The sequence below is a fragment of the Prosthecobacter sp. genome (assembly GCF_044222345.1).
In the GTDB taxonomy this organism is placed as follows: Bacteria; Verrucomicrobiota; Verrucomicrobiia; order Verrucomicrobiales; family Verrucomicrobiaceae; genus Prosthecobacter.
Genome location: NZ_JBGANL010000041.1, coordinates 1 through 52,174, shown reverse-complemented (window position 1 = coordinate 52,174; position 52,174 = coordinate 1). Strand labels below are relative to the sequence as shown.

Below are 52,174 nucleotides of genomic sequence, written 5' to 3'. Positions count from 1 at the left end.
GCTGGGATTCGCGGCCCGGTGAATGAGGGCATGGAAACCATGTGGTATCGCGTCCAGCCACTTGCTTGAAAGGCGCTGATCACGCCGATCCACCTCTCAAAGAAAGCTTCGGGTTCGATATAAACCACTACGGGCACCACTCCTTGAGCCTGCTTCATCTTGTTCAGCTGTTCTATGAGCCCCCGCACCCGCTTGTCGGGGCCATCGAGGCAACCTCGACCATTAAACTCAACGTCCCCATCACCTCGGAGCAGAACTATGGGCGAGTTTTTTGGCAGCAGGTCCGATGATCCAGCGGGATAGAGCCTGAGCGGTATTTCACACTCGGGTTTTGGATAGATTAAACCAAAAAGCCACACTCCCAGAGCTACCAGCGACACTGTAGGAGCCAGCAACGCGAGCATCGGCATGAACAGACGGATCTCCCCAGGCTCGAAATGGATGCATCGACGTGTCCTCATCAATAGGATGAGACGCCCAAGCGCTGCGTAACCTTGGGGTCATCCAACTTCTGCGGGGTTGCTTCTCTATTCCCGTTGCTTCACGCCGCTGTGTGAAGAAAACTGCCCTCCCCCCCAAAATGACCGATCTGTTCACCCACCCTCTCTGCAACGCCGAAGACCTCGGCAAGGCGATCCCTGACCACGACCTCGGCGTGTCCGTGTGCCTGCCGCTGTGGGAGCATGTGATCGGCTATGAAGAGGGCGACCAGCGGATCGTTTCCCAGTTCAAATCCGGCTACCCCCGCTTCTGCTGCCCCCCGGCCATCTCCCGCCTGTTTGCCGCAGCCGAAAAGGAATTCGCCGCCGCAGGCGAGCGCTGCCTCGTCTTTCCACGCCTCGTGCACGCGGAGCGCTGCACAAAGTTCATCGGCACCGGTCGTGCGGTCGAATGGACGGCGCACAACCTCGGCGTTGCCGTGTTCCCAGCAGACAGCTACGTGCAGGCCCGCAAGTTCTGGCGCTTCTGCGGCGAATGCGTGAGCACCCGCCAGGCCTGCGATGCCCTGGGCGAGCACAAGAGCACCGCGACCACCGAAGAAGGCAAGGCCGCCAACCGCACCATCCGCGAGCGCATCGCGCAGCTTGCCGGTCAGCAGCCCGAAGACGTCTTTCTCTTTCCCTCCGGCATGGCGGCCAACTTTGCGGTGCATCGCATGCTCACGCAGCTCTTTCCCGGCCGCAAAACCGTGCAGCTCGACTTCCCCTATGTGGATGTGCTGAAGCTCCAGCAGTTCTTTGGCACCGGCGTGCATTTCATGCCTCTCATCAAGGACAGCGAATACGACGATCTGCGCACCTTGCTGCAAAGCGAGCCAATCGCGGGCATCTTCTGCGAAGCTCCGAGCAACCCCCTGCTCCGCTGCGTCGATTTCGAACGCCTTCTCGCGATCCGTGCAGCCGCACAACCCGGCGTCCCAATCATCATCGACGACACCATCTCCACCGTCGCGCATGTCAATGCACACCGCGTGGCCGATGTCGTCACCACCAGCCTCACCAAGAGCTTCTCAGGCGTCGGCGATGTCCTCGCTGGCAGCGTCGTGCTCAATCGCAACTCCCCGCATCACGCGGCCTTCTCCGCCTTCCTCACCGCCCATGCCGATCACGAACTCTGGCGCGGCGATGCCGTGGCCCTGGAACTCAACAGCCGCGATTTCTCACAACGCGCCGCCAAGATGAGCCACAACGCCCAGGCTCTCACCGAGCATCTGCGCACGCACCCGAAGGTCGACCGCGTCTGGCACGCCAGCAGCGAAGGCGGACGTGGATACGAATTCATCCGCCGCGACAACGGCGGCTACGGCTGCCTGTTCTCCTTCACGCTCAAGAATCCCGAGCAGACCAGCCCCAAGGTCTTCGACGCCCTGCGCGTCTCCAAAGGCCCCAGCCTCGGCACCAACTTCACCCTCGCCTGCCCTTACACCCTCCTCGCGCACTACGAAGAACTCGACTGGGCCGAAAGCTGCGGCGTCAGCCGCTGGCTCATCCGCGTGTCCGCTGGACTCGAAGACACCGCAGATTTGATCGCGCGGTTTGACGAAGCTCTAGCGGCGGCGTGAGCGCCAAAGGTACGTCAGGAAGTGCCCCAGCCCGCTGAATTTGAACTGCGGATCCACCCAGCGCTCGATCACATAGAACGCAAAGTAATACGCCCGGCAGAATCCCCACACTCACAGCGCCAGCAGCAACGCCGTGCGCCAGCTCCAGTTCTCCATGAGCAGGATGCCCGCAGACATGAGCCCAATGACAAGAAACAGCCAGCCTTTGAGCCACATCGCCTTCGTGGATTGTAAATCTCTCATGGCTGATTCTTCGGCGGCAGCAGCGCATCTTTGATCCGTATGGCCTTCTCGATAACCTTCTGCGCCTTTTCGACCTTTGTCGGTGGTGGTGGTTGCGAAGCCGCTGGCTCTGGCACCGCAGGCTTTTTCGGCCACGCAAAATAAAGAACCACGGACAGCAGACTCAGCGCCAGCGTCGTATGCAGGCAGCTGCGAATGAGATACCGTGTCTCCTCAGGCAGCTTTCTCTGTCGTCGCGGCCCGGCGAACTTCGAACAGCGGCAAAGCCAGAGCACGCCGTAAACGATGTTCTCCACCACATAGAACAGCAGCTGCACAAGCCGGATCACCAGCTCCAAAACTGCTTGAGCCAAGGCAGAGAAAATGTCGCCCACCGCGTCCATGGAGCGGAACCATAAGCCGAGGTGCAGCCGATGTCGAACAGCTACTTCTTCTCCAGCCTCACATAATCCAGCCCGACCATGTAGCCCGGCACGGCGTCAGGGTGCTTGCCGGTGATCGTGAAGGTAAGCTGGTGCTTCCCGGCGCTGAGCTCATGCGTGCCCCAGTCGAGTTCATCGCTGTGAATGACCTTGGGGCCGTTGTAGCCGTCCCAAGCCGTGGCCACCGGTTTGTCATCGAGTGACACGTCGATGATGCCGTAGTCCTTCGCCAAGGTGAGCGCGGCCTTGAGCTGATACTTCCCCTTCTCTGCCACCGGCAGCGCCAGCGTGAGCTTCTGCCCCGGCTTGCCTCCCGTCCACCAGAGCTGCGAAGCCCCGCTCCACTCGCCGCCAAAGCCCCCCATGCCTTGCGGCTTCGCATTGCCACCCCCCTTGTTCAAAACCTTGAGCCCCTCGCCTTCGATCGCTCCGGGGATGGTAGTCCCGGCTTTAGCCGGTCCGGAGGCTCCGCTCTGCAGATACTTCACCAAATCAATCACCTGATCCGGCTTCAGCGCATCAAACAATCCCTCCGGCATCGTGCTCAGCTTTGACACCTCACGCTTCGCAATGTCCGGCTGCGGCAGCGTAAACTCCACCCCGCCCATCATCGCGATCCTCACCGCCGCAGGACTTTCCTCCTTGATCACACCGCTCATCACGCGCCCATCTTTCATGGTGAAAAGATTGAGCTGATACGCCTTCCCAATCACCGCATTCGGATCCAGCACATTTTCCAGCAGGTAGTTCAAGTCAGCGCGATTGCTGCCCGTGATGTCCGGGCCCACGTTCTGCCCTTGGCCAAACAGCTTGTGGCACTGCCCGCAGGTCATCGTGAAAAGCATCTTCCCCTTCGCGATGTCACCCTTCGCCACAGCCGCAGGCGTGAGCAGTTCACGATACTTCTTCGTCCGCTCGGCCAGATCGGCCTAGGAAAGGCGAAAGCGCCGTGGCAGGCACCGTCTTGGCCTCCACGGCCTTGAGCAGCTCCTTGGAGCCTTCCTTGGTGGAGGCGAGCGTGTTCACCGCATCGGGCAACACATCAGGAGCCAAGTCTTTCAGCAGCGCAGCCACCACTGCAGGTGTCTTAGGGTCCTTCAGCACAGCCAGAGCCTGCAAACTCTCGCGCTGCGCACTCGGGGAAACCATGGGTTTCCAGCCCAGCATTTCCTGCAGCCTCCCAGCGGTTGGAGCGTCTTTGCGCAGAATGAGAATCTTGAGCGCATTGCCGCGTTCAGCCGCTTTGTCTGCCGTCAGCAGGCCACGTAGGTTGTCCAATGCAGCAGGAATGCCCATCAGGCCTTCGAGTTCCGCCAGGGTCTGCTGGCGGGGATACGCATCTTTCGAAGCCGAAGTTTCCAGCAACTTGGTGCGCAAAGCAGCCCAGCCTTCGGGCTGAACGATGACATTGCCAGCCAGCCCTGCACTAAGCACTGTCTTGACGAGCACATCCCGTTGCCCGGCATCTGTAGTTTGAGCCGCCAGTTTCAACAAGCCTGTACGCCCCGCCTCTTCGGCGGCCATGCGGCGGTAGATGAACTCCGTCACCTTCGGCAGCTTCGACACCCGCGCGAGCTCCAGCCCCACCTTCGGATCAGCGCCGACAAGCGGCTCAATGCCATACCAGATCAGCAGCGGAATCATGGGATCGTCCTTGTCTTCACCGTGGGAGAGGAGGGCGGTGGCGATGTTTTCTCGCTGCGCAACGGGGAGGTGTTGGAGGAAAGAAGCATATTCACGGCGTACGACAGGAGATAATTCGGTGCGCGCGAGTTTTGGAATCGATGTTGCCAGTTCTTGATTGAGCGTTCCAAAAAACTCGGTGGCCCTGTGTGCAATTGAATCGTCCACAGCTCGATTGGCCCATATCTCTTCCGTAATTGAACGCACTGCCCACTTCCTCACGTGCTCATTTTTGTCTGTAATCGGAATCATGTTATCTGGGTGGAAAATTCCCAAGGAGAGAAGGCCCAGCTGCGCTTTCACTTGGCTAACAGAGCTTACAGGATTTTGAAATTCCCGGAGGAGATCCGTAATGCCTTGTCGAAGATCCTTTCCTGTCCGGTGTTGTTCCATCAGTACCCTCCTTGCCATCCGCGAGAACCACTCGTTCGCCGTCTGTACCGCGAGCATCGCGAGTGCTTCATCACTTTCTTTCGCGAGGTCGAAGGGACGAAGGCGCTCCATGCCATACGAGATCCGATAAATCCGCCCATTGCTCCGGTCCCAGTTCTCCACCGCATTGCTGCCACGATGGCAGATCTGCTCATCGCTCCAGTCGCTCACATACAGCGCGCCATCAGGCCCCACCTTCTGCGTCACGGGGATGAAGTGCATGTCGTTCGCGCGCATGAAGTCACTGCCATGCTTGCCCACATACGTGCTAGCATGCGGATCCGTGTAGTTCGTCACCAGCCGATGCCCATGCAGGTTCCCAAAGATGAGCTGATTGCGATACGTCGGCGGGAAAAGGCGGCTCTGATAAATCGCCAGACCGCAGTGCGCATGCCCACCACCGAGCGCATTCGTGTCGTCATTCACGATGCCGGCGCCCGTGGTCTTGTCGAAGGCGACATCAGGACGCGCACTGCCCGCGTAATGCGCATGGTCCGCAATCGTCTTGATATCCTCATACGTGTACGGATTGAAGTGCTGCCCCGCCTGCCGCTGGTAACGACCGCCTGGCACAATGTGGTAGAGGTGCGGGATGACGCAGGCGGTGACGAAGAACTCGCCATGCTGGTCGTAGTCCAGTCCCCAGGGATTGCTGGTGCCTTCGGCGAAGATTTCAAACTCATGCCGCACCGGGTGGTAGCGCCAGATGCCGGCATTGATGGGTTTGCGCTGATCATCCGGTGCCCCGACCTTGCCCACCTTGCTGTGCGTGAAAACGCCATGGCAGCCATACAGCCAGCCGTCCGGGCCCCAGATGAAGCTGTTCAGCGTCTCATGGGTGTCCTGGCTGCCCCAGCCATCGAGCAGGGCGTAGGCGGTGAAGTTGAGGCCGGGAACCTGCGGCTGAAGCAGGTGATCAATCTGTTCGCTCGTGATCGGATTGTTACTCGGTCCTCGCTGACCGCTGATCACATGCGTGGTATCAGGTATGGGGTCAGCACGATCATCCTTGTCTGCATCTGGAATAAACATCAAATACGGTGCTGCCCCCACCCACACGCCACCAAAGCCCAGCTCAATACCGCTCACAAGGTTCAGCCCTTCGCAAAAAATCTTCTTCGTCTCAAAGACGCCATCGCCATCCTTGTCTTCAAGAATCTTGATGCGGTCCTGCCCTGCACCCACTTCACGCGGTTTCGGGTAGCTGTTTCCTTCCACCACCCAGATACGACCGCGCTCATCAAACGTGAAGGCGATCGGCTGCACGAGGTCGGGCTCTGCGGCAATGAGCTCCGCTTTGAAGCCACCCGGAAGCTGCAGCGCTTTCAGCGCATCCTGCGCGGACTGCCCTTTGGCGTAGTCCTTCTGCGGCATCAGCGCAGGCCCATACATCTTCTTCGGCGTCAGATCCGCCGTGCTGTCCTTGCGTTCCTGCGTGAGGATGAAGACGCCGGCTTTGTTTCCCACCACGATGTCCGGCAGCTTGTCTCCGTTCACATCACCCACCTGCACATCCACGCCTACGCCGCTTTCGGCATCCACGAGATGTGGCACGAAATCCACGCCGCCTTTGCCGTCGCGCTTGGTCTGATACCAGTAAATGACACGATGCCCGCGTTCGTCGGGATCGTGCCCGTTGTGCGCCCAGTAGCGCTTGCCGGTGACGATGTCCTTGATGCCATCGCCATCCATGTCCGCCAGATACGCCGCATGCGGCTGGGAGAAGACGATGCCGTAGTCGTTATCCTGCGGCTGCTCGCTGGCCAGCATGATGCGCTGCCACATGGGCTTGTCTGGCGCGGGCTTGTTCTGCAAATACACCGCCACGCCATAGCGATGCGCAGACAGGCTGGTGAACACATCGTTCGTCCCGTTCCCGTCAAAATCATACGCAAACATCTGCGCCCCGCCGCCGATCCCCGCCGCGAAGTTGTGCTGTGCCCAAGGAGCCGGACTTGCCAAGTCCGGGCTGGTGTTGGCAGCCCCCTGATTCTCCCACCACCGCCGCGCCTCCAGCAGATCCATCTTGCCATCCCCATTCACATCACCCACGCCCAGCCCGTGGGTGAACTTCGCCACCTTCACATCCTCCGTCACCGCCACAAAGGGCCATTTTTCCGTCGGCTTTTCCCAGTTCGGCGCGAACCACCCAAACCTGCCTCCCGTGCTGCACACGATCTCCGGCTTCCCATCCCCCGTGATGTCCGTGAATACCGGCGACTCATTGTCCACCACATCCGCCACGATGTGCATGGGCCACGGCTTGTCATCATGCGTGCCGGGATTCAGATAGAGCCGCGCCTCTTTGCCCGGAAAGCCGAGGATCAGGATGTCGTTCTTCTGGTCGGCATTGAAGTCCTGCACATAGGCGAAGAAATTGTCCGAGTAGCCGTTGATGCTGAAAATCTTCGGCTCGTAGTACGCGTGCTTTTTCTCAAAGGCCGGCCCCTCCCACCAGAACGGCCCAGCCACCACGTCAGGTTTGCCGTCGCCATTGATGTCACCAATGGCCGCGCCTTCGGAATAGAAGTCGCCATGAAGCTGCTGACGTTTCCAGGTGATCTGGGTGGCGGCGTGAACGGTCGTGGCCGCGGCGAAAGCGAGAAAGAGCAAGCGTTTCATGGTTGGAGGACACAAACGCTATCAGAAATCGGTGCCAGCAGACAAGTTTTATGAGGAATCGGCCATCCAGGGGGCGATGTCGTTGAGTTTCAACCGCAGAGGTCACTGAGAAATGAATTCAGAACTCTGTGCCTCTCGGTGAACTCTGTGGTAGTTCTTCCCCTCTCGCTTCATGTCTCCCGCCTGCTTCATTCTCTCCGCAGATCCCATCCCCACCGCCCCCACCGAGTTCCAGCCCGGCGAAGGTGCCGAGGCCCAGTTTCTCGGCGTCGTACGCGGCATGGAGGACGGCAGAACCATCTCCGGCATCGACTACAGCGCCTATCTGCCCATGGCGGAAAAGACATTGCAGGATCTCACCACACGCGGCCAGCGCGAGCACGGCCCGCACCGCGTCTTCATCCAGCACCGCCTCGGCTTCGTGACCGCCGAGCAGCCCAGCATCCTCATCCGCGTGCGCACCAAGCACAGCGCGGAGTCCTTTGACCTGTGCCGGTGGTATTTGAAGGAGATCAAAACCAGCGTGCCCATCTGGAAGCGCGCGGTTTTTGTGGAGTGAGCGCCCTACTTTTCGCGCCCCGCAAAGACGCGTGCCTTCACCTCTTCCCACGCGGCAAGAGCCTCTGGACTGGCCTCATGGTCTGCGAGACGCCGATCCAGCAGTTGCAAGACCGCCGCCTCGTCCATCACCTCAGCGTCCTCGGCATCGGCGGCGTTCCAAAGCTCCTCCGCCAGCCGCCGCTTGTCCCGGGAACTGAGCTGCTGGACCACGGGCAACGTTTCCAAAATCATGGTTCCAGCTTATCCCCCCGCGCACCTTCTGCCAACGTGCAAAATGATCCTTTCCCTCGTTGCCCGAACTCATATCCCTTTCAAATTCCCCTCCCCATGCCCACGCCCCCCTTTCACTACCAGGAACTCCTCGAACTCGGCACCGATGACACCGAATACCGTCTGCTGACGAAGGAACACGTCTCCGTGCAGAAATTTGGCGAGAAGGAAGTCCTCGTCGTCGATCCCGAGGCCCTGACCCTGCTGGCCAACCAGGCTTTTCATGACATCAATTTCTTCCTGCGTCCGAAACATCTGAAGCAGGTGGCCGCCATCCTCGACGACCCCGAGGCCAGCGAGAACGACCGCATGGTCGCCCTCACGATGCTCAAAAATGCCGACGTGGCCTCCGCTGGGCTCCTCCCCTTCTGCCAGGACACCGGCACCGCCATCATCATGGGCAAAAAAGGCCAGCAGGTCTGGACCGGCGGTGGCGATGAGGCCTCCCTCTCCAAGGGCGTCTATCTCGCCTACACGGAGAACAACCTGCGCTACTCCCAGAACGCCGCGCTGAACATGTTCGACGAAAAGAACACCGGCACCAATCTCCCCGCGCAGATCGATCTCTACGCCACCGACGGCGACGCGTACAAATTCCTTTTCATCGCCAAAGGCGGCGGCTCGGCCAACAAAGCCTACCTGTATCAGGAGACCCGCGCGGTGCTGAATCCGAAGAGCATCGTCAAGTTCCTCAGCGACAAGATGATGTCTCTCGGCACCGCCGCCTGCCCTCCCTACCACCTGACCTTCGTGATCGGCGGCACCTCCGCTGAATCGACGATGAAGCACGTCAAACTGGCCTCCACCAAATACTACGACAACCTCCCCACCACCGGCAACGAACACGGCCGCGCCTTCCGCGATGTCGAACTCGAAGCCCAGATGCTCCAGGCCGCGCGCGAGTGCGGCATCGGCGCACAGTTTGGCGGCAAATACTTCGCGTTGGATGTGCGCATCATCCGCCTGCCGCGCCACGGCGCCTCTCTGCCCATCGGCATCGGTGTTTCCTGCTCCGCCGATCGTCAGGCCAAAGGCAAGATCACCAAGGATGGCGTCTTCATCGAGAAGCTCGAAACCAATCCCCTGCCCTACATCCCCGAAGAGCTGCGCCACCGCAAAGATACGAACGCGGTGCGCATCGACACCAATCGTCCGATGGCTGAGATCCGCGCCGAGCTGAGCAAGTATCCCACGACGACACGTCTCCTCATCAATGGCCCCATCATCGTCGCCCGCGACATCGCCCATGCGAAGCTCAAGGAGCTCATCGATTCCGGCAAGCCCCTGCCCGACTACTTCAAAAACCATCCCGTGTACTACGCCGGCCCGGCCAAGACCCCCGCCGGCATGCCCAGCGGCAGCTTCGGCCCCACCACCGCCGGCCGCATGGACAGCTACGTCGATCTCTTTCAGAGCCACGGCGGCAGCATGATCATGATCGCCAAAGGCAATCGCGGCCAGCAGGTCACCGAAGCCTGCAAAAAACACGGCGGCTTCTACCTCGGCAGCATCGGCGGCCCAGCCGCCATCCTCGCCAAGGAAAACATCAAGAAGGTCGAAGTCGTCGAGTTCGCCGAGCTCGGCATGGAAGCCATCTGGAAGATCGAAGTCGAAGACTTCCCCGCCTTCATCCTCGTCGATGACAAGGGCAACGACTTCTTCCAGACCGTCGGCCCGGGCTGTTCGGTGAAGCATTGAGCGAGACACCTTTATCAGTCTTGTTGCCCAGGCAGGACTCCCCAAAGCGGATGTTTGTAGAGCAATGGCTTACCCTGTCTATAGCTCGGTGGAATAAAGTGCCTTTGAAGAATTTTTAGTTTGCGATTTTGATCGTTTTCACCAGAACGCATGCATATCTGCCAATTTTTATTCAAGTCAGCAGTAGTGATCCATGTCATCACCGCATCGACTCCTTTATGATCATCAAGAACTTTTGTCCCTAAATTGGTCAGTTCATTTTGAGCGTTAATGAATGTGGTAAAGCACATGACATTCACATCCTGAGATGATGTTGATGGAAATTTTCTATCGATTCCCCTCATGGCTTTGCCCACAAAATCATCTGTTTCTCGATGCCCTCGAAACAAGAATGGCTCCAAACTTGTGGTGAGATTCTTCACTTCCAAGTTAATTCGATTCCTTGGTTCCTTTTGACCATCCTCAGCACACTCCAAGCTCCAGTCGACTGTCTTTTCACACACCGGATCTAGTTTTCGTTCTCGAATTGTTTTTTCTGGCTTCGGACAATTCCAAAGTCCCAGCCAGAATAACTCGTTTACCGTATTTAGGTGTCGTTGAGCTAAAAGCGTTCGTAGTTCTTCGTCCTTCCTCCATAAATGAGGCAACTGTCTTCTGGCATTTCTAAAAATGTCACAAAGCCAACGAAGGTCCTCACGATCCAAGCCTGTGCCCTCTGTATTTTTAATACTCAGCAGTTTAGTTTTATCCTCGCTGGGGTCTGCATTGTCGACGTCGTTGCGCGTCTCGCCGAATCGATATTGGCATATTGGAACTGTACAATTAATGCCACTTACTTGCTGGCTAATCTCCAAAAGAGGTAACAATTCAAACTGCTCCAATTTTATCCAATCTAGATCTTCCTTCAGCTGCTGTGCATACTGAGGCAAGTCATGAACATGCAAGTGACCATTTTTGATATAGCCGTCATACCCATGTTGAAGCGCAGCAAGCAACTCTTCCTCTGAAACCATGATCATGAGTTCCCCTTTCTTCATGGCATTGCAAGAGCCGAGCCTCCTGCTCGCCTGAAATTCAGAGTTTAAATCCCCTCCCAGCAGCGTTTTCATCATCCATGCACACATCCCCCATCCGCGTCACCATCTGGAACGAATTTGTCCACGAGCGGCAGAATCCCACCGTGGCAGCCATTTACCCCAACGGCATTCACGGCGCGCTGGCGGAGGCGCTCTCGAAACATGGCGACCTCGTCGTCCACACCGCCACGCTCGATGAACCAGAGCAAGGCCTGCCCCCGGTCGTGCTGGATCAGACCGACGTGCTGCTGTGGTGGGGCCATGCGGCGCATGATCAGGTCAGCGATGAGCTCGTCTCCCGCGTTCAGGAGCGTGTGCTCGCCGGCATGGGGCTGATCGTTTTACACTCCGGCCATTTTTCCAAGGTCTTCAAGCGCCTCATGGGCACCAGCTGCGCCCTCTGCTGGCGCGAGGCGGGCGAACGCGAACGCGTGTGGAAAGTCAATCCCGGCCACCCCATCGCCGCCGGCATTGGCGACTGCATCGAAATCGAGCAGTCGGAGATGTACGGCGAGCCCTTCGGCATCCCCACACCGGACGAGCTGATCTTCGTCTCTTGGTTCCAAGGCGGCGAGGTGATGCGCAGCGGCGCCACATGGACTCGCGGCAGCGGCCGCATCTTCTACTTCAGCCCCGGCCACGAAGTGTATCCCATTTACCACCTGCCGGATGTGCAGCGAGTCATCGCCAACGGCATCCGTTGGGCACGCCCTCAGGGCGAAGCCGCCAACACCCCGCGCCATGTGCCGGTAGAGCAGGCGCGCGAAAAGATCGAAGTGCGCGGCGGCACCGTGCATGTGGAGGATGGGAAGCTGGCGGGGCATTAGCACCCCGGAGCGCGGAATTTATTCCGCAGCAGGTCGCCTGCGCTCATCGGGTGCTTGTTCAGGCAGTGGCTTCGCAAACACGCTGATCCTCGGCGCGTATGAGCGGCACGTAAAAGCGGAGCTCGAGCTGCAGCGACCTGCTGCGTCATCAATTCCGCGCTCCACAGATGCTTCGCCGCTACGCTCACTACTGCACAGCAATGTTCGCCCGCCCTCCACGCAGCACGTACTTCTGAATCTTACCCGTCGCCGTCTTGGGCAGTTCGGGGATGAACTCAAAACCATGCGGCACCTTGAAATGCGCCAGCTGCTCCCGGCAGAAAAGGCGCAGCTCCTCGGGCGTGCTGGTGGCACCGGGTTTGAGCACGATGAATGCCTGCGGCGTCTCACCCCATTTTTCATGCGGCAGCCCCACAACAGCAGATTCCTGCACGGCAGGATGCCGCAGCAGCACGCCCTCCACCTCGACAGAAGAAATGTTTTCGCCGCCGCTGATGATGATGTCCTTCCAGCGATCGCGGATTTCGATGTAGCCGTCCGGATGCACCACGGCGGCGTCCCCGCTGTAAAACCAGCCGCCCCGGATGGCCTTGGCGGTGGCGGCAGGGTCATTATAATACCCCTTCATCACCGCATTGCCACGAATGATGATCTCCCCCATCGCAGCACCGTCGTGGGCGACCTCGTGGCCGTCGTCGTCCACCACGCGGACCTCGGCATTCGCGAGATATTCCACCCCCTGCCGGGCTTTGATGACCGCTCGTTCCCGCAGGCTGAGCAGCGCATGCTCAGGGCGCGATTCGCTGATGGTGACGATGGGAGAAACCTCCGTGAGGCCATACACATGGGTAATGTCCCAGCCAAGCTCGCCTTCCATGCGCTCGATGGTGGCGGCAGCAGGCGGCGCGCCGGCGGTGATGATGCGAACGCCGCGCGGGGCGTTTTGGCGTAGCTCTTCCGGCGCATTGGCCATCCCAATGAGCACCGTCGGCGCGGCACATAGCAGCGTGACTCCTTCCCGCCTAATCGCTTCAAAGATAAGCCGGGGGTCCGCCTTCGGGAGGCAGACATGGCGGCCGCCCACGGCGGTGACGGTCCAGACGAAAGTCCACCCATTCGCATGAAACATGGGCAGCACCCACAGGTAGCGATCCGCACTGGTGATATGGGTGTGCATCAGGTGGCCCATGATGTTGAAGGCCGTGTTGCGATGCGAAACCATGACACCTTTCGGATTCGCCGTGGTCCCGCTGGTATAATTCAGCGCGATCATCTCCGTCTCGGAGATTTCGGCGGCGGTGAACTCAGGGGGGGAAGCTGCCAGCACGGCCTCATAATCGGTCCAGCCGGACTTGCTGCCGGTAAGCGCCACGAAATGCTCCACCCCGGGCACCTGCTCACGAATAGAATCCACCGCATCGAGGTAATCCGCATGCACACAGACAACGCGGGCGCCGCTGTGGTTCAGGATGTAGGCGAAGTCGGCTGCCGTGAGGCGGAAATTGATCGGTACAATCACCGCCCCAATCTGCGGCACAGCGTAGAAGGCCTCCAAATGAGAGTGCGTATTCGGCGCGATGGTGGCCACGCGTTCTCCGGGCTTCACCCCGAGCTTTTGCAATGCAGACGACCAGCGGTCGCAGCGCTCAAAGAATTCGCGATAGGTAAACCGCTTTTCTCCATCGACCACGGCTTCACGATTTGCATAAAGCCGACGGGCACGGCGGGCGAAGTCGAGGGGCGAGAGCGGGGTTTCCATGCAATTTGGCCGATCATAGGAACACATGCCCCGCAGTGGCGAGCGAAAAACATGCGCAGTCTTTTCCGCCAGCGCGATGATTCTTGCCACGACTTTGCGGCGATGGTGGCTTAAAGTCGAAGACCCATGACTGACATTGACCCCGAAACACTCGCCGTCCGCATCCGCCAGTCACTTGGCTGCAGCAAGGACTTGGCCGCAGACTACGTGAAGGGCATCAGCAATCCCCCCGAGATCATCCACGGCAAAATCGTCGTGCGTGATCCCGAAGGGCGCATTGTAGCTCGTGTCCCGGAAAGCGTGCTGGCTTAAGCCGGGCGGGATTCGATCCGGGCGACCATTTCGCGCACGTGCCAGGCTTTGTAAGCCCGTGGCCTCAAGATGGCGAGGCTTCTGATGAACGAGCCCCACCTGAGGACGCGAATGGTCACGTGGCGCGTGCCCCAGTTGTGCATCATGCCGAAGGTCGGCTTGTAAAGATCGATGGTTTTCGTGCCCACAAGAGCGGAACCGTAGTCATCGACGACATAGATCGAGGGATCTCCCTGAATCTGGAACACCGTGCCCACCGGATAAATGGACCAGTCAGCAGCAGCGCTGCGGATTTGACCATGCTTGAGCGGGGTACCGGCTGCGGTGCGGGCACCGTATTCGATATGGTCGCTTTCGTCGTGAGTGTAGGCGGTTGTCTTGACGCCTGCAATGACCTGGCCTGGAGTGCCAGCTGGGGTTGTGGTTGAGCTTTTAACTTCTTCCGCAGCAGCGGAGACGCACATAGCAGCGAGGCACAGGAGGATGGATCGGTTCAATCTTTGGGTGGGTTGTTGGGTCGCGCTCTTCCGGATGGGGGGCCCGGGTCGAGGGGCGCGCAGGGTGACGAGTTCGACACCCCTGTCAACGCGCTGGTTTGTAGCCGGGACAGCCTCAAAACCTAGCTTAAGCCGCCCCCAAGGCCTGATTTAGCGCCACAACGTCACTTTAACCGGAAAACTGCCCCGTAAGCCTCCGCCCCACCGGGCGACGCCATGGTCTGACCGCCGAATGTCGCAGGTGCGACACAAGCCCCCGAAATAATTAGCCTGCCGGAGGGGTGCCAGGCCATGCAGTAGGCATTGTCTCCCTTGATTCCGCCGCTTTGGACCAGCCATTCGAGGCCGCCTTTCGCATCAAAAGCAGCCGTGAAGATGTCCGTGGAACCTTGGGTTTTGAGCGTCTGTCCGGCGAAGGTGGCGGTGTCGGAAAACTCGCCTGTCACGAAGCAGCGCCCGGTGTTGTCCGTGGCGACGCCAAGGCAGTAGTCGGTGGCAGGACCTTGGAGGACGTGGCTCCAGACGAGTTTGCCCTCGGGGCTGTAGTGGGCAAACACGCCATCGTTGTCTTTGTCGCCGGTGGTATGCACGGGACCGCCATTGAGCACGCCTTTGAACATGCCTGCACACCAGGTGCGCCCTTTGGCATCGACGGTGATTTCATGGAAGCCTGTGCTTGGTACGCCCGGGAGGGCGGCTGCCCAGACGCCTTCGCCTGCGGAGGTGAGTTTCAGCACGATGCCGGACGGGGATTTGGCGTCCAAGGTTACGGCATCCATTGTTCCCATTCCGCCGCCGCCTCCTCCTATATAGATAGAGTCATTGGCATCGACGCCGAGGCCGTGGCCGCTGCCGGAGAATTTGCCACCGGTTGCCTTCACCCACTTCAGTTTGCCATCTGAGTCATATTTGGCGCAGAAGATGGGGCGGGTGGTGCTGCCGGCATTGACGGTGACATCGCCAAACTTGGCTTCGCCTACAATGGCACCGGTGATGACGATGTCGCCCTTGGAATCGACCACGATGCCGTGGCCATAATCGTAGCCTTTTCCGCCGGCGGTTTTGAGCCAAATCAAGGCACCGCTTGTGTCGTATTTCGCAATGAAGATGTCATAATCACCCGAATTCGGGAGGGTCTGGCCGTTGGCCTGGGCATCGGTGCTTTGATAGTGGCCGGTGACGTAGGCATTGCCCGCCGGATCCGTCGCCACGCCGTAACCGCGGTCCACCAGGCTGCCGCCGAGACTGCGGACCCAGAGGAATTTTCCTTCCGGGGAGAGTTTGGTGAGGAAAAAGTCCGTGCTGCCGAGTCCGGTGCGCTTTTGGTCGCCGAAGGTGCCGTCGTCGGTGGTTTCACCGGCCATGAAGACGTTGCCTTCGCGGTCAAAGGTGACGGCGCGGGTTTTGTCGCTTTTGGCTCCGCCGCCGGCGGCGACCCATTCGAAGGTGGGGGTGGCGGCGTGGAGGGAGGTGGCGAGAAGGAGGAGGCAGAGAGAGCGCATATTACTGGATGGGGGAGAAATCTGTGGCCTTCATGTAGATGCTTTTCACGCCTTCGGCCTGAGGCTGGATGGTGAGCGGGCCGCCGTTGGCTTCCTCGCTGGCGGCTTTGGCTTTGATCCAGTCAGGATCGGCGCGGAAGGTGGTGAAGGAGGCGAGTCCGGCTTCCTTGCTATCATGGGCGAGAATGTAGATGAGCTTGTTGGTGGCACCTTTGTCGGGATCTGTCGGGGTCCAGTAGGCGAGGTTGGTCATGCCATGCTTGGTGAAGAGCTTCATGGTGTGATCGCGGAAGCGGGCGAGCAAGGCGGGGAGCTTGCCTTCAGGGGTGGTGTAGGTGCGCATTTCAAACACGCGGGGCTTGCTGCCTTTGGCAATGGTGAGCGGCGGTGAAAAGTCCGTCGGTTTCATGAAGATGGACTCGGGTGCTTTGGCGAGGATTTTGCCATTCACCTCGCTGGCTTTTGCAGCAGCTTTCCATTCGGGGTCAGCGCCGAAGGCTTTGAAGCTTTCCTTGGCGGCTTCGCGGCTTTTGTGTTCAAGGACGTAGATGAGGGTGGTTTCCGAGCCGTTTTCTTTGTCCACGGGCACCCAGTAGCCGACATTGCCCATGCCGTGCTTTTCAAAGAGCTTGCAGGTATGGTCGCGGAAGCGGGAGAGGAGGGCGTCGAGCTTGCCTTCGTTGCAGGTGTAGATGCGGAGTTCGTACACCGGGGAGGCATCGGTGTCTGCGGCGTGGAGCAGCGGCGCGAAGAGACTGGTGAGAGCGAGGGCGAGGAAGGTGAGGCGCTTCATGGGAGGAGAGAGGAACGCTTGGAGAAGCACGAATTTAACAACGCAAGAGATGAGAAGACCGCAGAGATGACTTCTGAAATTGTTTTCCATGCAGGCCAGTCATGCCTGGGAATTTGCGGTGTGCGATCTCGGATTGAGCCTGCCGGAGGGAAGCGTTTCGTTGGCCTAGGAATGGCAGATGAAGTTCCGCAACGAGAACATCCCGATCGCGGCCATCTATCTCTTCAATGAAGCGGACAGCTACGGGCGGCATCCCATCGTTCTAAGTCCGGAGCAGCGGCGCGCGGGGGCTGTGCGCATTCCGGCGGGGCTGCTGAAGAAACCGGGGAAGTTGCAGGTGTGGATGATTGGGCAGCACCGGCTAGGGAGGCTGAAGGTGAGGAAGGATGTGCGGGTTGGGGTGGGTCCTAAGTTGGCGACGATTCTGGAGGGGAATGTCTGCCGAAGCACCGCCGCCAAGGTGGAAACTGCCTCCGCCTTTCCGCACACCCATGATTCAGTTCAGTCTTAACTAACTGGCCACAGCAGCTTGCCCAGATGGGTGAGGGTGCCAGAGATGTTACCGGTGAAGTCCTTCACATACTTCGAGGCTTCTAGCAGCCCATCAGAGGAGACAGAGTACCATTTGCGGTTCGGTTTCTCACTGGTCGCGGCCTTGACCAATAACTCCAGGTTCCCGGCGGTCTCTTCCTTCTGGTCTTCTGGCAGGCGGGAGATGAGGGTCTGGACGTCTTTCTCCAGTTCTTCCAGCAGCGTCTTAAGCTCACCCTGTTGCTGCTGCTGGATTATGTTGGTGCAGTTTGTCAGTGACTGACCGATCTGGGAGTTCGTCACGTTGCCGAGAATGTTGATGTCATTGCTCATGGGTTTGGTTCCTTGAATGTAGTCTCCGCTGACATGGATTATGGTTGTTGCGGGTGTCTTGCCGGACTCGCGTGTTGCCTGGGTTTTCCGCTCGGCCTTTCGCTGGGCGGGCTCAGTCACGTTGTTCAGCACGGTAGTGATTTCAATGCCTTCGAGCTTGCCGTTGACCTTTACCATGTCTCCGGGAGTTCCGCGTTCTTCCAGCAGCAGCAGCCTCTCGTATTCCAGATAGACTTCAGGATGTTTAGGCACCGGCACCCATTCTTCGATACCGAGGTTTCGGCTGAAGGATTGGTGAATGTCCCGCAGTGTGCCTCGGATCAAAGTCAGGAAATGCAGACGCTCTAGTTTGGTGCCGCCACGCACGTAGATGTCCACCCGTGCGTCTTCTGGATCACTACGCACCAAGCCTTCACAGGCACCATCCTTGAATTTGGCCCCGGTGCGCCAGAGGCAATGTCGGGCAATGTAGCTGTGTAGCCGCACCATGAGCCTCCCGATGATGCTGGTGGGCAGTACGCGGTATTGATAACGGAAAGCCACTGCACCGGTCCAGTCTCCCGTATGAACCTCGTCTTTGTGTAGCAGGTCAGGCAGAAACCACCGGTCCTCCTCACCATCAAAGGCAAAACAGATTTCAAACCGACGCATCATGGCGATGATGAAGTCTTTTTTTGTGCCTGGGTAGCGCTCGCCCGGAAGTGCGGCGAGCGATGCCCCCATGCTGCCCCGGTCCATCTGGCCTCCTGCGCGAATCAGATCGGCATCGTTCAACAGTTTGTAGATGGCTCCTGTCACCCAGCCCGGGTCCAGCACATTGAGTTCCTCCACATGCGCGGGTGCGGCGTGGCTGGCCCCTTCTTGTTCAAAGATGGCGTGCTCGCTGAAGTGCAACACGCTGCCCAGTTGGTGCATGAGGCTTAGGAAAACCTCCCGGTCTTGCAGCTTGGTAATGCCGCGTTGATTGGCTAGTTGATGATACTCCGCCAGTGTCAGGTAGGGTCGGCCATCGGTCTCCAGTTCGTCCTTGAGATCTAGCCAGCGGGTAAGGATGGGCTTGTCCACTTCCGCCACATGCCGCTCCACTGCCTGGGCGATGAGATGCTGCAGTTCCTCCAACCCCTGTCGGCGGTCCGTGCCTTCAAAATGGTAACAGCACACCTCCCTGGCAAAGGCGGTGATTTGCGGGTAGTCCCGTTGCAGGGCCGTCCAGTTGAGCTGCATCACCTGTTGGTCGGCCTTGTTGCACACCACGATCACCGGCGAGTTCCCGCCATAGGACGCAATCAAACGCAGCCAGTAGTCTATGCGGGTCTGCCTCTCATTCTGCCGGCTGTCCAGCACCAGTACATACACGCTCCGGTGTGTCAGGAAAAACTGATGCGTGGCATGCATGATGTCCTGCCCACCAAAGTCCCACACATTCAAGCGCACCTGCCCCAGCCGTCCGCACTGCATCATGACCCGGTGTCTCTCGATGCCATGTGTTTTGTCCTGCTTGGGGTTGTGGCTTTCTCCGCGAAGCTGGCGGATCAGTGAGGTTTTGCCCACCTCACTTTCTCCCACCACCAGGACCTTCACCTCATTGAGCGGCCGCTTGGCACCTGCCTTTTGCGCAAAGTAGTAGGCCAAGATTTCTGCGGGTTTAGCGGGCGGGTTGCTTGGGCTCGACTTGGCCCAAATCGGACCCAGCACTTCCAGCGGCAACCCCAGCGCTTCGTTCCCATGCAAAGTCAGCTCCTGCAGCAGGGCGAGCTTTTTCAAGCCCTCTGGCAATTCGCGGAGCGAGTTGCCTTCCAAAATTAGGGCTTTCAAACTTGAAAATTTCTGGATTTCTTGTGGCAGCGCGCTGAGCTGGTTACTCCTTAAATCAAGCCAAGTGAGAGCGGTGAGCTGGCCGATCTCGGACGGCAGTGCGCTGAGTTGGTTGTCAGAGAGATTAAGCGCGGTGAGAGCGGTGAGCTGGCCGATCTCGGACGGCAGTGCTCTGAGCTGGTTGTCGGAGAGAAAAAGCTTGGTGAGAGCGATGAGCTGGCCGATCTCGGACGGCAGTGCTCTGAGCTGGTTGTCGGAGAGATTAAGCTCGGTGAGAGCGGTGAGCTGGCCGATCTCGGGGGGAAGCACGCTCAGTTGGTTGCCGAAGAAATAAAGCGTGGCGAGAACGGTGAGCTGGCCGATCTCGGACGGCAGTGCTCTGAGCTGGTTGTCGGAGAGATTAAGCTCGGTGAGAGCGGTGAGCTGGCCGATCTCGGGGGGAAGCGCGATGAGCTGGTTGGCTTGGAGATAGAGCGCGGTGAGAGCGGTGAGCTGGCCGATCTCGGGCGGCAACGCATTGAGGTGATTGTCGGAGAGATCAAGCGAGGTGAGAGCAGTGAGCGGGCCGATCTCGCGCGGTAGCGCGTTCAGTTGGTTGCTGAAGAGATAAAGCGTGGTGAGAACGGTGAGTTGGCCGATTTCGGGCGGCAGCGTGCTAAGCTGATTGTTGTAAAGATAAAGCTCAGTGAGAGCAGTGAGCTGGCCGATCTCGGGCGGCAGCGAGCTCAGCTGGTTGTTGTAGAGACTAAGCGCGGTGAGAGCGATGAGCTGGCCGATCTCGGGCGGCAACGCATTGAGGTGGTTGAATTGGAGATCAAGCGTGGTGAGAGCGGTGAGCTGGCCGATCTCGGACGGCAACGAGCTCAGCTGGTTGCCGGAGAGAACAAGCGTAGTGAGAGCGGTGAGCTGGCCGACCTCGGGCGGCAGAGTGGTCAGGCTCAAGTCGCCCAAATCTAACCGGGTGCCATTTTTTCCTTGCAGAAGACAAGCTTGAATCCGCTTCAGCGCTACATCATAGGCCTGCTGTTCTTCGAGAGTCATCTTGGGCGACGGCATAACGGAACCTGACTGGGGTAGGCTGAATGTCGAGGCGAATGCAGCCGCCGTCAGGGTGGAAACCGCCTGCGCCTTGCGTTCATGCCGGGCATGAATGGCACTTAGTTAAGGATGTTTATCGTGGTTTGCAGGTCTGTTGTGCAGAGGCGTGCAGTGCAGCGAACAGTGGAGCACTGGGTCTTTTCGAAAGGACAAAAAGGACGGAAGAGACTTAAAGGACTGCGGATTAGATGCCAAATAAGTATGGCACTCGGTAAAGGGGTGTCGTTCATTCTCACTGGACGTACGACGTCGGAGGCCGAAGTACATTGCTGACCCCGCGAAAGCGGTAGCTGCGATGCAGGCTTGCGCCTTGCATCTTCGCGACCGCACTTCAAATGCCGACGCGTTCGCGTGAGCGGTGGGCCGGACGCGAATGAGGGGCTGCTTTGGCTGTCGGCACTCTCTGTTTTCGCCGAGAGCGAGCCCTTTTGAGAGAAAATGGGGGATCATCAAGGACGACGAACCTCGGCATCGCCTTGGCGACGGAGAGCCTGAAAGTCACTGAGATTCAATGTATAGATCATTTCGACCCCGGCTTTTCTGGCTGCCACAAGGTGTGCGTAGTCGTACACAGCACCGCCACGCACCCCATGCTGTCTTGCCTGCTGCAGCGCTTCCAAGAGTTCATCAGCATTCAATTCAATGATCTGAACCCGTGGTCTGACGGTCTGGCTCAGAAGTTGCGCGGCAAAATCAGCGCTTATTCTACTGCCGAGCTTGCCGCCAGTGAGTGTGGTGAAGGTTTCCATCAGCGCATGGGAATAGATGGCTCCCTGGCCTTGCAATAACAAGGCCAGACACTCTGCATGCCAGTCTTCATCACTTGAGAGAGCTGCGACGAGCACTGAGCTGTCCAACAAGACGCTCATCTCTTTGCGGCACGGGAGGCGAGTTCATCACGTTCCGCCCGCACAGCGGCGGCGGCATCCATTTTGATGCCAAGCTTAGGAATCACCAGAACGCCATTTTCATAGACTCCTGAGGTCACCTCGGGCAAATCATCCTTCACGATCTCCATACGGCCTTCGGTAATTTCTGCCCGAACGCGTACACCAGGCTCTGCGCCGAAGACGCGCCAGAGGGACTCAGGGAGATTGACCTGCCCAGTTTCATCAATGGTTAGCATCGTGGTCATGGGGTGATTTTGCCACGGAATGGCTGGAACGGCAAGGGTTGCGTGGGTTCGGCGAGGTTTAGGGTATGCAGCGGATGGGGCGGGATTGGGTCTCTTCGGAAGGACAAAAAAGACAGAAGGGACTGAAAGGACGCGGTATTGAATGTTTTGTGGGAATGAGGGGCGACAAGGGGGCTGTGCTTGTTCCTTTTGTGGGCGGGAGAGGGTGGTGAGGTTGAAGCGTGTTTTTGACCCGGCGAAAGCGGTAGCTGCGATGCAGGCTTGCGCCTTGCATCTTCGCGACCGCATTGATGCGCTCACCCTTCGGGCAGCCTATGGCTGTCTATCTTCGCTGCGCTTCGGTTCCAAATGCCGACGTGCTCGCGTGGGCGCTGGGCCAATGGGAACCGCTTTATTGTAGCTTACCCTGCGGCGGCGAGGATGCCGGCGGCTTTGTGGAGGGTTTCTTCGTATTCGTGCTGGGGGATGGAGTCGGCGACGATGCCGGAGCCGACGTGGAAGGTGATTTGATTGTCTTTTTGGACGGCGGTGCGGATGGCGATGTTCCACTGGCTGCGGCCGTCGAAGCCGAACCAGCCGATGGCGCCGGTGTAGAGGCCGCGGGGGTGGGGCTCGAGCTCGGTGATGATTTCGGTGGCGCGTTTTTTGGGGGCGCCGGTGATGCTGCCGCCGGGGAAGCAGGCGCGGAAGGCATCGACGTGGTCGATGTGGGGGCGGAGGGTGCCGGTGACGGTGGAGACGAGGTGGAAGACCTGGGCGAAGCTTTCGACACGCCAGAGCTCGGGGACGGAGACGCTGCCGAATTCGCAGACCTGGCCGAGGTCGTTGCGTTCGAGGTCGGTGATCATGAGGAGTTCGGCGCGTTCTTTGGGGGAGGCGGTGAGTTCGTGAGCGGCGGCGGTGTCGCGTGCGGGATCGTGGGCGAAGCGGGGGCGGGTGCCTTTGATGGGGCGGGTGGCGATGCGGGAGCCCTGCATGCGGAGGAAGAGCTCGGGGGAGGCGGAGAGGACGGTGGTGCCGGCGAGCTGCATGAAGGCGGCGTGCGGGGCAGGGGACACCTTTCGGAGTTTTAAATAGAGGGCGAGGGCATCGGCATCCTGCGGCCAGGGGGCGTGCCAGGGGTAGGAGAGATTGACCTGGTAGATGTCTCCGGCGGTGATGTAGCGCTGGGCGCGCTCAACCATACGAATGAAGTCGGCGCTGGTGATGGCGGGCTGGAAATGCAGGGTGGGAGAGGAGACGAGGGGGAGTGCGGCGCTTTGGAGCTTAAAGTCGCCAAATTCGTACCACTTCGCGGTGTCATGGTGATAGACGAGTCCGTGGGGGTAGATGCCGAAGGTGAAGTGGCCGTCGTAGCCGACCCAGCCGTACAGACCGCCGGCGGAGGAGCGGGGGATGCGGAGGGCGGTGCGGACTTTTTCCCAGTCGCGGTCGATGTGGCCGCGCAACACGGCGACTGGCTCGGCGGTGAGAATGGAGATGGCACCAGGTGCCTCCAGAGACGAATCCATCCACACCAAGCCCTCACGATGGCACAGTTGTGCCGCGATTTCGGCGGGAGTGAAGGAAAATGCACACGGCCGGTAGTGCGGTGACGTTTCAATGGCATGAGAAAACAGCGGCAGGGAGTGACCTTCCGGCATTTTGAACGAAGAACCCTGAAACATTGACACTAGGAGGCCCAAATCGTACCATGAGCGTCTTTTTCAGCAACTTGTGACTCCTCCATCTACCATTCTGTCTTCCGAGCGTGATCGTTCTACTGCGGTTGCGGTGGGGACACTATGCGTGCTGGCGGTGGTGCAGATGAGCCTGGCGTTCAAACTGCTGACAGCCCCCGCTTCTTCTGCGGCGGGACCGAGCCCGGTGGCAGCCGCGCCGACTGTGCCGGCACCTGTACCTAGCATGGTGCCAGAGATCGGCCAGATCGCCCTGCAACCCAGTGCCCCTGGCGCTCCACCGCTGCCGGGGTCTTTGATGCCTGCACCGATCCCTGCGGCCCCGGTTTCGAATGCTCCGCCACCGATTGGCTCATTCGACAAAATCGGAGCTGCCCCCATGCCCGCGCCTTCGTACACTCTCCAGGCTCCACCAGCTGGCGTGACGCCGGCTGTTTCCGCAGCACCTGCTCCTGCCATACCCGGCACTTCTCAGACTTCCGCACCTCCGCCAGCGTCTGGGACACAGGCTGCAGGGTTCAAGACGACTGCACCGCCGGGACCCAACACCAAACCCGATGCCGCCACGGCACTCCTGCGTGATGTGAACTACGTCCTCACAACGGCCAAGGAACTCCGGGGCCTGAGTGACATGCAGGGAACTTTGGAACTGCTGCGCAAGGCGGATGAAGTGACGCCTGATCATCCGGCGATCATTGCCGAGATGGCGCAGACGTACGAACAGATGGGGATCACGGCCAAGGCCATGGACGCGTGGCGGCGCATTCAGCTTCTGGGAGCCACGAAAACGGGCAGTTATTTTGAGCTGGCCTCACGACGGCTGGGCGCGGGTTCGGCAGCGGTGTCGGCCCCTGCGCTGTCGGCGGCCTCCGGCGCGGACGGCGAAAAGTTTCTGCGCCTCGGCGCCTGTCAGGCGATCCGTGATTTCCAGGTCCCCTCAGGCGAGCGCTACGTGCTGCATGTTCCCATCTCCCGGGCGGGCAATCGTCCGATCAATGCGCAGGAACTGAATCTTGAGGTGTTCTTTTTTGACCGGGTGAACAATGAAAAGGTGGCGCAGACCATCGCTCCAGAACCGGTTGAGTCGTGGCAGTCCGCCCCGGTGGACTGGAACGGGACCGGCGAGGAGCTGCTGGATGTTGTTTACCACCTGCCTGCGCTTTCCGCCGCCGAAATCCAGCAGCATGGACGCCGTTCGTACTACGGGTACATGCTCCGGCTCTACTACAACAACAAACTCCAGGATGTGGCTGCCGAGCCCCGCGATCTCCTGGAGTTCGGATCCACACCCGGCGCTGCTCCCGGGGGTGTGAATCCGCTGCTCCCGCCGATGGGAAAATGATCGCCACTGACATGCCCGCATGACTCTTTTGTTTGTCGATTCCAATGCCGCGCTGCGCGGCATACGAACCACCTGGCTCAGGGACAACCTCCCTGGGTACACGGTGGTCGATTTTCCCAGTCCGTCTCTGGCCGCCGCCTGGGTGGCGAAAGCGGACTCGCTGGACATCCTGGTGACGGAGGCGATTTTTCAAACCCAGGAAACCGGTTTTGCGCTGCGCGACACGGTGCGCGCCCGCTTTCCGCAAACACGGGTGCTTTTCACGACCCGCTACGACCTGACCGGGTTTGAAGACCAGATCGCCGATGGCCTGGTGCTCAAAGATGCCCCGTACACGCCGGAGAAACTGCTGGATCGGGTGAGGGCGCTGCTGACGCTGCCGGTGGAGTCCAACGAACCGCCGCCCGTCATGGTGCCTGGCACCGTGCTGGGGAACTACCAGGTGCTGGAGCGGCTGTACATTGAGAGGGAGTCTGAAACCTACCGGGCGCTGCAGATCACGGTGCAAAGGCCGGTGGCTCTGGTGCTGCTGAAGCCGGAGTTTCTGAAGCAGCCGGACGTGGTGGCGAAGTTCAGGGAACGCGAGCGGGTGAAGGCCTCGCTGATGCATCCGCGCATCGCCCCGCTGTATGAGGCGGGTGAGACGAACGGCTGGTTGTTTTACACGCGTGAACTGCCCCGCGGACGCAGCTTGTCCGAGATCGAACTGACGGATGAGATGCTGACCGAGCGCCGCCTTGCGGAGGTTTTGTTCGGGGTGGCGGAGGCCATGCAGTTTGCCACGGAGCGTGGCTACCATCATCGCAGCATCTCGCCGCGAGACATCTACATTGATGCGGACCACCAGGCGAGCATCGTGAATTTCTTCCGCCCGGCCGTGGCCAAAAAGCGCGATCCGCAGGCGGATGTGAAGGCATTTCTGGACCTGATGCGCCCCATCGCCGCGGAAGGCAAGTCCCGCGGGCTGCTGCAATCGCTGGCCGATGCCAACCACGACTGGAACGGGCTGCTGAACGCGCTGGATGATGTGCGTGACGACATGCGTGAGCGCAGCATCGTGCGCAAGATCGAGGCGGAGACGCTGCCGGTGAACGTCAACGGCAACAAACCCTGGTGGGTCTGGGTGATGATCGTCTTCATTCTGGCCGTCGTCGCAGGCCTCGGGGCCTTGATGAACGGCAGCCATGCGCCGCAGGCGTCCAATGCTACAGCGGTGCCCATCGAGATGGTGCAGATCCCCGCCGGCACTTTCATTTATCAAAAGAATGAGAAGATCAAACTGCCGGAATTTTGGATCAGCAAGCATGAGGTGACGATCGGCCAGTATGCGGACTTTCTGAAGGCACTGAAAAAAGCGCCGACGGGAGCCTATGATCATTCCCTGCAACCGAAGACCAAACCCAACCACGAGCCTGCGAAGTGGGGCCAGTATTATGCCGCCGCCAAAGCGGGCACCACGTTCAACGGTGAGAGCATCACGCTCAACACACCGGTATCCCAGGTGGACTGGTGGGATGCGTATGCCTTTGCCAAATGGAACGGGCAGCGCCTGCCGACCGAGCAGGAGTGGGAAAAAGCCGCCCGTGGGGAGCACGGCCTGATCTACCCGTGGGGCAACAAGCCCAACAGCAAAGCCGCCAATCTGGGCGATGATTACGATGCTTCGCCCAAAGGCAAAGGGGGCAAGATCGACGGGTACAATCTCTGGGCGCCGATCACACGCGTCACGCAGGATGTCAGCCCTTACGGTGTGTGTGACATGGCGGGGAACGTGAGCGAATGGACTGCGGGTGAAACGCAGGCGGGCGAATGGCCTTCGCACCCGGATTACATCGACATCAAGGTGCCCGTGGTGCGTGGCGGACACTTTGGCCTGAAGAGCAACGACCAGCTGCTCACCGACAGACGCTTTCCTGAGTCTGCGAACGAGGCTACACTCGCGCGCGGCTTCCGCACCGCCAGCAGCAGCACCACCCCTCCAGCCAAACCCAAGTCTTGAAGCTTATGAACCGCATCCTCCTAGTCTTGATCCTCTGCCTGTGCTGCGGCCAGGCCCGTGCCCAATATGTCACGAATCTGACGCTGCTGAAAAATCAGTTTCTCACAGGCGAGCCGGTGGTGGCGGTGGTGAGTGTCACCAATCGTTCCGGCGCGGATGTGATCGTGGGCGGCCATGGCGCGCCTGACTGGCTGCAGTTTGAGATCATCCAATCCACCGGACAGCGGCTGTCACCTGTGGGCATTGGTTCCGAGGAGCCCATCACCCTGCCGGCAGGCGCCACAACCAAGCATACGGTCGAAATTTCCGGCGGCTATTCCACGTCCAGCCTCGGCACGTTCACCATTCTGGCGAACGTGCTGCATCCGCTTTCCGGGCAGTACTTCATGTCCAACAAACTGCGCATGACCATCACGGACTCCAAGCCGAACATGTTTGACCAGCCGTTTGGGGTGCCGCAGGGCTTCGATGGTGCCGGGCGTCAGCGCCGCTACCAAGTCATCCTGTTTCGTGAGCTTGATGATTTGCAGCTTTACTGCCGCATCACGGATGACCGCAGCGGGGCCTACATCGCCACGTTTCTGCTGGGGCCTGCGATGATGGCGGTGCAGCCGCAGATCAGCATCGACGTGCACAACAAGCTGCATGTTTTGTTTCTGGCGATGCCGCATGTTTTCTGCCACGTGGTGGTGAACCCGGATGGCAAGGTGTACCAGCGCACGTACTACAAAGATCCGGAAGGCAACCGGCCTTCCCTGGTCATGACCCAAGGCGGAGCGCAGGTGGTCGGCGGGGTGTCGTTTGACCCCGGTGCGCCTGCTCCGAAAAAGAAAGCCCTGCGCAAAGCCTCCGAACGTCCCTCACCCGAAAAAGGCGAGGTGCCGAAAGCGAAGAAATAACGCTAGGACCCGAGGTGGTGCGGGCGTTATGCATGGCCCATGCCTTTTCGTTTTTCCCTCTGCCTCGTACTCTCACTCGCGCTGAGCAGCCTCCATGCCGCAGATCCCAAACCGGCGGCGAAGGCCGGTGCCAACGGCCCGAAGTGGAAAAAGCTCACGCCGCAGACGCCGGCCGGATTCACGCTGAAGACGATCGAGGTCGCGAAGTATCCGGAGCACAGCGTGGAGCTGTATGTTTATGTGCCTGATGCGGCGGGAACCTGGCCCTGCATCCTGGACATCCATGGCGGTGGCTGGAAGGCGCGCCAGGTGGAGGCTGACAAGCCGATGATGGAACGCCTGGCGCAGCGTGGATTCGTGACCGCGCTGGTGAGCTACCGGCTTTCCACCGAAGCGAAATACCCGGCGGCGCTGCACGACTGCAAAGCGGCGCTGCGCTGCCTGCGCGCGCATGCGCAGGAGCTCAAAATTGACCCTGAACGCATCGGCTGCATGGGCGGCTCTGCAGGCGGGCATCTCTCCGGGCTGACGGCGATGACGACGGGACTGCCCGAGTTTGAAGGCGAGGGGCCGTTCAAGGAGCAATCCAGCGGTGTCAAAGCGTGCATTGTGATGGCGGCCACGCAGAACCTCGTGGACTCCAACTATTTTCAAAAGAACGAGAGCGCGATCCTGTTCTTTGGTGGCAATGCGCTGGAGAAACCGGAGGTTTACAAAGAAGCCTCGCCCATCAACCACGTGCGCGCCGGGGTGCCGCCGACGATCTACATCGAGGGTGAAAAGGACACGCTCAAGGTGGGCCGTGCGGAGATGATGGAGAAGCTGAAGGGGCTGGGGATTGAGACGGCGGTGCACACGCTGAAAGATGCGCCGCATCCGTTTTGGATGAGCGATCCGTGGTGCGCGGAGACGGTGGACATCGCGGCGGCATTCTTCAAAAAGCACCTGGGGGAGCCGGTGGTGAAGTGAGGGGGCATGAGGGGCGTGGGGCGACACGCTGGCTCATGAGCTTTGAGAGCGGTGGGAACCTTCGGTTTTGCCGCAAAGGGGCGGAGAGGCAGAGGGAGCAGAGCTATTGATGCTACATCGGCTTCAAAGGCCGCTTCGGCGAAGTGTAGATCGTCGCGCCTGCATGCTCGGAAATGAGCTTTGTAAATCGGTATCAACCGCAGAGGATGAGGGTGGATTGATCCCCATAGTGCTGTCGCGCGGCATCTCTGCCGGCGCTCCGCCGCCGCAGGGTGGTTTCCCATCTTACGGCCATCGCGCTGCAGAGGCTGTGGAGACGGCGAACCTTTTTGGATTGCCTGCGGGTGCTGCAGACCCAAAAAGAGGGACGCGCGCAACGCGTCCCTACCAGCCCTGAGGCAGCGCAATGCTGACGGAGGCTTCAGGACGAGGGTGGTGAGGCGTGTGGGCTCTTCGAAAAACGGGACCGTCTGAGGCGTGCGGCAGACACTGGGGGGTGAGAACGCGCTCGAAGTCGGACGGTTTGGCGGGGAGAGCTTTGGAGGGTGGGAGGGCCATCGACGCCAAACGCAACCGACCTACGGCCGGAGTGCAGCGCGTTGGGCATGAGCTGGCCACGTGGGCACCCACAGTGCACACCGGCAAAGCGGCCGAGTAATAGTATGTTTGCAGGCGGTGGAGCCTGCCACGCGCTCAGGGACGGGTGGGCTGACGCCACACCCATCCTACAGGCGCGCATTTCAAGCCGAGGCTATTTGCCGACCTTCGGCAGGGCCTGAACGAGGAGATTGTAGAACTCGTTTTCCTCGTGGGTTTCGCCGTCGCTCTTGAGGATGTTTTTGACCACGCCGAGCACTTCCTTTTGAGCAGTCTTGGTGGTGAAGACCTGCGCTTTCTCGTTGATGTAATCGAACATGGCGTCGTCGCTCTCAGCGGCCTCACGGGCGCGGGCCAGGGACTCCTCGATGAAGAGGCTCTTGGGGTATTTCGAATCCCAGCCTTCGGCGACAAAGGCGGACTCCAGCAGGCGATCTTCGGTCAGGGAGATGTGCGCGTCGGCATAGATGGAGAGACTGAGAATGTCGAACAGGGCTTCGCGCTGGGGTTGGTTCATAACGCGCTATTTTGCCAACATGCCGCGGCTGATCAAGCGCACTCTTCGCTACACTGAAATCTTCAGTGTCTGGAAGGCTGCTGACTGTGACCCTGCATGAATGGCAGCCTCCACCTGGGAGCCATTGACCATGACGACGGGGAGTAGTTTTGGATCTGGCTGAGGTCGCCTGCGTGGTGGTCCTGCAGCCACTTCATGTCGTGGTGGGCGAGGCTGTCGTATTGGAGGTCTCCGAGGAGGATGAAGGAGAAGGGCTTTGCGGGGGCTGCGGCGGACAGGCCCATGGCAGGGAGGGTGGCGGCGCTGCAGGCTTGAAAAAAACGGCGGCGGGAGGGCATTCCGCATCAACGTGGAGGCGGCATTTTGTCATTCATCATGCAGTGTCGTTAAGTTAAGCGATGGGACCGCCAGCGAACTGAGAATTCACAACGCGAATGACCGCTAATATCCGCGAATTTGCAGGAATGATGAATTCGGGCGCTCGAGTTAAAAAATCTTATCTTTATGACATTGATTCATCATTCCTCCCCCTTGACCTCCTGACCAACCTCTTGACTTCTTGACGCCCTCCATGTCCGACGCCAGCACCACTCCCATGATGAAGCAGTACCTCGCCATCCGGCGCGAGCTGCCGGAGGATGTGCTGCTGTTCTTTCGGCTGGGGGATTTTTATGAGCTGTTCTTCGAGGATGCGAAGACGGCCTCGCCGATCCTGAATGTGGCGCTGACGAAGCGCAACGGGGTGCCGATGTGCGGGGTGCCGCATCATTCATCGCAGGGATACATCGCGAAGCTGATCAAGGCGGGGAAGCGGGTGGCGATTGCCGAACAGACGACGGATCCGGTGCCGGGGAAGATCGTGGAGCGTGCGGTGTCGCAGGTGCTGAGCGCGGGGACGATCAATGATCTCAACCTGCTGGACTCGAACCGGTCGAACTACCTCGCGGCGGTGTTTCGCGAGGGGAAGAAGCTGGGGCTGGCGTATGTGGACCATACGACGGGTGAGTTTGAGGTGGCGGAGTTCAAGGACACGACGGAGCTGGCGGATGAGCTGGAGCGACTGCAGGCGAGCGAGCTGCTGTACAGCGAGGAGCAGGGGGACTTGATCGCGGCGCTCGGCAGCCCGAGCTGTGCGCAGCCGATTGAGGGCTATTTGTTTTTGATTGATCAGGCGCAGCACAGCCTGACGCAGCATTTCAAGGTGCAGTCGCTGGATGGCTTTGGCTGTCAGGGACTGAGTGCGGCGATCGGTGCGGCGGGCTGTATTTTACAGTATCTGCAGTTTCAGCTGCGGCGGAGTGTGGAGCACATCCAGCGGCTGCGGCATGCTCAAATTAGCGATGTGGTGCTGATCGATGCGGCGAGCCAGAGCCATCTGGAGCTGGTGACGGCGCGGGGTGGCAATGCGCACACGCTGCTGAGCGCGCTGGACCGGACGTGCACGCCGATGGGTGCGCGCAAGCTGCGGCACTGGGTGCTGCACCCGCTGCGGGATCTTGAGGCGCTGACACAGCGGCAGGACATGATCGCGGCGCTGCTGGAAGAGAGCATGCTGTTCAGCCAGATCCGCACGCTGCTGAAGGAGGTGCGCGATCTGGAGAGGACGAGTTCGCGACTGAGCCAGGGCAGCGGCAATGGGCGTGATCTGCTGATGCTGGCGTCTTCGCTGGAGGTGGTGCCGGCTTTGCGTGCGGCGCTGGAGCAGTTGATTGTGTCGGGAAATGCGGGGGATGAATCTGCTGAAGGTGGGATCAGGATGATCCCACTCCTGCTGGCGCGTCTGCATGATCTGACTGCGATCTCGCAGGAGATTCAGCGGGCAATCGCGGATGAGCCGCCGATGCAGATCAAGGAGGGTGGTGTTTTTCGCGAGGGCTACCTGCCGGCGCTGGATGAACTGCGGGCGGCGACGACGCTGGGCAGGCAATGGATCGCGGATTTGCAGAACCGGGAAATCGAGCGGACGGGGATCAAGAGTCTCAAAATTAAGTACAATGCGGTGTTTGGGTACTTCATTGAGATCACGAAGGCGAATGTGGGCAGCGTGCCGAGCGACTACCACCGCAAGCAGACGACGGTGAACGGGGAGCGCTACATTACCGATGAACTGAAGCGGATGGAGGACAAGATCTTAGGCAGCGAGGAGCGCAGCAAGGCGCTGGAGTATGAGGAGTTTCTCGGGCTGCGCGGGCGTGTGCTGGAGCATCTGGCGCACATCCAGGAGACGGCGGAGACGATTGCGATTTTGGATGCGGTGGGAGCGCTGGCGGAAACGGCGCGGTTGTTTAACTACACGCGGCCGGTGCTGAATGAGACGCGCAATTTGTTCATCCGCGACGGGAGGCATCCGGTGCTGGATCAGAACCTGACGAGTGGTGAGCGCTTTGTGCCGAATGACATCACGCTGGAGCCGGAGGAGAGCCGCCTGATTTTGATCACGGGGCCGAACATGGCGGGGAAGAGCACGTACCTGCGCATGACGGCGCTGCTGACGCTGATGGCGCAGATTGGGAGCTACCTACCAGTGGCGAGCGCGGAGGTGGGGCTGGTGGATCGCATCTTTACGCGCATCGGCGCGAGTGATGACATCGCGCGCGGGCAGAGTACGTTCATGGTGGAGATGAACGAGACGGCTCTCATTCTGAACAATGCGACGGAGCGGAGTCTTGTCATTTTGGATGAGATCGGGCGCGGGACGTCAACGTTTGATGGTCTGAGTATTGCGTGGAGCGTGGCGGAGCATCTGCATGACCACATTGGCGCACGCTGTTTGTTCGCGACGCACTACCATGAGATCACGGCGCTGGCGCAGAGCCGGAGCGCGGTCAAGAATTACAACGTGGCGGTGAAGGAGTGGAACCAGCAGATCATCTTTCTGCGGAAGATCATCCCGGGCTGCGCGGAGAAGAGCTATGGGATCCAGGTGGCGAGACTGGCGGGGTTGCCGGAGAACGTGATTGATCGCGCGAAGGAGGTGCTGCAGCAGCTCGAGGCAGGGCATCAGCCTGCGGAGAGTGTGAAGGAGGTGCCGGTGGCGACGAGTGTGCCGGCGAAGGTGCGGAAGAAGGCGGTGAGTGATGAGGACAAGGGGCAGATGGTGTTGTTTGGGTGAGAAACTTTTCGCTTCTTAATTTAATGCCCCCAATGAAAATGAATTATATTTTAAGATGATAGACTTTATTGGAGATGTGCATGGAGAAGCAGACTTGTTATTTAACTTGTTGATAAAGCTTGGCTATAAACGTCGACGAGGAGCAATGTTTCACCCTACTCGGAAAGCTGTGTTGTTAGGTGACATAATTGATCGAGGACCAAATGTGAGAGACACCTTACATCTGGCAAAAGAGATGGTAGATGCAGGTTCAGCAATTATACTGTTGGGTAACCACGAGCTTAATGCTTTACAGTTTCACAGTTGTCATCCTATTACTGAGCAGCCGTTACGCGAACATTCTGAAAAGCATATCAGGCAACATGCCGCAACTCTCCGTTCGTTTAACAACTTAGATAATGAGTTGCACCAGTGGTTAGATTGGATAGCAGGCTTCCCATTTTTCATCACACAATCAAATATGCGCGCTGCACACGCATTTTGGGACGAAGAGGCCATCAAAGCTATTGAGAAATTTCCCAAGCCTCTAAACAAGGCAATCCTCACACGCATTGCCGATCCAAAAACTTACGAACATAAATTTTCCAGACTAATCGTTGCTGGCCCTAGCCTCCCGTGTTCTGATCAAAACAGCTTAAAAGCGAAAGTATACTGGTGGAATGATAAAAATGTAGTTTTTACTGACGATAAATTATCGCCTTCATCTCATTCAGCTTATATGGGCTGCCGCCCTCAGCTATCTCCACTTTATCCCGAAAATATGCCGCCACTGTTTATAGGTCACTATAGAATGGCTCTGCAAACTCCAATAGTTCCACAGATGGCAAACCTTGCTTGCTTGGATTACAATGCAGGAGCTGGCGGTCCACTTGTCGCCTATCGTTGGTCAGGCGAACAAAAGCTGATTCCTGCAAATTTTATCATATCACAGCCATAAAAAAGTCTTTATCTAAAATAGAAACCAGTCCAAAATCCGGTGTCTAGCTTCAATGTCCAACGATTCTATGAGGGTTAAGATGTGTGTGTGCAGTAGATCTGAATTGAATTTCAGGGCTAAGAATAGATTGGCAGAATCCACTTTATAGCGCTCCACAAATGAGACTTTGGCAAGACCTTGTCTGCGTCCATTGTCGGACATGAATTCCAAAAATATTGAATAGCATTCTAATATACGAGCGGCACTCAATTTAGATCTCTCCCGTCCTACCACTAATTCGGCCATTCTCAAGCAAGGGCTAAGTTCGAACGCTTTAAGCAATGCTTCCTGAAATTCATTTTTGCCTCTGGGACATCTTTCGGCGAGCATTACCATAGAAAACATGGTTGTAAAATACCAAACTTTTCGGCTGTGCCTAAGCTTCATATTTCTTGTAGCCCAATCCTTAGCTTCGACGTCAATTTTAGCTTTGTACTCAATGCATAAGGTTCTGTAATACCTCGCTAGGTCATTGCAGAGGGAAAGAACATGGCTTCCACTGGTGCGTTCTTTACCTGCGTAAGCAGTTAAAATTTTCTCTCTAACATGTCCCAATAAAAGCCCCCCGCCAGCTTGGGCGCTTTCACTCAAAATTAAAATGCGCTTGGTTAATGCTCCACTCCCATCATTTTCACCCCCAATGCTATCATCTTGAATTAACTCAGACAAAGCTGTGAATTTAGTAAGGTCCTCGCCTTTAGAAACTTTGATTCCTAAAGTTTCGCCAAGCTTTTTTCGAAGAGGTTGGTCATGCGGTTCAAAAAGCTTTGCGGTTTCATCGTCAGCCAACACTGGGATAATATCTAAATCTGAAGCCTCTAATGCTTCACGCCGCCCAACCGAACCGATAATGACAATGCACACATTGACTTGATTAATGCCCGCTTTTGCAAGATACTCGTCTACACAAAGGCGACATTTTTCAAGAAGATCGCAACTGAATTTGTCAGCCTTCTTGAAGATCTCAAATGATCTTCCCTTCAACCAGTTTTCCGCATGATCCCATTCAAATATGCTGGGAGATGTCTCTTCACAAATTGTCATGTTTTTTCCTTGGTGAGCACCCGATTCAAATCCTTAAGTAAAGGTGAACGGTTTAATAACTTAGTCTGATCTTGGTTTACGATGTATTTAAGCGGGGCTTTATACCGAAATTGCAATGTCGTCTCAGATAGTCCCTCCTTTAAGACCTGTGCGATTATATCACTTTCGCTAAGTTCTAACGAATCCCCCAAACTAATATCATAATAAACTCGCTCTATAGCTTTGGACCAAGCTGATTCCCAGCGAATAGATTGAAGGCTATTAATATACTCCGAGTATATTTTTGATTTGGCTTCCCAAAAGCGGACTACATTTTTTCGATTGCCGGCACTGTCTCCTGAAAACGAAGGGAATAAACAGCCACCATGCAAAATATGAGAAAATTTACTGGGTTTTGGAACGGATACCCCCAACACATGCCCTGATCGAAACATGCCCTCAATTGAATCAGGCGTAATAGGAGATCGTGCGATTTCTCGGATCATCTCCAAATTAGTTGGCAACTTTATGGTTGAATTTGAAATATATGCGCTCTTATCAAATAGCTGAGCCAGTTGGCTGGGCATTATCCCAATTTCTTTAAGTTGTTGAGTTAGCTCAAAGCGTGAAGGCAATCGACGATCACCCAAAATCATCATATGTCGAAGTTCATGAGTCGAAATACCCGTTATGGCAGTAAAAGCTGGTTCACTTGTATGAGAGAGAGCCCAAGTAGAGATGTCATGAACGAGTCCCCAAACCATTGCATATTTTTCGGCTTCCTTTCCAAGCCCCATAGAATGCACCAACTCAGAAAATAAGTGGGAAACACCCACACTGTGATCAGCACGTGTTCCATCCGTTTTCTTGATATGACTTCTAGAAAAAATGGGGTGTCCCTCAAGAGCCCTAAAACGAGGCGCAAGAATACCTAGGAAGGTAATATTTCTCAACCTCTGAAACGCAGCACTTTCCAACAAGGCTTTACAATGCGTCTCAACATAACTCCATGCATCCGATTCTCCAGGTAGCGGCCACTCGGTGAGGGGTTTGATTAAACCTCTGCGGAGAACAGAAATGCTCGTCATTTGATCACAATGGGGCCTTGCTTCATTCGAGTCAATTCCATTTAAAACGGAAATATCCGTCGCAAAAAAAGATCCAGAATATTTTTGTTTTGAATGAAAATTTATGTCCCCTCCCTAATCAATCGAGGAAACGAAGGATTAAAAAGCAATCTGATGGGAGAAAGCAAAAATCTGACACACTCTTTTGCAACGATCACCGCCGCTGCAAGGAGCGGTCGACGAGGTTTTCGTAGATTTTGCGGCGTTCGTCGAGGCCGAGGCCTTGGTTGCGGAGGCCGAGCATTTGCTGGTTGATGGTCTCGCGCTGGGAGGTGCTGAGGCGGGAGAGTTTGGCGACCATCTCAGGGGGCGGGGCTTTGGGGTAGCCGTCTGAGGAGAAGCCTTCCTTGTAGTTTACGGCGGCGGTTTTGGCCTCGTTCATTTGGGAGGAGGTCAGGGGCGGGGCGCTGCCGCCCGAGGAGCCGCCGGAGCTACCGCCTGATTTTGAGCGCGGGGGTCTGGGCGGGGGCTTCTGATAACGGACGGAGATGACTTCGCCGCCGGGCACCTGGATTTTGGCGGACCAGGTCTGCATCTCTTCGCTGACGCCGCCGACGCCGACGAGCTGCCAGCCCTGATAATTGGGGATTTTGGAAACGACGTGGGACTCGAAGGTTTTGGTGTCGAGAAGAGTGGCGTAAACGTCTTTTTCGAAATGGGCGACGCCAGTGAGGATGAGGGAGTCAGAGACACCGAGGGAGCGGGTGAAAGGGGAGTTCGTCACGAGGGCTTCGAACTCCTCCATGCTGACCACGCGGGGGATGGCGCCGTCGTCGTCCACGGGCATGGGCTGCGGCATGGCGTCCTCGGCTTGCAGCGGCAGGATGGCAGTGAGGCACAGGGCGGCGAGGAGCGCGCTGGGGAGCGGCTTCGCGGGCTTTTGGTCCGTGTCATGAGGCAGGCGGCTCATGAGGAAATTACGGCGGGAGGCTGTGAGAACGATCACGGCAGCTTCTGAAATTCCTGCCAGCCTTCCCAGGCGATGCGCTGGAGGTCGGCGCGGTCTTTGTCGGAGAATTTGCGGGCGAGGGGGGCGCCATCGCGGTCCTTGGTTTTGTCTGGGGCGGGCTTTTCCTGGGTGCGGATGTCCGTGATGGTGTCGATGGGCAGGCCGACGGGGCTTTGATTGAAAAGGGCTGCATACAGAGTGCAGGCGGTGAGGTAGGCCATGGTCTGATTGAGGTGTGCGTCATTGACGAAGCGCAGGGTGAGGTCTGGCCGCTGGGTCTGGCAGCGTAATGCGACGAGGGCCATGGGGGCGACGGAGGCTCCGATCTTTTTGGCGAGCGTGGCGATGGCTTTTTCTTTGGCGAGGACGGGAGCCGGGTCGGGTGGGGCGGTGAGGGCTTTCTCGTTCTGGGTGGCGGGCGTGGTTTCGTAGAGGATCACGCGAGCACCCTGGGCTTTGGCGAGTTCGGCAAACTTCGGTGCATACTCGGCATAGAGCGTGGGGTCGCCTTCGACGTCATCGCGGTAGGATTGCAGGACGATGATGTCCCAGGGCTTGCGGTTGGCGTCGATCTTGGGGAGGAGGTCGCGATGGCGCGCGAGAGCGCTGGGGGCATACTTGTCCTTGGGGTTGGCGGCGGCGTCTTTTTCGAGTGCGGCGATGGTGGCTTTCTCCTCGGCCTCGGTGAGGGTGGATTGTTTGACGATGTTTTGGGTGCCAAGCCGCCAGTGGTCTTTGAGGGTGCGGCCGCCGTAGATGACATCGGTGCGATTGAAGGTGAGGCCCGGGTTGCCGGCCTCCGCCATGGCTTTGACGACGGTGGAAAGATTGTGGCGGGCGGTGAAGCTGTTGCCGATGAAGAGGACATTGAGTGTCCTGGCTTCGTTCGCAGCCCCTGCGGCCATGGGAAGTGAGAGGAGTGCGAAGGCCCAAAGGGCGATGTGATGGAAGGTGCGTGTCATGGTCAGAAGAGCGGGATGTCGCGAGAACGGGGCGGCGGTGTTTTGTCTCTCACTGATTCGACGTGAGGGTGGTGAAACTTCCGATGCAAGGAATGCAGCGCCCGGTAGTTTATCAGACAAAGCCACCCAACTCTCATGACCACACGCCGCCACTTTCTTCACACTGCCCTGGGGTTTGCCGCCCTGCCGTCATTCGCGCGGGCTGCGACGCCGGGAGGGGTGAGTCTGGGATTCAGTTTGTATGGGATGAAGACGCTGTCTCTGAGCGAGGCGCTCAAAACGTGTGCTGAGATCGGCTATGCGAATGTGGAGCTGGCTTTGAATGCGGGGTTTCCGAGTGAGCCGAAGGTTTTCACGGCGGAGGCGCGGGCGGAGGCGGTGAAGCAGCTTGCGGCGCTGAAGCTGGATGTGCCGTGCCTGATGGTGAACCTGAGCCTGACAGCGGATGACAAGGCGCATGCGCTGAATCTGCAGAGCATCAAGGATGCGGCGCAGGTGGCGCGTGATATGAATGCAGCGCAGCCGCCGATCATGGAGACGGTGTGCGGTGGAAAACCGGCGACGTGGGAGCAGCAGAAGGCGGGCATGGTGGAGCGCCTGAAGTCGTGGGCTGAGGTGGCGGAGAAGGAGAAGACAACGATCGCAATCAAGGCGCATGTGGGCAGTGCGGTGAACTCGCCGGAGCGTTTGCTGTGGCTGCTGGAGCAGGTGAAGTCGCCGGCCATCCAGGTGACGTATGATTACAGCCACTTTGAGCTGCAGGGCATCGACATGGAAGAAAGCATGAAGCTGCTGCTGCCGCGCACGAAGTTCATTCATGTGAAGGACGCGACGGGTGATGCGGCGAAGTTTCAGTTCCTGCTGCCGGGCGAGGGCAAGACCGATTATGTGAAGTATTTCACGGCGCTGAAGCAGCATGGTTATGCTGGTCCTGTGGTGGTGGAAGTGAGCGGGCAAATTTTCAACAAGCCGGGGTATGATCCTGTGGCAGCGGCGAAGAAGTGCCATGGGGTGCTGGCAGGTGCGCTGGCGAAGGCGGGGTGAAGTACGCTCTATTTTAAGAGATTGACGTTTCGAGGCTCGTTCGTCAGCATCGACGTTCCATTCACTCCCATTTTATGACACGAAGCACTTTTCTCAAATCCACCGTGGCGGCCAGCGGGCTGGTGGGCGCCATTCAAAATTTGCCTGCTGCGGATGCGCCAAGCGGGGCTGCGCGGGAGTATTTTGAGATTCGGAAGTATACGCTCAAAGGGGCTGAGAAGCAGAGTGTGCTAGAGGCTTACCTGAAGGATGCGGCGATCCCGGCGCTGAACCGGCTGGGTGTCCGCAACGTTGGGGTGTTTTTGCCGGAGAAGGCGGAAGGGACGCCGGTGGTGTATGTGGTGCTGCGGTATGGCTCGCTGGAGCAGTTTGCGAAAACGGCGGAGCTGCTCTCAGACACCGCTTTGCAGCAGCAGGGCGCGGCTTATCTGGATGCACCGGCGGCGGATGCGGTGTACGAGCGTGTCGAGAGCTGGCTGACACAGGGGATCGCCGGCATGCCTGCGATGGAGGTGCCAGCGAAGGGCAGCCAGGTTTACCAGCTGCGCATCTATGAGAGCCCAAGCGAGAAGACGGGGAAGAAGAAGATCGAGATGTTCAACATCGGCGAGCTGGCGATCTTCAAGCGCAGTGGCCTGAATGCGGTCTTCTTTGGCGAGACCATTGTGGGGCCGCTGATGCCGAACCTGACGTACATGCTGAGCTTCAGTGATGCGGCGGCGAAGGATCAGGCGTGGAACACCTTTCGAGTTGATCCGGAGTGGACGAAGCTGAAAACGACGCCCGGGTTTACGGACAAGGAGATCGTGTCACGCATCACGAACCTGGTGCTGGTGCCGACGGCGTATTCGCAGATCTGAGGAGCCGGGATAACCCCGGCTCCGTGATCGCGGCTGCTCAAGACTTGTTCGTCTTGGTCAGCACGTTTTGGAGAGTTTTGGCAAAGGCTTCGGAGGAGGTGCCGCCGATCTGTTTGGCGACCTCTTTGCCCTCGGCATTGAGGAACTCGATGTGGGGGATGCCGTTGACGCCGTATTTGGTGGCGGCACGTTCATTGCGCGCATCATCGATGTCGATGTAGGCCCAGACGAACTTGTCGTGAAAGGCCTTCACCTCGGCGCTGGGATAGACGTCATGCTTCATGGCCTGGCAGGGCGGGCACCAAGCGGCGGAGAAGACGAGGATGACCGGCTTGCCGGATTTTTTCGCGGCGCTCATGGCGGCGGTGCTGCTGTCTTTGAAATCCGGGCTGCCTTTGGGGAAGTCGCTGGCCAGAGCGAGGCTCGTGGCGGCGGCGAGGATGAGGATGATGGTTTTTTTCATGGTGTAGGGGGTGATGGAAGAACGAATCGTGAGATGCGATAGTGGCGGTTTTTATTCCGGTATTTTGCGTGTGATAGACAAATCATGGTGGTGACTGATGTGCATTGACTTGCCAGCAGGGTGCCTTATCCCGTGCGCCATGAGCATCTCACGGCTTCCGGTTCTTCTTGTCAGTGCTACTCTTGCACTCGCGCTTTTGGTTCAACCCGGCATGGCCAACGAGGCCTTCTTTTCGAAAGACGGCAGGACGGTGACGATGGGGCTGGGAAGCCGGGGCCGCACGGGGCTGCTGCAGGTGGACATTGCCACGGGAAAGATCACGCAGGCGCCTTTGCCTGCGGAACTGAAGGAGGAGAGCATCGAAAGTGTGGCGGCGGGCAGCGAGGGTGAAACCTTGTTTCTGGCGAAAGAAAGTGTGTGGGTGTGGACGCCGGGTGCCGCCACACCGGTGAAGCGCGTCTGCGCCACAGCGCCGGTGGTGGGCGCGACGGATTTGTTTGTGGCCACGGTGCCGGGCACGCCGCTGACGGATTGTCTGTTTGTGAGTGGCAATGAAACGGCGGACGCGACGAGCCTGGGGACTTTTTACGGTCGCAAACCGGGCGGCAAACACACCTTTCTGTCCATTTTCTGCCGCCGCGTGAGCAGCGCGACAGGCGGTGTTTTTTCCGATGATGGGCGGCTGTTTTTCGTGAGTGACGGGGATGTGTGGGAAGGGGGCATCCAGACGGATGAAGACACCGGAATGGAACGGCTGGGCACGCTGGTGGGAGCGCGGATCGCGCCTCTGGCCATCATGAACACGGACGAGGCCAATGGTGGGAGCCTGTGGGTGCAGCATGTGGCCCCGGCAGGAAAATGGATCTATGCCCAGCTGCGCGGGCGCCACATGTCCGCGATTTTGCGCACACCACTGCCTGCCAAGCCCATGTACGCGCCGACCTCCAACGATTCTCCCAGTGCAAAAGATCAGCTCGATGCCATGGCCCACTCGCTGAACAAAACCGAGGTCATTGCGGATGACATGGAATATGCGGCGGGCTTCTGCGCCATTGAGATCGGCGGCACACCACGGGTGTTTTTCTGCGGAGATGCGACGGAGGAAAACAAAGGGCCCGCGCTGATGCTGTGGGAAGGCACGGGCAAGCCGCGTGTGATCGGCCACCTGCCGCAGGAGTGAGCTGAACCGGGGCTGCAAACAAAACGCCCGGAGAAAGTCTCCGGGCGCTGATTTGATCCCATGTCTTGAAGGTCGTTCCGGACCTCAATGCATGCCATGGTGGCGGCCGCCGCTGTGATGCCCGCCGCTGGAATGGCTGGAAGTGCCACCGCCCGAGGGTGCGCCGCCAAAACCACCGCCTGATGAGTGGCTGCTGTGGTGGGAGCTGCCGCCGAAGCCGGAGCCTCCGGAGGGTGCGCCACCCATTCCACCGCCGAAGCTGCCGCTGGAGTGGTGCGTGGTGCCGCCGCTGAAGCCACCCCCAAAGCCGCCGGAAGTGCTGCCGGAATGGTGCGTGCCGCCGCCGGAGTGATGAGAGCTGCCGCCAAAGGAAAAGGGACTGCTGGAAAAGCCACCGCTGGAGTGACTGGACGAATGGTGCTGGTGATGACTGGAGTAGGAAGGAGATGAGTAACCGCGGCTGGAGTGATGCGAGGGTGCGCCAAAGAACGAGGCGAAGCTGGGCGTGGAGTAAGAGCGGGATGAATAGCCGGAATAGGGCCGTGAGTTGTAGCTGTTAAAGCTGTTGTATGACACCACGGGCCGCGAGTTGTAGCCGCCGCCGTAGTAGCTGGGACGGGATGCATAGCCACCGCCATAACCATAGCCGGAGGCATAAGGGCCTGCGAACTCATCACAGGAGGTCAGAGAAACGGCGACAGTCAGTGAAGCGAGCAGAAGTGAGAGCGATTTGATTTTCATAATCCTCACCTCCGACGCGCAGGCTCAACGCTTATTCATTCGATTGTTGCGGAACGTGACGATAGCGTTTCTCGAAGCGGATTTCCAGAAAGCGAGCATGGAGACGCTCGGCGGCGGCTTGAGGACAAGCCGCCCTACCTCGCGCAACAGGGCGTTCGCAAGCCTGGCGCTGGCAGGGCTGGCTGCCCTCAGCCCGTCGCCGTCGAAGCCGTCTCCCACTACGGGGCCAGCTCGGCCGCGAGGGCAGTGGCTTCCGCGAGGAATGCTTCTCCCAATGGGGAAAGGCGACCTGTCCACAGGGCGCCGAAGCAGAGGGGTGGGAAATCATCCAGCGCGAGGGCTTTCACATTGGGCGGAAGTTCAATGCGGGGATGGCGCAGCACCAAGCCCACGCCGAAACCTTCCACGACGTAACGCAGCACGAGATCGAAGCTGCCGACTTCGAGGCTGGGGAGCCATTCGACACCGCGCTGGCGCAAGGCGGCCTGAAAGGAACGCGACACCACATCTTTGGCCTCCAGGGCGACGAGCGGGAGATCGATGCGGTCCTTTTCGAAGATCTGCTCGGCCTTGGTGATGCCGCTTTGCTTGGGGACCAGCAGAGTCATGGGCAGGCGAATCAGCTCGCGTGATTCGATGTTGGCGACGGTTTTTTCCATCAGGGTGCCAAAGCCGATGTCCACCTCCTGCGCAGCCAGGAGGGCCTCGATCTCCTGCTGACGGCCATGGGTGAGGGTGAAATGAAAGCCTTTCACCCGCCGCTGCATGCGGCCGAAAAGCTCCGGCAGGTAGTCCCGCTGCACGACCTCGGCTGAGGCGATGCGCAGCCGGTTTTCACCGCCGCCGCGCAGGCGGTCGCCCATTTCAGTGAGGCCGCCGAAGAAGGGCGCGATGAAATCGTAGAGCGTCTGCCCCTCTCTGGAGAGCTGGAAGGGACGCCGCTGGTACAGGGTGACGCCCAGGGCATCTTCGAGCTGGAGAATCTGGGCGCTGATGGCGGGCTGCTGAATGCCGTAGGGCATGGCCCGGGCCGCCGCACTCACGCCACCGTGACGCGCCACATAGTAGAAGAGTTCGAGGTGATGGACGTTCATGTAGGTGAAAGGCTATACGGTTTATCAATGATGCCACGTGGAAATATCAATTTCCCTTGTCTGCCGATCCTGAGAGACTGGGACAACTTATGGACGAAATCATTCTCCTTCTCGTGATCATCGGCGGCGCGGTGCTCATCATGCCCATCATTGCACTTGTCTTTGCGGTCAGGGCGCGGCGGCGAACAGAGGCGCTGAGTGCTGAAATCAGCTCGCTGCGGGAGATCGCCGCGAAGAGCATCGAGCGCGAGGCGCGGCTGATCCGGCGCATCGAGGTGCTCGAAGCCGGGCCCAGGCCCGCGCAGTGGGCTCCGGCTGCCGCCGCCCCGGTGGCAACGCCTGAAGCCATCGCCAAGCATGCGCCGACTCCTTCGGCTGCACCCGTCTTCGTGAAGGCACCGCCGCCGATGCCGCCTGCTGAACCCGCTGCGGCCAAAACATTCGTCCCCGCTGCTGCCGTACCTGCGCCGGACTTCAGGCCAGCGGTGGAGCCCAAGCCACGCCCTGCACCAACACGCGCACCTGCGCCGAGCCTTTCCCTCGAACAATTCATGGGGGCGAAGCTCTTCGCGTGGGTGGGCGGGCTGGCCCTGTTTCTAGGCATCATTTTCTTTGTGAAGCTCAGCATCGAACGCGGCTGGATTTCTCCCGAACTGCGCACGGCAATTGGTTTTGTCATTGGCGCGGGGCTTGTGGGTGCGGGCGTGGTGATCCAACGCCGCAAGCCGTATGCCACGCTGGCGCATACGCTGTGCGCGACGGGCATCGTGGTGCTGTATGGCGTGAGTTTTGCGGCGCATGCGCTGTACCACATTCCGCCCTTCAATCATGCGCTGGTAACCTTTGGCATGATGACGCTGATCACCACGGCGGCTTTCCTGCTGGCGGTGCGGATGGAGGCGCAGGTGGTGGCGGTGCTGGGCATGCTGGGCGGCTTTTTGACGCCGATTCTTTGCTCAACCGGCCACGACAATCCCGGCGGGCTGTTTGGCTACATCGCGCTGCTGGACATTGGGGTGCTGGCGGTGGCGAAGCACAAGCGCTGGCTGCACCTGACGGCGCTGGCGGCGGGTGGCACGATCATCATGCAGGCAGGGTGGATGGTGAAATTTTTCCGGGCGTCCGGGTATGCCATGGGCTCGGCCACGTGGATTCCGGTGATCGTATTTCTTGGCTTTGCCGCTTTGTTCATGCTCGCTGCCTGGTGGTCGCGGCAGCGTGAGGATGAGGACGCCTACCCGGCGAGTGCGGCGCTGGCGCTGTGCGGCAGTGCGCTTTGTGCCGCGTTCCTGTTTCTTGATTTCGGTGCGATCACGGAGCGGCCGACGCTGCTGTACAGCTTTGTGCTTGGGATCAATGCCGTGGTGTTGCTGATCGTGTGGCAGCAGCCGCGTGTGGCAAGGGCGCAGGGCATCACTGCGGCACTCACGTTTCTACATCTCTCCATCTGGACCGCGACGAGGCTCACCGACGAGCTGCTGCCTTATGCGCTGGGCATTTATCTCGGCTTTGGCCTGCTGCACACGGCCTTCGCCGTCTTGTGGCAGCGCCGCAGCCAGTCCACCACGCTGTTCATGTGCTGGACGCCGGTGATCACGCTGGTGCTGCTGCTCATGCCGGTGCTGTGTCTGGATGCTGTGAGCCTGATGCTGTGGCCGGCGATCCTGCTGGTGGATCTGCTCATCATCGGTCTGGCGATTTTCACGGGTGCTCTGATCCCCGTGCTCGCCGCACTGGCGCTGACGCTCATCACGGCGGGAGCGTGGTTGTTTCGACTGCCCGCGAATACGGCCGGCGGTCTGGGGATGTTCCTCATCGTGCTGGGCGGCTTTGCGGTGCTGTTTGGAGTGGCCAGTAGTTTTCTTGCCCGCAAAATGCCGAAGGTGCCGCTGGCGGCGATGCTGCCGGTGAGTTCGGCGGTGCTGCCGTTTGCGCTGCTGATTCTCGCCACGCTGCATCTGCACGTGATTGATCCTTCGCCGGTGTTTGGTCTGGCTCTGCTGCTCACGGTGTTTCTGCTGGGGCTTGCGCACATCAGCGGGATCACGGTGCTGGTGCCGACGGCGCTGGGCTGTGTGCTGGCGCTGGAGTGGGCGTGGCATGGGCAGAGTTTCAATGCGGAACATGCCACCACACCGCTGCTGTGGTATGTGGGCTTCTACGCGCTCTTCACGGCGTTTCCGCTGGTGTTTCAAAAGTTGTTTGCCACACGGCAACTGCCGTGGATTGCCTCGGCGGCTGCGGGTCTGGGGACTTTTGGGCTGGTGTATCGTGTGGTAGGACTGACCTGGCCGAATGAGATGATGGGGCTGCTGCCGGTGGCGTTTGCGGTGGCACCGCTGCTGTGCCTGGTCTTTGTGCTGAAGCAGCACGGCACGGAGAATCCGGCGCGGCTGACGCAGCTGGCGTGGTTTGGGGGTGTGGCGCTGTTTTTCATCACGCTGATTTTCCCGATCCAGTTTGAGAAGCAGTGGATCACGCTGGGCTGGGCGCTGGAGGGTGCGGCGCTGTGCTGGCTCTTCCGCCGGGTACCGCATGAGGGGCTGCGTGGCACGGGCGCGGTGCTGCTGGTGGCGGCGTTTGTGCGGCTGGCGCTGAACCCGGCGGTGCTGGCGTATCAAACACGCGGTGAGACGGCCATCCTGAACTGGCAGCTTTATGCCTACAGCCTTTCAGCGCTGGCGATGTTTGCGGCGGCACGCTGGCTGACGCCGCCGGGAGATCGCTGGGGCGAGGTGAATCTGCGAGGTGTGTTCTGCGCCTTCGGTGGAGTCCTGCTTTTCCTGCTGCTGAACATTGAGATCGCGGATGCGTTCACGCCTGCGGGGGAACGCTCGATCACCTTTGACTTCGATGGCAACTTCGGGCGTGACATGACCTACACGATCGCCTGGGCGCTGTATGCGCTGGTGCTGCTCATCATCGGCATCTGGCAGCGCAACGCGCCCACGCGCTATGCCGGCATCGGTTTGCTGGCGGTGGCGCTGCTGAAGCTGTTTCTGCATGATCTGGCGAACATCGAAAGCATCTACCGCATTGGCGCGCTGATGGTGGTGGCCGTTATTGCCCTGGCCGCTTCGTTCCTGTATCAACGTTTTCTTAGTGATGACCCGAAGTGATTTTGGAACTATAACATTTTTCTGTGACCACCCTGCGCCCCGGAATGAGCTAAAGCTCATGAGTACTTTTTTCCAATCATGAAACCGCCTCTTCTGCTCATTGCCCTGTGCCTTTCCTCGATCGCCGGTGCTGCTGACTTTGCCGCGTGGACGCATCGTCAAACGGTGCGGGTCGCGCAGCCGGGACTCACGCGCATCGAGCTTGAACCGGAGCTGCTGGACGCCTCGCAAACGAACGGTGGCGCGGCCTTTCATGACCTGCGGATCATCAGTCCCGGCAATGTGGAGACGCCCTACATCATCGCTTTGCCACGGATCATCCGGCCGGAGATGGTGGAGGTTCCCGAGTTTAGGGCCGCGCTGAATCCGAGCACGTTGAACACCGTGCTGGAATTTCGGCCGCCTGCGGGCAGCACGACTTCGGAAGTGCTGCTGCAAACCACGGCGACCAGTTTCATCAAGTCCGCCACGTTTGAAGCGAGCCATGATGGCAGCCGCTGGGAGAGGCTGGCCAGCAACGAGCTGCTGTGCCGACAGAACGGGACGGAGCGGCTGCGCTTTACTTTCGCCCCCGCGGCATGGACGCATTTCCGTATCACGCTTGATGATGCGCGCAGCAAGCCTGTGGTGTTTACCGGGGCGCGGGTGCGGCGGGATCTGCCTGAGTGGCGCACGCTGCCGCAGGCGGTGAAGATCCGTGGGCGCACGGAGACCGGGGATGAAACGCATCTGAAGCTCGATCTGGGGAGCGCGAATGTTCTGCTGGGCAAGGTGCGGCTGCACACGCCTGAGGCGGTGTTTCAACGTGAGGCCAGCCTGCTGGGCGCGCGTGGCACGCTCTTCCGGCTGCAGCATGAGGGCCGCAGTGCGGAGGACCTCGACATCGGCGTGCATCAGCTGGCGACCACACGGGAGGTGGAGCTCGTCATTCGCAATGGGGACAGCCCGCCGCTGAAGATCGAGAGCATCGAAGCGACGCGGCATCCGGTGCCGGTGGTGTTTCAAGCGGATGCGGCGGGGGACTGGCAGTTTTACATTGGCAATGGGCAGGCCCCGGAGCCGCGCTATGACATCGCCACGCTGAGTGAGAAGCTGCGCGATGCCTCCGCGCAGTCCGCCATGGCCAGCGCCGTGGAAGCCAACACGGCCTTCAGCAAAAAGGCCACCGCGCCTGATGTGGGGGATGTGGGTCCGGAGATCGATGTTTCACCGTGGTCGTTTCGCAGGCCGGTGGAGTTCAAGGAGGCCGGGGTGCTGGTGGTGGAACTGATCCCCGAGGTGCTGGCTCTCACGGCGAATGATCTGCATGATGTGCGTGTGGTGCGGGACGGGCATCAGCTGCCGTTTCTCGCCATCAAACCGGGCGTGGACCGGGAGGTCGAAGTTTCCATCGCGGAAGTGGCCGATCCGGAGAAGCCGAGGTGGTCCCAATGGGACATTCAGATGCCGTTTAAAAATTTCCCGGCGAGCGAGCTGCTGCTGGAGTCTCCCACGCCTTTGTTTGCGCGGACGCTCAGCGTTTCCGAGCAGAATGTGACGGAGAAGGGGCATTACGAACGCACCCTGAGCCATGCCAACTGGCAGCGTCTGCCGGGCCAGTCTGCCAGCACCTTTCATCTGGCGCTCTACACGTCCCCACGCGCCGCCTCGATCCGTGTGGCTACTGACAATGGTGACAATGCGCGGCTGCAGATCACCGCTGCGCGGGTGGTGTATCCGGTGGTGCGGCTGATGTTTCGGGTGCCGGACACCACGCCGGTGCAAATCTGCTACGGCAACCGCCGCGCGCCGTACACGCGCTACGATCTCCAGCTTGTGAGGCCTGAATTTGAAAAGGCCACCCAGATCGCGGCCACACTGGGCGAGGAAGAGAAGCTGCCGGGATATGAGGCGGATCCCAGCGGTGCCACCGGCAAAGGGGGCCCCTGGCTCTGGGCGGCGCTGGCGCTGGTGGTGGGAGCGCTGCTGTGGGTGGTGGCGAAGATGCTGCCGGGGAAGGTGGAGTGAGGGAAGGTCAAGGCTTCGCCTTGCAACCCCGGCCCTCATGCGGACGTTATCTCATTACCCCCCAACCATGAGTGACACGACCGGCCAGCCCCCCAAATTTACCAACGCCCTCGCCAAGGAGCGGTCGCCCTACCTGCTACAGCATGCGCACAACCCGGTGAACTGGCTGCCGTGGGGGGAGGAGGCGTTCAAGAAGGCGAAGGCGGAGGACAAGCCGATCTTTCTCTCCTCCGGCTACTCGACCTGCCACTGGTGCCATGTGATGGAGCGCGAGTCGTTTGAGAACGAGGAGACAGCGAAGCTGATCAATGACAACTTCATTCCCATCAAGGTGGACCGCGAGGAGCGGCCGGATGTGGACCTGACATACATGACCTATGTGCAGGCGGCGAGCGGTCATGGCGGCTGGCCCATGAGCGTGTTTCTGACGCCGGAGCTGAAGCCATTTTATGGCGGCACGTATTACCCGCCGGAGAACACGCCGGGGCGCATTGGCTTTAAGAACCTGCTGAACGAGCTGCACAAGGTGTGGACGGAGGACCGCAAGGGGATCGACGAACGTGCGGCGCGGTCCGTGGAGAAGCTGCAGGACCATCTGGACAACGAAAACACGGCGCTGGATGAGATCAATCACGAGACGCTGGTGCAGAAGGCGTATGATGATCTGTCCGGCTCGTTTGATTATCACGAGGGCGGGTTTGGCAGTGCGCCGAAATTCCCGCGCCCGACGACGCTGAACATGCTGATGCGGGTGCATCGCATCCTGGCGGAGCGGAAGGGGAATGACCGTGAGTCCGAGAGCAACTGGGCGATGGAGATGACGGTGAAGACGCTGCGGGGAATGGCGAATGGCGGCATGCGCGACCACATCGGCGGCGGGTTTCATCGCTACAGCGTGGATGGCTACTGGCACATCCCGCATTACGAGAAGATGCTGTATGATCAGGCGCAACTGCTCACGGCGTACACGGAGGCCTGGCAGCTCACGCAGAATGCGATGTTTGAGAGCATCGTGCGCAGTACGGTGGCGTATGTGAAGCGCGACCTGCGGCAGAAGGATGGCGGATTTTTCTCGGCGGAAGATGCCGACAGTCTGGCCAGTGCCGAGGCGGAGCACAAAACGGAAGGGGCTTTTTATGTGTGGAAAGCGGCGGAGATTGATGAGATCCTGGGCAAGGAAAACGGCAGCATCTTCCGCTATGCGTATGGTGCGCGGCGCGATGGGAATGCGAGGCCGGAGAGCGATCCGCACGGAGAGCTCAAGGGGCTGAACACGCTGTACCGAGCGATTTCATTCAAGAAGACGGCTGAGTATTTCAAGAAGACGCCGGAGGAGATCAAGGCGCTCATCGACCAAGGCACGGCGACTCTGTTTGAGGCGAGGGCGAAGCGCCCGAGGCCGCATCTGGATGACAAGGTGATCGCTGCGTGGAACGGGCTCATGATTTCAGGGCTGGCGCGTGCCGGGGCTGCGTTTGGGGATGCGGAGATGATCAAGCTCGCTGCGGATGCGGCGGAGTTTTTGCATGACCAGCTCTGCACCACACCGGGCAAGGAGCTGCACCGGTCCTGGCGGGAAGGGGAGCGCGGGCCGAGGGCTTTTGCGATTGATTACGCCTGTGTGATTCACGGGCTGATCGATTTGTATCAGGCTTCGTTTGATGTGAAGTGGCTGCAATGGGCCACGGCTTTGCAGACGGAGATGGACGCGCTGTTTCTCGATACGAAGAACGGCGGGTATTACAGCGTGCACACGGACATGCCGAACAGCGTGCTGCGCATCAAGGAGGACTATGATGGTGCGGAGCCTTCGCCGAACTCGCTGGCAGCGCTCAACCTGGTGCGGCTGAGCGCGCTGCTGGCGAAGGATGCATGGAAGAAGGAGGCGGAGAGGATTTTTGCGCTCTTTGGTTCGACGCTGCAGAGCAGCCCGTCCTCGGTGCCGATGATGGCGATTGCGTTTGATCTGCATCATCGCGGCAAGCAGCAGATTGTGCTGGCGGGTGATGTGGGGAGCGCGGGGTTCAAGTCGCTGGCAGGGAATGTGCATCGGCGGTTTCTGCCGACGGCGGTGATTTTGTGCGCTGATGGCGGGGCAGGGCAACAGTGGCTGGCGCAGCATAACGAGGTGGTCGCGGAAATGAAGCCGGTGAATGGCGAGGCTGCGGCGTATGTGTGCCAGAATTTCACGTGCCAGGCGCCGGTGACGACGGTGGAGGGGCTGGAGAGGGTGCTGGGGAAATAGCTCCGATGAAGAGAATCTATTTAATGATCCTTGGAGTGAGCACTCTCACAGGATGCCATTCGACAGCTTACAAAGAAAAAGCCGAGTGGAAACGCACTTACGAAGCCGAGCAGGCTCGTGCTCGGACTGAGATACAGCGGATGGACGATGCTCTTCGTCAGGCGAAAGCCCGTTTTGTGGAGCGTTATGGCCGATATCAGTGCACTCAGGATGATGTCCCGCAAACAGACGAGTCCAAAGGACCGGGCCACCGTTTCAAGTCCATGCAACTCGGAGACCATGTGACTCTGAAGCTCAAGCTCGGAAAAGCCACCCACGCCGACGGAAGTCCTTATGGTCCCACACGCACAGCATCTCGTTATCAGCTTCTCTGGGATGGAAAGCTGGTCGCTGAGGCAGAAAGTCTTTATTCGACCGGCAATGAGGGTTCTTCTGGAAACCGCATTTTCTACTGCCCCAAAGATCACACGGTTGTGGTCTATGATGATCTCTGTTGGAGTACCCAGCGGTTTTGTGTTTTCGAAAAATCCAATGTGCCCGGCACCCCTGTCTCGTGGCGTGTTCAATATTTCAACGTGCCAGAGCAACCGACTGCTCAGCCTCTGCCAGACTTGGCGAAGATTTTGGGTGTCGGAAACGGGCGCATTTATGTGGAATACGACGGTCAGCCTTATGCCTTGCCGTTCGATGAATTCCTGGTGACAAAACTGGAGTTTACCGTTGGCTGATCCCAAATCACTCCTTGAGCCCGCCAATCCCCCCTCGTATTATACGGTCATGGTAATTGAGCAACATCCCGCTCTTCATTCCTTGAGTGTCGAAGACAAGCTCCAGCTTTCCGAGGAGCTGTGCTTGGATGCGTTGCTCGATGCACAACGAAATCCAGCGTTGCGGGAGCAGGTGCAGCAGCGTCTTCAGGAGTATCGCGATGATCCTGACAGCGGCATCTCCTGGGATGACCTCAAAGGAAAGATCTTTTCTCGCCAAAGGGTAGCATGAAGGGAATCATTTGGACTGCGGGAGCCGGGCGCGAGCTTCAGGAGGTCTATGAGCAACTTGAAGACACCCATGAGAACAGCGGTGTCCGTCTGATCGAAGAAGTGCAACGCATGCTGGAACTGCTTTCGGCGCAGCCTCAGATGGGCAGCTACTTCGAGAAACCCACGCGAAAAATGCTCATCGCGCATCGTTACAGCATCATCTACTCGCCGGAAGCGCGGGGCGTGGTGGTGCTCTCGTTTGTGGATATGCGACGGGATTTGCAGCCGCTGCGCAAACGCATTCGAGACTGGTTTGGCTAAAGAGGATAAACGGCACGCTTTTCTTTTTCACCATCCCAGCGCCCGTTTGCCAGCGGGGGGCGTATCGTTAATTTCGCGCCTCCATGTCTCGAACTGCCAAAAAATCTGCCGCCCGGAAGTCTCTTAATGATGTCATTCGCATTCGTGGGGCGAGGCAGAATAATTTGAAGGGGGTGGATCTGGATCTGCCGCTGGGGAAGCTGAATGTGATCACGGGGCCGAGCGGGTCGGGGAAGTCGTCGCTGGCGTTTGATACGATTTATGCGGAAGGGCAGCGGCGGTATGTGGAGACATTTTC

The 52,174-nt window shown here is 59.0% G+C and carries 46 protein-coding genes; 22 read left to right on the top strand and 24 right to left on the bottom strand.

What is annotated here, in order from left to right:
- Positions 1 to 410 (bottom strand): hypothetical protein (locus ACILSL_RS19660; protein WP_395733764.1); only part of this gene is annotated, 410 nt, incomplete at its 3' end.
- Positions 411 to 580: 170 nt separating this feature from the next.
- Between ACILSL_RS19660 and ACILSL_RS19655 the strand changes: the two genes are divergently transcribed.
- Positions 581 to 2,062 (top strand): PLP-dependent transferase, encoded by a 1,482-nt coding sequence (locus ACILSL_RS19655; RefSeq protein ID WP_395733763.1) that lies wholly within the window; start codon positions 581 to 583, stop codon positions 2,060 to 2,062.
- A 111-nt stretch (positions 2,063 to 2,173) separates the two neighbouring features.
- Here ACILSL_RS19655 and ACILSL_RS19650 read toward each other — a convergent pair whose 3' ends face one another.
- From ACILSL_RS19650 to ACILSL_RS19635, 4 genes are all read right to left on the bottom strand, one after another.
- Positions 2,174 to 2,305: a hypothetical protein gene (locus ACILSL_RS19650; RefSeq protein ID WP_395733762.1), complete on the bottom strand. Its 132-nt coding sequence runs from the start codon at positions 2,303 to 2,305 to the stop codon at positions 2,174 to 2,176.
- Entirely contained in the window at positions 2,302 to 2,622 is a 321-nt protein-coding gene (locus ACILSL_RS19645; protein ID WP_395733761.1) for a hypothetical protein, read from the bottom strand. The genes ACILSL_RS19650 and ACILSL_RS19645 overlap by 4 nt, the downstream gene beginning before the upstream one ends.
- Before the next feature lie 107 nt (positions 2,623 to 2,729).
- Positions 2,730 to 3,602 (bottom strand): c-type cytochrome, encoded by an 873-nt coding sequence (locus ACILSL_RS19640; RefSeq protein WP_395733760.1) that lies wholly within the window; start codon positions 3,600 to 3,602, stop codon positions 2,730 to 2,732.
- A gap of 19 nt (positions 3,603 to 3,621) precedes the next feature.
- Positions 3,622 to 7,464 carry a PVC-type heme-binding CxxCH protein gene (locus tag ACILSL_RS19635; RefSeq protein ID WP_395733759.1) on the bottom strand — a complete coding sequence of 1,281 codons (3,843 nt, stop codon included), beginning with the start codon at positions 7,462 to 7,464 and terminating at the stop codon, positions 3,622 to 3,624.
- 172 nt (positions 7,465 to 7,636) lie between these two features.
- Between ACILSL_RS19635 and ACILSL_RS19630 the strand changes: the two genes are divergently transcribed.
- Positions 7,637 to 8,023 carry a molybdenum cofactor biosynthesis protein MoaE gene (locus ACILSL_RS19630; protein ID WP_395733758.1) on the top strand — a complete coding sequence of 129 codons (387 nt, stop codon included), beginning with the start codon at positions 7,637 to 7,639 and terminating at the stop codon, positions 8,021 to 8,023.
- A 5-nt stretch (positions 8,024 to 8,028) separates the two neighbouring features.
- Here ACILSL_RS19630 and ACILSL_RS19625 read toward each other — a convergent pair whose 3' ends face one another.
- Positions 8,029 to 8,256, bottom strand: a complete 228-nt coding sequence (locus ACILSL_RS19625; RefSeq protein WP_395733757.1) for a hypothetical protein — start codon at positions 8,254 to 8,256, stop codon at positions 8,029 to 8,031.
- A 96-nt stretch (positions 8,257 to 8,352) separates the two neighbouring features.
- On the opposite strand from ACILSL_RS19625, the gene ACILSL_RS19620 reads away from it, so the two are divergent.
- A complete protein-coding gene (locus ACILSL_RS19620) occupies positions 8,353 to 9,993 on the top strand; it encodes a fumarate hydratase (RefSeq protein ID WP_395733756.1) in 1,641 nt (546 codons plus the stop codon).
- Between the two features lie 14 nt (positions 9,994 to 10,007).
- Here the strand turns inward: ACILSL_RS19620 and ACILSL_RS19615 are convergent, their stop codons facing one another.
- Positions 10,008 to 11,105, bottom strand: a complete 1,098-nt coding sequence (locus ACILSL_RS19615) for a hypothetical protein (protein WP_395733755.1) — start codon at positions 11,103 to 11,105, stop codon at positions 10,008 to 10,010.
- A 2-nt stretch (positions 11,106 to 11,107) separates the two neighbouring features.
- On the opposite strand from ACILSL_RS19615, the gene ACILSL_RS19610 reads away from it, so the two are divergent.
- Positions 11,108 to 11,896 carry a ThuA domain-containing protein gene (locus ACILSL_RS19610; RefSeq protein ID WP_395733754.1) on the top strand — a complete coding sequence of 263 codons (789 nt, stop codon included), beginning with the start codon at positions 11,108 to 11,110 and terminating at the stop codon, positions 11,894 to 11,896.
- A 187-nt stretch (positions 11,897 to 12,083) separates the two neighbouring features.
- Here the strand turns inward: ACILSL_RS19610 and ACILSL_RS19605 are convergent, their stop codons facing one another.
- A complete protein-coding gene (locus ACILSL_RS19605) occupies positions 12,084 to 13,655 on the bottom strand; it encodes a long-chain-fatty-acid--CoA ligase (protein ID WP_395733753.1) in 1,572 nt (523 codons plus the stop codon).
- A gap of 126 nt (positions 13,656 to 13,781) precedes the next feature.
- On the opposite strand from ACILSL_RS19605, the gene ACILSL_RS19600 reads away from it, so the two are divergent.
- The gene (locus ACILSL_RS19600; RefSeq protein WP_300198149.1) at positions 13,782 to 13,967 is read left to right on the top strand and encodes a hypothetical protein; all 186 of its coding nucleotides are present in this window, start codon (positions 13,782 to 13,784) and stop codon (positions 13,965 to 13,967) included.
- Here the strand turns inward: ACILSL_RS19600 and ACILSL_RS19595 are convergent.
- From ACILSL_RS19595 to ACILSL_RS19585, 3 genes are all read right to left on the bottom strand, one after another.
- Complete coding sequence (locus ACILSL_RS19595) at positions 13,964 to 14,464, bottom strand: 3D domain-containing protein (protein ID WP_395733752.1); 501 nt, start codon at positions 14,462 to 14,464, stop codon at positions 13,964 to 13,966. The genes ACILSL_RS19600 and ACILSL_RS19595 overlap by 4 nt on opposite strands.
- Before the next feature lie 164 nt (positions 14,465 to 14,628).
- Positions 14,629 to 15,966, bottom strand: a complete 1,338-nt coding sequence (locus ACILSL_RS19590; protein WP_395733751.1) for an SBBP repeat-containing protein — start codon at positions 15,964 to 15,966, stop codon at positions 14,629 to 14,631.
- Position 15,967: 1 nt separating this feature from the next.
- Positions 15,968 to 16,759, bottom strand: coding sequence for an NIPSNAP family protein (locus ACILSL_RS19585; RefSeq protein ID WP_395733750.1), 792 nt, complete (start codon positions 16,757 to 16,759; stop codon positions 15,968 to 15,970).
- A 178-nt stretch (positions 16,760 to 16,937) separates the two neighbouring features.
- On the opposite strand from ACILSL_RS19585, the gene ACILSL_RS19580 reads away from it, so the two are divergent.
- Complete coding sequence (locus ACILSL_RS19580) at positions 16,938 to 17,270, top strand: hypothetical protein (RefSeq protein WP_395733749.1); 333 nt, start codon at positions 16,938 to 16,940, stop codon at positions 17,268 to 17,270.
- Here ACILSL_RS19580 and ACILSL_RS19575 read toward each other — a convergent pair.
- From ACILSL_RS19575 to pabB, 4 genes are all read right to left on the bottom strand, one after another.
- On the bottom strand, positions 17,267 to 20,419 hold the full coding sequence (locus ACILSL_RS19575) for a COR domain-containing protein (RefSeq protein ID WP_395733765.1): 3,153 nt from the start codon (positions 20,417 to 20,419) through the stop codon (positions 17,267 to 17,269). The genes ACILSL_RS19580 and ACILSL_RS19575 overlap by 4 nt on opposite strands.
- 566 nt (positions 20,420 to 20,985) lie before the next feature.
- Entirely contained in the window at positions 20,986 to 21,405 is a 420-nt protein-coding gene (locus tag ACILSL_RS19570; RefSeq protein ID WP_395733748.1) for a PIN domain-containing protein, read from the bottom strand.
- Entirely contained in the window at positions 21,402 to 21,671 is a 270-nt protein-coding gene (locus tag ACILSL_RS19565; protein ID WP_395733747.1) for a hypothetical protein, read from the bottom strand. The genes ACILSL_RS19570 and ACILSL_RS19565 overlap by 4 nt, the downstream gene beginning before the upstream one ends.
- Before the next feature lie 401 nt (positions 21,672 to 22,072).
- Entirely contained in the window at positions 22,073 to 23,182 is a 1,110-nt protein-coding gene (pabB, locus tag ACILSL_RS19560; RefSeq protein WP_395733746.1) for an aminodeoxychorismate synthase component I, read from the bottom strand.
- Between the two features lie 205 nt (positions 23,183 to 23,387).
- On the opposite strand from pabB, the gene ACILSL_RS19555 reads away from it, so the two are divergent.
- The 4 genes from ACILSL_RS19555 to ACILSL_RS19540 are packed head-to-tail and all read left to right on the top strand — an operon-like array spanning position 23,388 to position 28,559.
- Positions 23,388 to 24,692 carry a hypothetical protein gene (locus ACILSL_RS19555; protein ID WP_395733745.1) on the top strand — a complete coding sequence of 435 codons (1,305 nt, stop codon included), beginning with the start codon at positions 23,388 to 23,390 and terminating at the stop codon, positions 24,690 to 24,692.
- Positions 24,693 to 24,711: 19 nt separating this feature from the next.
- Entirely contained in the window at positions 24,712 to 26,691 is a 1,980-nt protein-coding gene (locus ACILSL_RS19550; protein WP_395733744.1) for an SUMF1/EgtB/PvdO family nonheme iron enzyme, read from the top strand.
- A gap of 5 nt (positions 26,692 to 26,696) precedes the next feature.
- Positions 26,697 to 27,590, top strand: a complete 894-nt coding sequence (locus ACILSL_RS19545; RefSeq protein ID WP_395733743.1) for a hypothetical protein — start codon at positions 26,697 to 26,699, stop codon at positions 27,588 to 27,590.
- Positions 27,591 to 27,629: 39 nt separating this feature from the next.
- Positions 27,630 to 28,559 (top strand): alpha/beta hydrolase fold domain-containing protein, encoded by a 930-nt coding sequence (locus tag ACILSL_RS19540; RefSeq protein WP_395733742.1) that lies wholly within the window; start codon positions 27,630 to 27,632, stop codon positions 28,557 to 28,559.
- Positions 28,560 to 29,310: 751 nt separating this feature from the next.
- On the opposite strand, the gene ACILSL_RS19535 is transcribed toward ACILSL_RS19540, so the two are convergent.
- Complete coding sequence (locus tag ACILSL_RS19535; RefSeq protein ID WP_395733741.1) at positions 29,311 to 29,673, bottom strand: hypothetical protein; 363 nt, start codon at positions 29,671 to 29,673, stop codon at positions 29,311 to 29,313.
- 62 nt (positions 29,674 to 29,735) lie between these two features.
- Positions 29,736 to 30,011 carry a hypothetical protein gene (locus tag ACILSL_RS19530; RefSeq protein ID WP_395733740.1) on the bottom strand — a complete coding sequence of 92 codons (276 nt, stop codon included), beginning with the start codon at positions 30,009 to 30,011 and terminating at the stop codon, positions 29,736 to 29,738.
- Between the two features lie 233 nt (positions 30,012 to 30,244).
- On the opposite strand from ACILSL_RS19530, the gene mutS reads away from it, so the two are divergent.
- Both mutS and ACILSL_RS19520 read left to right on the top strand, forming a co-directional pair.
- Positions 30,245 to 32,785: a DNA mismatch repair protein MutS gene (gene mutS / locus ACILSL_RS19525; RefSeq protein WP_395733739.1), complete on the top strand. Its 2,541-nt coding sequence runs from the start codon at positions 30,245 to 30,247 to the stop codon at positions 32,783 to 32,785.
- Positions 32,786 to 32,840: 55 nt separating this feature from the next.
- A complete protein-coding gene (locus ACILSL_RS19520) occupies positions 32,841 to 33,722 on the top strand; it encodes a metallophosphoesterase (RefSeq protein ID WP_395733738.1) in 882 nt (293 codons plus the stop codon).
- A gap of 12 nt (positions 33,723 to 33,734) precedes the next feature.
- Here ACILSL_RS19520 and ACILSL_RS19515 read toward each other — a convergent pair whose 3' ends face one another.
- From ACILSL_RS19515 to ACILSL_RS19500, 4 genes are all read right to left on the bottom strand, one after another.
- A complete protein-coding gene (locus ACILSL_RS19515) occupies positions 33,735 to 34,805 on the bottom strand; it encodes a DUF294 nucleotidyltransferase-like domain-containing protein (protein ID WP_395733737.1) in 1,071 nt (356 codons plus the stop codon).
- Positions 34,802 to 35,872, bottom strand: coding sequence for a hypothetical protein (locus ACILSL_RS19510; RefSeq protein ID WP_395733736.1), 1,071 nt, complete (start codon positions 35,870 to 35,872; stop codon positions 34,802 to 34,804). The genes ACILSL_RS19515 and ACILSL_RS19510 overlap by 4 nt, the downstream gene beginning before the upstream one ends.
- Before the next feature lie 193 nt (positions 35,873 to 36,065).
- The gene (locus ACILSL_RS19505) at positions 36,066 to 36,821 is read right to left on the bottom strand and encodes a hypothetical protein (protein ID WP_395733735.1); all 756 of its coding nucleotides are present in this window, start codon (positions 36,819 to 36,821) and stop codon (positions 36,066 to 36,068) included.
- A 32-nt stretch (positions 36,822 to 36,853) separates the two neighbouring features.
- Entirely contained in the window at positions 36,854 to 37,822 is a 969-nt protein-coding gene (locus ACILSL_RS19500; protein ID WP_395733734.1) for a hypothetical protein, read from the bottom strand.
- A gap of 135 nt (positions 37,823 to 37,957) precedes the next feature.
- On the opposite strand from ACILSL_RS19500, the gene ACILSL_RS19495 reads away from it, so the two are divergent.
- Together ACILSL_RS19495 and ACILSL_RS19490 are read left to right on the top strand one after the other, a co-directional pair.
- Positions 37,958 to 38,866, top strand: coding sequence for a sugar phosphate isomerase/epimerase family protein (locus ACILSL_RS19495; protein WP_395733733.1), 909 nt, complete (start codon positions 37,958 to 37,960; stop codon positions 38,864 to 38,866).
- A 74-nt stretch (positions 38,867 to 38,940) separates the two neighbouring features.
- On the top strand, positions 38,941 to 39,726 hold the full coding sequence (locus tag ACILSL_RS19490; protein ID WP_395733732.1) for an NIPSNAP family protein: 786 nt from the start codon (positions 38,941 to 38,943) through the stop codon (positions 39,724 to 39,726).
- Between the two features lie 37 nt (positions 39,727 to 39,763).
- On the opposite strand, the gene ACILSL_RS19485 is transcribed toward ACILSL_RS19490, so the two are convergent.
- Positions 39,764 to 40,189 carry a thioredoxin family protein gene (locus tag ACILSL_RS19485; RefSeq protein ID WP_395733731.1) on the bottom strand — a complete coding sequence of 142 codons (426 nt, stop codon included), beginning with the start codon at positions 40,187 to 40,189 and terminating at the stop codon, positions 39,764 to 39,766.
- 211 nt (positions 40,190 to 40,400) lie between these two features.
- Between ACILSL_RS19485 and ACILSL_RS19480 the strand changes: the two genes are divergently transcribed.
- On the top strand, positions 40,401 to 41,369 hold the full coding sequence (locus ACILSL_RS19480) for a hypothetical protein (RefSeq protein ID WP_395733730.1): 969 nt from the start codon (positions 40,401 to 40,403) through the stop codon (positions 41,367 to 41,369).
- A gap of 84 nt (positions 41,370 to 41,453) precedes the next feature.
- On the opposite strand, the gene ACILSL_RS19475 is transcribed toward ACILSL_RS19480, so the two are convergent.
- Positions 41,454 to 42,110, bottom strand: a complete 657-nt coding sequence (locus ACILSL_RS19475) for a hypothetical protein (protein WP_395733729.1) — start codon at positions 42,108 to 42,110, stop codon at positions 41,454 to 41,456.
- A 218-nt stretch (positions 42,111 to 42,328) separates the two neighbouring features.
- The gene (locus tag ACILSL_RS19470; protein WP_395733728.1) at positions 42,329 to 43,204 is read right to left on the bottom strand and encodes a LysR family transcriptional regulator; all 876 of its coding nucleotides are present in this window, start codon (positions 43,202 to 43,204) and stop codon (positions 42,329 to 42,331) included.
- 89 nt (positions 43,205 to 43,293) lie between these two features.
- On the opposite strand from ACILSL_RS19470, the gene ACILSL_RS19465 reads away from it, so the two are divergent.
- From ACILSL_RS19465 to ACILSL_RS19435, 7 genes are all read left to right on the top strand, one after another.
- Positions 43,294 to 46,323: a DUF2339 domain-containing protein gene (locus ACILSL_RS19465; protein ID WP_395733727.1), complete on the top strand. Its 3,030-nt coding sequence runs from the start codon at positions 43,294 to 43,296 to the stop codon at positions 46,321 to 46,323.
- Between the two features lie 78 nt (positions 46,324 to 46,401).
- Positions 46,402 to 48,330 carry a hypothetical protein gene (locus ACILSL_RS19460; RefSeq protein WP_395733726.1) on the top strand — a complete coding sequence of 643 codons (1,929 nt, stop codon included), beginning with the start codon at positions 46,402 to 46,404 and terminating at the stop codon, positions 48,328 to 48,330.
- A 67-nt stretch (positions 48,331 to 48,397) separates the two neighbouring features.
- Positions 48,398 to 50,575: a thioredoxin domain-containing protein gene (locus ACILSL_RS19455; RefSeq protein ID WP_395733725.1), complete on the top strand. Its 2,178-nt coding sequence runs from the start codon at positions 48,398 to 48,400 to the stop codon at positions 50,573 to 50,575.
- A gap of 5 nt (positions 50,576 to 50,580) precedes the next feature.
- Positions 50,581 to 51,303 (top strand): hypothetical protein, encoded by a 723-nt coding sequence (locus ACILSL_RS19450; protein ID WP_395733724.1) that lies wholly within the window; start codon positions 50,581 to 50,583, stop codon positions 51,301 to 51,303.
- The gene (locus ACILSL_RS19445; RefSeq protein WP_395733723.1) at positions 51,296 to 51,574 is read left to right on the top strand and encodes an addiction module protein; all 279 of its coding nucleotides are present in this window, start codon (positions 51,296 to 51,298) and stop codon (positions 51,572 to 51,574) included. Before ACILSL_RS19450 ends, ACILSL_RS19445 begins: the two co-directional genes overlap by 8 nt.
- Positions 51,571 to 51,876, top strand: a complete 306-nt coding sequence (locus ACILSL_RS19440) for a type II toxin-antitoxin system RelE/ParE family toxin (RefSeq protein ID WP_395733722.1) — start codon at positions 51,571 to 51,573, stop codon at positions 51,874 to 51,876. Before ACILSL_RS19445 ends, ACILSL_RS19440 begins: the two co-directional genes overlap by 4 nt.
- Before the next feature lie 83 nt (positions 51,877 to 51,959).
- Positions 51,960 to 52,174, top strand: a 215-nt coding sequence (locus ACILSL_RS19435) for a hypothetical protein (RefSeq protein WP_395733721.1), incomplete at its 3' end; no start/stop codon positions are given.

Excerpts from the sequence above, each read along its gene's own strand:
- ACILSL_RS19480 (WP_395733730.1), top strand. The coding sequence starts at position 40,401 with ATGGCCAACGAGGCCTTCTTTTCGAAAGACGGCAGGACGGTGACGATG.
- ACILSL_RS19495 (WP_395733733.1), top strand. The coding sequence starts at position 37,958 with ATGACCACACGCCGCCACTTTCTTCACACTGCCCTGGGGTTTGCCGCC.
- ACILSL_RS19580 (WP_395733749.1), top strand. The coding sequence starts at position 16,938 with ATGAAGTTCCGCAACGAGAACATCCCGATCGCGGCCATCTATCTCTTC.
- ACILSL_RS19545 (WP_395733743.1), top strand. The coding sequence starts at position 26,697 with ATGAACCGCATCCTCCTAGTCTTGATCCTCTGCCTGTGCTGCGGCCAG.
- ACILSL_RS19500 (WP_395733734.1), bottom strand. The coding sequence starts at position 37,822 with ATGACACGCACCTTCCATCACATCGCCCTTTGGGCCTTCGCACTCCTC.
- ACILSL_RS19490 (WP_395733732.1), top strand. The coding sequence starts at position 38,941 with ATGACACGAAGCACTTTTCTCAAATCCACCGTGGCGGCCAGCGGGCTG.
- ACILSL_RS19585 (WP_395733750.1), bottom strand. The coding sequence starts at position 16,759 with ATGAAGCGCCTCACCTTCCTCGCCCTCGCTCTCACCAGTCTCTTCGCG.
- ACILSL_RS19485 (WP_395733731.1), bottom strand. The coding sequence starts at position 40,189 with ATGAAAAAAACCATCATCCTCATCCTCGCCGCCGCCACGAGCCTCGCT.
- ACILSL_RS19610 (WP_395733754.1), top strand. The coding sequence starts at position 11,108 with ATGCACACATCCCCCATCCGCGTCACCATCTGGAACGAATTTGTCCAC.
- ACILSL_RS19535 (WP_395733741.1), bottom strand. The coding sequence starts at position 29,673 with ATGAACCAACCCCAGCGCGAAGCCCTGTTCGACATTCTCAGTCTCTCC.
- ACILSL_RS19530 (WP_395733740.1), bottom strand. The coding sequence starts at position 30,011 with ATGCCCTCCCGCCGCCGTTTTTTTCAAGCCTGCAGCGCCGCCACCCTC.
- ACILSL_RS19615 (WP_395733755.1), bottom strand. The coding sequence starts at position 11,105 with ATGATGAAAACGCTGCTGGGAGGGGATTTAAACTCTGAATTTCAGGCG.
- ACILSL_RS19515 (WP_395733737.1), bottom strand. The coding sequence starts at position 34,805 with ATGACAATTTGTGAAGAGACATCTCCCAGCATATTTGAATGGGATCAT.
- ACILSL_RS19590 (WP_395733751.1), bottom strand. The coding sequence starts at position 15,966 with ATGCGCTCTCTCTGCCTCCTCCTTCTCGCCACCTCCCTCCACGCCGCC.
- ACILSL_RS19465 (WP_395733727.1), top strand. The coding sequence starts at position 43,294 with ATGGACGAAATCATTCTCCTTCTCGTGATCATCGGCGGCGCGGTGCTC.
- ACILSL_RS19565 (WP_395733747.1), bottom strand. The coding sequence starts at position 21,671 with ATGACCACGATGCTAACCATTGATGAAACTGGGCAGGTCAATCTCCCT.
- ACILSL_RS19470 (WP_395733728.1), bottom strand. The coding sequence starts at position 43,204 with ATGAACGTCCATCACCTCGAACTCTTCTACTATGTGGCGCGTCACGGT.
- ACILSL_RS19440 (WP_395733722.1), top strand. The coding sequence starts at position 51,571 with ATGAAGGGAATCATTTGGACTGCGGGAGCCGGGCGCGAGCTTCAGGAG.
- pabB (WP_395733746.1), bottom strand. The coding sequence starts at position 23,182 with ATGGATTCGTCTCTGGAGGCACCTGGTGCCATCTCCATTCTCACCGCC.
- ACILSL_RS19605 (WP_395733753.1), bottom strand. The coding sequence starts at position 13,655 with ATGGAAACCCCGCTCTCGCCCCTCGACTTCGCCCGCCGTGCCCGTCGG.
- ACILSL_RS19625 (WP_395733757.1), bottom strand. The coding sequence starts at position 8,256 with ATGATTTTGGAAACGTTGCCCGTGGTCCAGCAGCTCAGTTCCCGGGAC.
- ACILSL_RS19570 (WP_395733748.1), bottom strand. The coding sequence starts at position 21,405 with ATGAGCGTCTTGTTGGACAGCTCAGTGCTCGTCGCAGCTCTCTCAAGT.
- ACILSL_RS19505 (WP_395733735.1), bottom strand. The coding sequence starts at position 36,821 with ATGAGCCGCCTGCCTCATGACACGGACCAAAAGCCCGCGAAGCCGCTC.
- mutS (WP_395733739.1), top strand. The coding sequence starts at position 30,245 with ATGTCCGACGCCAGCACCACTCCCATGATGAAGCAGTACCTCGCCATC.
- ACILSL_RS19620 (WP_395733756.1), top strand. The coding sequence starts at position 8,353 with ATGCCCACGCCCCCCTTTCACTACCAGGAACTCCTCGAACTCGGCACC.
- ACILSL_RS19630 (WP_395733758.1), top strand. The coding sequence starts at position 7,637 with ATGTCTCCCGCCTGCTTCATTCTCTCCGCAGATCCCATCCCCACCGCC.
- ACILSL_RS19460 (WP_395733726.1), top strand. The coding sequence starts at position 46,402 with ATGAAACCGCCTCTTCTGCTCATTGCCCTGTGCCTTTCCTCGATCGCC.
- ACILSL_RS19475 (WP_395733729.1), bottom strand. The coding sequence starts at position 42,110 with ATGAAAATCAAATCGCTCTCACTTCTGCTCGCTTCACTGACTGTCGCC.
- ACILSL_RS19450 (WP_395733724.1), top strand. The coding sequence starts at position 50,581 with ATGAAGAGAATCTATTTAATGATCCTTGGAGTGAGCACTCTCACAGGA.
- ACILSL_RS19455 (WP_395733725.1), top strand. The coding sequence starts at position 48,398 with ATGAGTGACACGACCGGCCAGCCCCCCAAATTTACCAACGCCCTCGCC.
- ACILSL_RS19510 (WP_395733736.1), bottom strand. The coding sequence starts at position 35,872 with ATGACGAGCATTTCTGTTCTCCGCAGAGGTTTAATCAAACCCCTCACC.
- ACILSL_RS19600 (WP_300198149.1), top strand. The coding sequence starts at position 13,782 with ATGACTGACATTGACCCCGAAACACTCGCCGTCCGCATCCGCCAGTCA.
- ACILSL_RS19520 (WP_395733738.1), top strand. The coding sequence starts at position 32,841 with ATGATAGACTTTATTGGAGATGTGCATGGAGAAGCAGACTTGTTATTT.
- ACILSL_RS19550 (WP_395733744.1), top strand. The coding sequence starts at position 24,712 with ATGACTCTTTTGTTTGTCGATTCCAATGCCGCGCTGCGCGGCATACGA.
- ACILSL_RS19655 (WP_395733763.1), top strand. The coding sequence starts at position 581 with ATGACCGATCTGTTCACCCACCCTCTCTGCAACGCCGAAGACCTCGGC.
- ACILSL_RS19540 (WP_395733742.1), top strand. The coding sequence starts at position 27,630 with ATGCCTTTTCGTTTTTCCCTCTGCCTCGTACTCTCACTCGCGCTGAGC.
- ACILSL_RS19635 (WP_395733759.1), bottom strand. The coding sequence starts at position 7,464 with ATGAAACGCTTGCTCTTTCTCGCTTTCGCCGCGGCCACGACCGTTCAC.
- ACILSL_RS19650 (WP_395733762.1), bottom strand. The coding sequence starts at position 2,305 with ATGAGAGATTTACAATCCACGAAGGCGATGTGGCTCAAAGGCTGGCTG.